40 protein-coding genes and 3 pseudogenes (2 of these 43 running past the window's edge) are annotated in these 57,671 nt (G+C 54.9%); 21 read left to right on the top strand and 22 right to left on the bottom strand.

The features are described 5' to 3' along the window. The 3 genes from NQ012_RS02550 to NQ012_RS02560 form a co-directional block, all read left to right on the top strand. Positions 1–1,231, top strand: partial view of a sugar porter family MFS transporter gene (locus NQ012_RS02550; protein ID WP_257065970.1) — the 3' portion only. It extends 116 nt beyond the left edge of the window; the window shows 1,231 of its 1,347 coding nt (coding positions 117–1,347); its start codon lies beyond the left edge, outside the window; the stop codon is at positions 1,229–1,231. After that, complete coding sequence (locus NQ012_RS02555) at positions 1,231–2,112, top strand: carbohydrate kinase family protein (RefSeq protein WP_257065973.1); 882 nt, start codon at positions 1,231–1,233, stop codon at positions 2,110–2,112. Before NQ012_RS02550 ends, NQ012_RS02555 begins: the two co-directional genes overlap by 1 nt. A 207-nt stretch (positions 2,113–2,319) precedes the next feature. Beyond that, positions 2,320–3,285: a tRNA dihydrouridine synthase gene (locus NQ012_RS02560; RefSeq protein WP_257066023.1), complete on the top strand. Its 966-nt coding sequence runs from the start codon at positions 2,320–2,322 to the stop codon at positions 3,283–3,285. 275 nt (positions 3,286–3,560) lie between these two features. Here NQ012_RS02560 and NQ012_RS02565 read toward each other — a convergent pair whose 3' ends face one another. The 5 genes from NQ012_RS02565 to glgB form a co-directional block, all read right to left on the bottom strand. After that, positions 3,561–6,041, bottom strand: a complete 2,481-nt coding sequence (locus tag NQ012_RS02565; RefSeq protein WP_257065974.1) for a glycogen/starch/alpha-glucan phosphorylase — start codon at positions 6,039–6,041, stop codon at positions 3,561–3,563. Positions 6,042–6,450: 409 nt separating this feature from the next. Continuing rightward, positions 6,451–7,896, bottom strand: coding sequence for a glycogen synthase GlgA (gene glgA, locus NQ012_RS02570; RefSeq protein WP_257065975.1), 1,446 nt, complete (start codon positions 7,894–7,896; stop codon positions 6,451–6,453). Between the two features lie 329 nt (positions 7,897–8,225). Then, positions 8,226–9,587: a glucose-1-phosphate adenylyltransferase gene (gene glgC / locus NQ012_RS02575; protein ID WP_257065976.1), complete on the bottom strand. Its 1,362-nt coding sequence runs from the start codon at positions 9,585–9,587 to the stop codon at positions 8,226–8,228. After that, entirely contained in the window at positions 9,584–11,563 is a 1,980-nt protein-coding gene (glgX, locus tag NQ012_RS02580; RefSeq protein ID WP_257065977.1) for a glycogen debranching protein GlgX, read from the bottom strand. Before glgX ends, glgC begins: the two co-directional genes overlap by 4 nt. 72 nt (positions 11,564–11,635) lie before the next feature. Next, the gene (gene glgB / locus NQ012_RS02585) at positions 11,636–16,030 is read right to left on the bottom strand and encodes a 1,4-alpha-glucan branching protein GlgB (RefSeq protein ID WP_257065978.1); all 4,395 of its coding nucleotides are present in this window, start codon (positions 16,028–16,030) and stop codon (positions 11,636–11,638) included. A 326-nt stretch (positions 16,031–16,356) separates the two neighbouring features. Here glgB and NQ012_RS02590 point away from each other — a divergent pair, with 326 nt between their 5' ends. Both NQ012_RS02590 and ushA read left to right on the top strand, forming a co-directional pair. Beyond that, positions 16,357–19,389, top strand: a complete 3,033-nt coding sequence (locus tag NQ012_RS02590) for a hypothetical protein (protein WP_257065979.1) — start codon at positions 16,357–16,359, stop codon at positions 19,387–19,389. A 333-nt stretch (positions 19,390–19,722) separates the two neighbouring features. Next, complete coding sequence (gene ushA, locus NQ012_RS02595; RefSeq protein WP_257065980.1) at positions 19,723–21,321, top strand: bifunctional UDP-sugar hydrolase/5'-nucleotidase UshA; 1,599 nt, start codon at positions 19,723–19,725, stop codon at positions 21,319–21,321. 353 nt (positions 21,322–21,674) lie between these two features. Here the strand turns inward: ushA and NQ012_RS02600 are convergent, their stop codons facing one another. The 3 genes from NQ012_RS02600 to adk all read right to left on the bottom strand — a co-directional run bounded on the left by NQ012_RS02600 (position 21,675) and on the right by adk (position 24,913). Further along, a complete protein-coding gene (locus NQ012_RS02600; protein ID WP_257065981.1) occupies positions 21,675–23,276 on the bottom strand; it encodes a glycosyltransferase family 2 protein in 1,602 nt (533 codons plus the stop codon). 107 nt (positions 23,277–23,383) lie between these two features. Further along, complete coding sequence (rnc, locus tag NQ012_RS02605; protein ID WP_257065983.1) at positions 23,384–24,106, bottom strand: ribonuclease III; 723 nt, start codon at positions 24,104–24,106, stop codon at positions 23,384–23,386. A gap of 159 nt (positions 24,107–24,265) precedes the next feature. Beyond that, positions 24,266–24,913: an adenylate kinase gene (gene adk / locus NQ012_RS02610; RefSeq protein ID WP_257065985.1), complete on the bottom strand. Its 648-nt coding sequence runs from the start codon at positions 24,911–24,913 to the stop codon at positions 24,266–24,268. A 174-nt stretch (positions 24,914–25,087) separates the two neighbouring features. On the opposite strand from adk, the gene recA reads away from it, so the two are divergent. The 4 genes from recA (at position 25,088) to NQ012_RS02630 (ending at position 29,626) form a co-directional block, all read left to right on the top strand. Next, positions 25,088–26,152: a recombinase RecA gene (gene recA / locus NQ012_RS02615; RefSeq protein WP_257065986.1), complete on the top strand. Its 1,065-nt coding sequence runs from the start codon at positions 25,088–25,090 to the stop codon at positions 26,150–26,152. Between the two features lie 124 nt (positions 26,153–26,276). Beyond that, positions 26,277–27,752 (top strand): anthranilate synthase component I, encoded by a 1,476-nt coding sequence (gene trpE / locus NQ012_RS02620; protein WP_257065987.1) that lies wholly within the window; start codon positions 26,277–26,279, stop codon positions 27,750–27,752. 262 nt (positions 27,753–28,014) lie between these two features. After that, positions 28,015–28,302, top strand: coding sequence for a GIY-YIG nuclease family protein (locus NQ012_RS02625; protein WP_257065988.1), 288 nt, complete (start codon positions 28,015–28,017; stop codon positions 28,300–28,302). Positions 28,303–28,489: 187 nt separating this feature from the next. Then, a complete protein-coding gene (locus NQ012_RS02630) occupies positions 28,490–29,626 on the top strand; it encodes a 5-(carboxyamino)imidazole ribonucleotide synthase (protein ID WP_257065989.1) in 1,137 nt (378 codons plus the stop codon). A 123-nt stretch (positions 29,627–29,749) separates the two neighbouring features. Here NQ012_RS02630 and NQ012_RS02635 read toward each other — a convergent pair. The 3 genes and pseudogenes from NQ012_RS02635 to argH all read right to left on the bottom strand — a co-directional run bounded on the left by NQ012_RS02635 (position 29,750) and on the right by argH (position 32,422). Then, a pseudogene (locus NQ012_RS02635) lies at positions 29,750–29,952 on the bottom strand (lipoprotein signal peptidase). Between the two features lie 86 nt (positions 29,953–30,038). After that, entirely contained in the window at positions 30,039–30,959 is a 921-nt protein-coding gene (gene era / locus NQ012_RS02640; RefSeq protein ID WP_257065990.1) for a GTPase Era, read from the bottom strand. 65 nt (positions 30,960–31,024) lie between these two features. Next, positions 31,025–32,422 carry an argininosuccinate lyase gene (gene argH / locus NQ012_RS02645; RefSeq protein ID WP_257066025.1) on the bottom strand — a complete coding sequence of 466 codons (1,398 nt, stop codon included), beginning with the start codon at positions 32,420–32,422 and terminating at the stop codon, positions 31,025–31,027. Positions 32,423–32,468: 46 nt separating this feature from the next. On the opposite strand from argH, the gene NQ012_RS02650 reads away from it, so the two are divergent. Next, the gene (locus NQ012_RS02650) at positions 32,469–33,506 is read left to right on the top strand and encodes a sensor histidine kinase (RefSeq protein WP_257065991.1); all 1,038 of its coding nucleotides are present in this window, start codon (positions 32,469–32,471) and stop codon (positions 33,504–33,506) included. Positions 33,507–33,656: 150 nt separating this feature from the next. Then, positions 33,657–34,493 carry a KPN_02809 family neutral zinc metallopeptidase gene (ypfJ, locus tag NQ012_RS02655; protein ID WP_257065992.1) on the top strand — a complete coding sequence of 279 codons (837 nt, stop codon included), beginning with the start codon at positions 33,657–33,659 and terminating at the stop codon, positions 34,491–34,493. 219 nt (positions 34,494–34,712) lie between these two features. Here the strand turns inward: ypfJ and proX are convergent, their stop codons facing one another. The 7 genes from proX to guaB form a co-directional block, all read right to left on the bottom strand. Continuing rightward, positions 34,713–35,756, bottom strand: coding sequence for a glycine betaine/L-proline ABC transporter substrate-binding protein ProX (gene proX / locus NQ012_RS02660; RefSeq protein WP_257065993.1), 1,044 nt, complete (start codon positions 35,754–35,756; stop codon positions 34,713–34,715). 112 nt (positions 35,757–35,868) lie between these two features. Next, positions 35,869–36,924: a glycine betaine/L-proline ABC transporter permease ProW gene (gene proW, locus NQ012_RS02665; protein WP_257065994.1), complete on the bottom strand. Its 1,056-nt coding sequence runs from the start codon at positions 36,922–36,924 to the stop codon at positions 35,869–35,871. A 288-nt stretch (positions 36,925–37,212) separates the two neighbouring features. Further along, positions 37,213–38,418 carry a glycine betaine/L-proline ABC transporter ATP-binding protein ProV gene (gene proV, locus NQ012_RS02670; RefSeq protein WP_257065995.1) on the bottom strand — a complete coding sequence of 402 codons (1,206 nt, stop codon included), beginning with the start codon at positions 38,416–38,418 and terminating at the stop codon, positions 37,213–37,215. A gap of 421 nt (positions 38,419–38,839) precedes the next feature. Further along, positions 38,840–39,454 (bottom strand): hypothetical protein, encoded by a 615-nt coding sequence (locus tag NQ012_RS02675; RefSeq protein WP_257065996.1) that lies wholly within the window; start codon positions 39,452–39,454, stop codon positions 38,840–38,842. 240 nt (positions 39,455–39,694) lie between these two features. Next, complete coding sequence (gene ftsB / locus NQ012_RS02680; protein ID WP_085367060.1) at positions 39,695–39,970, bottom strand: cell division protein FtsB; 276 nt, start codon at positions 39,968–39,970, stop codon at positions 39,695–39,697. Between the two features lie 10 nt (positions 39,971–39,980). After that, positions 39,981–41,267 (bottom strand): phosphopyruvate hydratase, encoded by a 1,287-nt coding sequence (eno, locus tag NQ012_RS02685; protein ID WP_257065997.1) that lies wholly within the window; start codon positions 41,265–41,267, stop codon positions 39,981–39,983. A 226-nt stretch (positions 41,268–41,493) separates the two neighbouring features. Next, on the bottom strand, positions 41,494–42,957 hold the full coding sequence (gene guaB / locus NQ012_RS02690) for an IMP dehydrogenase (protein ID WP_257065998.1): 1,464 nt from the start codon (positions 42,955–42,957) through the stop codon (positions 41,494–41,496). 261 nt (positions 42,958–43,218) lie between these two features. Here guaB and NQ012_RS02695 point away from each other — a divergent pair, with 261 nt between their 5' ends. Beyond that, positions 43,219–43,659 (top strand): DUF4124 domain-containing protein, encoded by a 441-nt coding sequence (locus NQ012_RS02695; protein ID WP_257065999.1) that lies wholly within the window; start codon positions 43,219–43,221, stop codon positions 43,657–43,659. On the opposite strand, the pseudogene NQ012_RS02700 reads toward NQ012_RS02695, so the two are convergent. Next, positions 43,619–43,900: pseudogene (locus tag NQ012_RS02700) on the bottom strand (hypothetical protein). The gene NQ012_RS02695 and the pseudogene NQ012_RS02700 sit on opposite strands and share 41 nt — an antisense overlap. A gap of 23 nt (positions 43,901–43,923) precedes the next feature. Here NQ012_RS02700 and NQ012_RS02705 point away from each other — a divergent pair. The 8 genes and pseudogenes from NQ012_RS02705 to NQ012_RS13125 all read left to right on the top strand — a co-directional run. Further along, positions 43,924–44,928: a S49 family peptidase gene (locus NQ012_RS02705; protein WP_257066000.1), complete on the top strand. Its 1,005-nt coding sequence runs from the start codon at positions 43,924–43,926 to the stop codon at positions 44,926–44,928. Positions 44,929–45,026: 98 nt separating this feature from the next. Beyond that, on the top strand, positions 45,027–46,421 hold the full coding sequence (hrpA, locus tag NQ012_RS02710; RefSeq protein ID WP_257066001.1) for an ATP-dependent RNA helicase HrpA: 1,395 nt from the start codon (positions 45,027–45,029) through the stop codon (positions 46,419–46,421). A gap of 134 nt (positions 46,422–46,555) precedes the next feature. Continuing rightward, a complete protein-coding gene (locus tag NQ012_RS02715) occupies positions 46,556–47,485 on the top strand; it encodes a DNA adenine methylase (RefSeq protein ID WP_257066002.1) in 930 nt (309 codons plus the stop codon). A gap of 89 nt (positions 47,486–47,574) precedes the next feature. Beyond that, positions 47,575–48,696 carry a DNA methyltransferase gene (locus tag NQ012_RS02720; RefSeq protein ID WP_257066003.1) on the top strand — a complete coding sequence of 374 codons (1,122 nt, stop codon included), beginning with the start codon at positions 47,575–47,577 and terminating at the stop codon, positions 48,694–48,696. Between the two features lie 128 nt (positions 48,697–48,824). Then, positions 48,825–51,608 (top strand): DUF3418 domain-containing protein, encoded by a 2,784-nt coding sequence (locus NQ012_RS02725; RefSeq protein WP_257066004.1) that lies wholly within the window; start codon positions 48,825–48,827, stop codon positions 51,606–51,608. A gap of 122 nt (positions 51,609–51,730) precedes the next feature. Further along, complete coding sequence (vapB, locus tag NQ012_RS02730) at positions 51,731–51,955, top strand: type II toxin-antitoxin system VapB family antitoxin (RefSeq protein WP_257066005.1); 225 nt, start codon at positions 51,731–51,733, stop codon at positions 51,953–51,955. A gap of 2 nt (positions 51,956–51,957) precedes the next feature. After that, complete coding sequence (gene vapC, locus NQ012_RS02735; protein WP_257066006.1) at positions 51,958–52,359, top strand: type II toxin-antitoxin system tRNA(fMet)-specific endonuclease VapC; 402 nt, start codon at positions 51,958–51,960, stop codon at positions 52,357–52,359. 28 nt (positions 52,360–52,387) lie between these two features. Beyond that, positions 52,388–52,597: pseudogene (locus NQ012_RS13125) on the top strand (DUF3418 domain-containing protein); the annotation flags it as partial. Between the two features lie 63 nt (positions 52,598–52,660). Here NQ012_RS13125 and NQ012_RS02745 read toward each other — a convergent pair. From NQ012_RS02745 to ppc, 3 genes are all read right to left on the bottom strand, one after another. After that, positions 52,661–53,014, bottom strand: a complete 354-nt coding sequence (locus NQ012_RS02745; protein WP_257066007.1) for a hypothetical protein — start codon at positions 53,012–53,014, stop codon at positions 52,661–52,663. Positions 53,015–53,111: 97 nt separating this feature from the next. Further along, a complete protein-coding gene (locus NQ012_RS02750) occupies positions 53,112–53,993 on the bottom strand; it encodes a hypothetical protein (RefSeq protein WP_257066009.1) in 882 nt (293 codons plus the stop codon). Between the two features lie 293 nt (positions 53,994–54,286). Beyond that, positions 54,287–56,992: a phosphoenolpyruvate carboxylase gene (ppc, locus tag NQ012_RS02755; protein WP_257066011.1), complete on the bottom strand. Its 2,706-nt coding sequence runs from the start codon at positions 56,990–56,992 to the stop codon at positions 54,287–54,289. A gap of 445 nt (positions 56,993–57,437) precedes the next feature. Here ppc and moaC point away from each other — a divergent pair, with 445 nt between their 5' ends. Beyond that, positions 57,438–57,671, top strand: partial view of a cyclic pyranopterin monophosphate synthase MoaC gene (gene moaC, locus NQ012_RS02765; RefSeq protein WP_085366336.1) — the 5' end (the start) only. Its footprint extends 267 nt past the window's final position; only the first 234 of its 501 coding nucleotides appear in the window; it begins with the start codon at positions 57,438–57,440; its stop codon lies beyond the right edge, outside the window.

The following is a 57,671-nucleotide window of genomic DNA, read 5'->3' on the forward strand; positions in this document are numbered from 1 at the left end:
GCACTACACCCTGTTCGGCAGCGCTTCCCTCTTCCACGGCAATGTGGTGATGGCCTCCGCCCTGTGGGGCACGGTTATCGGCGCACTGTTCGGCGGCTGGCCCACCGATGCGCTGGGCCGCAAAAAAACCCTGATTCTCATCGGCATACTCTACACCGTGTCGGCCGTCGGTTCGGCGGTGGTTTCCGACCCGTGGTCGTTTGCCTTCTTCCGCTTTATCGGCGGCTTGGGCGTGGGCGCCTCCACCATTGCCGCCCCCGCCTATGTGTCTGAAATCGCACCCGCCGAAAAACGCGGCCGTTTGGTGGCCATGTATCAATTCAATATCGTATTCGGTATTTTGGTGGCATTCTTATCCAACTATGCGTTCGCCAATATGGGGCTGGGCGACATGGCGTGGCGCTGGATGATCGGTATCGAAGCCCTGCCTGCCCTGATTTATACCGTTATGGTCTGCACCGTGCCGATGTCGCCGCGCTGGCTGATGATGAAAGGCCGTTATAACGAAGCCCGCGAAGTGCTGCAAAAAATCGACCCCCAACGCGACATCAGCGGCTTGATCGAAGCGGGCAAAGAAGAAGCCTCTCATAACAGCGAAAGCATTTGGCAGCCCAAATACCGCTTTATCGTTCTGCTGGCTTTTCTGATTGCCTTTTTCAACCAATTCTCAGGCATCAACGCTTTTCTGTATTATGCGCCGCGCATCTTTGAAATCGCCGGTTTGGAACAAAACGCCGCCCTGCTCAGCAGCGTGGGCGTAGGTGTGGTCAATCTGGTATTCACCTTAATCGGCTTGGTGTTGATTGACAAACTCGGCCGCCGCACCTTGATGTATATCTGCTCGTTCGGCTATATTATTTCGCTCGGCCTGATTTCTTTGGCATTTTTGCAAAACTGGAGCGGCCAGATTGTTCCTTTCCTGTTTTTCCTGTTTATCGCCGCCCACGCCGTCGGCCAAGGTGCGGTAATTTGGGTGTTTATTTCGGAAATCTTCCCCAACCACCTGCGCGCACAAGGCCAGTCGCTCGGCAGCTCTACCCACTGGGTGTTGGCGGCAGCCATCCCGGCCATGATTCCCTTCTTGTTCGGCACCATCGGCGCCAGCGCAGTATTTATGATTTTCACCGGCATGATGGTGTTGCAGCTTTTGTTCGTTATCTTCCTGATGCCCGAAACCAAAGGCGTGCCGTTGGAAAAACTATCTAAATCGTTAATCAAGGAAAACACATAATGAAAGTAACCAGCTTCGGCGAAGTATTATGGGACGACTTTCCCGGCGGGAAAGTGCTCGGCGGCGCACCGCTCAACGTGCTCGTGCGCCTGCGCTCGCTCGGCGTCGATACCAGCATGATCAGCAGCAGGGGCGACGATGCCGACGGCGAAGAGCTGCTGCGCCAAATCGAAAGCAAAAACGTCAACACCGATTTGCTGCAAGTGTGCAAAGACCAAGCCACCAGCCTGGTGAAAGTGCATCTCGATGCCTGCGGCAGCGCGTCCTACGAAATCGTTTACCCCTGCGCGTGGGACAGAATCCAAGTGGAAGAAGCCGCCCTACAACGCGTGGCCGAGTCGGACGCCTTCATCTACGGCAGCCTTTCCACCCGCGACGAAGTTTCCCGCAAAACGCTCGAACAATTGGTGGAACAAGCCAAATTCAAAATTTTCGACGTCAACCTGCGCCCGCCGCACTACGACACCGACCGTCTGCTCGAAATGATGAAAAAAGCCGATCTGGTCAAACTCAACGACGACGAACTATACGAATTGTCGAAAGCCTACGGCTCCAAACACAATTCCATCGAGCAAAACATCCAGTTTCTCGCCAAACTGAGCGGCACGCCGCGCATCTGCGTTACCCTCGGCAGCCACGGCGCGATTTATTTTGAAAACGGCGAGCTTTACCGCCATTGCGGCTACCGCGTCAAAGTGGCCGACACGGTAGGCTCCGGCGACAGCTTCTTGGCCGGCCTCACCTACAAGCTGCTGAACAACACCCCGCCGCAGGAAGCCGTTTCATTCGCCTGCGCGCTGGGCGCACTGGTGGCATCGCATCACGGCGCCACCCCCGAAATCAGCCTGAAAGAAATTGAAAACTTTATGCACCCCGCTTAAACGTTTTCTTCTCTTTAAAACAACAGCCGAATCTGCACCCAGTTTCGGCTGTTGTTTTATGGTCTTGGCGAAATTTATCAGGATGAAGCCTTTGCAAGTTATTGCGGCCGTCTGAAAGCATTTATCCGCCCGCACGGACAGTTTTTAGGTTTCATATTCACACCGCAGCGTTACAATACGCTTTTTTTTCAGACGGCCTCTTCCGATATGCAGCTTATTCTCGCGCCCATGCAGGGCTTGGTTGACGATGTGATGCGCGACCTGTTAACCCGCATCGGCGGCTTCGACGAATGCGTGAGCGAATTCGTGCGTATCACGCACACCGTACATTCCCGCCCCACTTGGCTGAAATACGCCCCCGAAATCGCCAACCGCAATCTCACCCCCGCAGGCGTGCCCTGCACGGTGCAGCTTTTGGGCAGCGATGCCGCCAATATGGCGGTCAACACCTTGGAAGCGGTACGCTTCGGCGCCGGCAAAATCGACCTCAATTTCGGCTGCCCCGCCCCCACCGTCAACAAACACAAAGGCGGCGCGGTATTGCTGAAAGAGCCGGAGCTGATTCACCGCATCGTGCGCACCCTGCGCGGCAGCCTGCCCGCACATATCCCCCTCACCGCCAAAATGCGCTTGGGTTTTGAAGACAAAACCCTCGCCCTCGAATGCGCCGCAGCCATTGCCGAAGGCGGCGCCTGTGGCCTGACCGTGCACGCCCGCACCAAAGTGGAAGGCTACGAACCACCCGCACATTGGGAGTGGGTAAGAAAAATCCGCGATGCCGTTAACGTGCCCGTTACCGCCAACGGCGACGTGTTTACCCTGCAAGACTATCTCGACATCAAAACCGTGAGCGGCTGCAACAGCGTGATGCTCGGCCGCGGAGCCGTGATGCGCCCCGATTTGGCGCGGCAGATTAAGCAATACGAACAAAGCGGCAGTACACAGGAAGCGGATTTTGCCGAAATAGCCGGTTGGATTAACCTGTTTTTCGATTTATGCACCGCCAAAGAAGCCAACAACAAATACCCCGTCGCCCGCCTGAAGCAATGGCTGGGCATGATGAAGCGCGCCTATCCGCAGGCGGAGGACTTGTTCGCACGCATCCGCACGCTGAAAGAAGCCGCCGACGTGAAACAGGTTTTGGAAGCATTCGAGCGGGAGCAGAAAGGTTGAAACCTTTGCCGAGCCTGTTCAGGCCGAGACCTTTGCAAAATTCAACACCACCTGAAAAACCTGATTCCCGTCATGCTTGGGCTTGACCCAAGTATCTCTTTTTCTTCTAAAACAAAAAGATGCTCGGGTCAAGCCCGAGCATGACGCAAGTGTTTTAAGATGTCTAAACGAATTTTGCAAAGGCCTCGGCCGGGGCAACTTGCAAAACAAACCGGCTGATATAAAAGGCCGTCTGAAACTTTTCAGACGGCCTTTTGTTTGCAAACCAACCTGCCTTACGGGTTTTCGCTCGGCAGCTCTTCTTCGCTGAGCGGGTCGATAAACCAGATTTTTTCGCAATAATCCTGAATCGAGCGGTCGGAAGAGAAGTAACCCATATTGGCGATGTTGATCAGAGCCGAGCGGCGCCATTTGGCAGGGTCGCTGTAATGTTTGTCGGCGCGCGCCTGCGCTTCGATATAGCTGCGGAAATCGGCGGCGAGCTGGTAGTAGTCGCCGAAACCGTGCATCACATTGCTGTAGCGGCCGTGTTCTTCGGGCGAGAAGGTGCCGGTGGACACTTGTTTGATCACGCGGCGCAGATCGCCGTCTTGCTCGAGGTAAACAAACGGATCGTAGCCTTCGCGGCGCAGGGCTTCCACCTGCTCGACGGTGTTGCCGAAGATAAAGATGTTGTCTTTACCCACTTTTTCGAGAATCTCCACGTTGGCGCCGTCGAGCGTGCCGATGGTGAGCGCGCCGTTGAGGGCGAACTTCATGTTGCCGGTGCCGGAAGCCTCGGTGCCCGCCAGCGAGATTTGCTCCGACAGGTCGGCGGCAGGAATGATAATCTGCGCCAGGCTCACGCTGTAGTTGGGGATAAACACCACTTTGATCAGGTCGCGGATGCGTTTGTCGTTGTTGATCACTTTGGCCACGTCGTTAATCAGGCGGATGATGCGCTTGGCAGCCACATAGGCCGAAGCGGCTTTGCCCGCAAAGATAAACACGCGCGGCTGCCAGTTGGCATCGGGGTTTTCGAGGATTTTGTTGTAGCGGTCGATAATGTGCATCACGTTGAGGGCTTGACGCTTGTATTCGTGGATGCGCTTAATCTGCACGTCGAACATGGCCTGCGGGTTAACCTTGATGCCCAGCTCTTTTTCGATGTAGTCGGCCAGGCGCTGCTTGTTGGCCTGTTTTACTTCGGCAAATTCGGCCTGCACTTTGGGGTCGTCCACCAACTCGTTGAGTTTGGCGAGGTGATCCAAGTGCAGACGCCAATCCTGCTCGCCGAGGTTTTTATCCAAAAACTTGGTCAGCGGGCGGTTGGCCACGGCAATCCAGCGGCGGGGAGTTACGCCGTTGGTTACGTTGGTGAAGCGGTCGGGGAAGATTTTGGCGAAGTCGGCGAAAATCGAGGTTTTCATCAGGTCGGAGTGGATTTTGGCCACGCCGTTAACGCGGTGCGAACCCACTACCGCCAGCCAGGCCATACGCACGCGGCGGCCGTTTTCTTCGTCGATGATGGAAACGCGGCGGATAAGGTCCGGATCGGTTTTGCCGATGGCGCGCAGGGCATCCAGAAACTGCTCGTTGATTTCGAAAATGATGTCGAGATGGCGCGGCAGCAGGCGGCCCATTAAATCTACCGTCCAAGTTTCCAGCGCTTCGCTCATCAGCGTGTGGTTGGTGTAGGAGAATACGCGGCAGCTGATGCCCCAGGCTTCTTCCCAATCCATGCTTTCTTCGTCAACCAGAATGCGCATCAGCTCGGGAATCGCCAGCACGGGGTGGGTGTCGTTAAGGTGGATCACCACTTTGTCGGCCAGGTTTTTTAGGTTGTGGAAGCGGCATTTGTGGCGGGCGATGATGTCTTGAATCGAAGCCGACACCAAGAAATATTCCTGCTTCAGGCGCAGTTCGCGGCCGGTGTCGGTGGAATCGTTGGGATACAGCACGCGCGAGATGTTTTCGTCTTGGGTTTGTTCGCGCATGGCGGCGAAATAGTCGCCCTGGTTGAAGTTGGCCAAATCGAAGGTGTCGCCCGCGTGCGCCGTCCACAGGCGCAGGGGGTTGGCGACGCTGCCGCCGTAGCCGGGAATCACTTCATCATAAGCCAGCGCGGTAATGTGTTCGGCAGGCTCCCAATATTTGATGCTGCCGCTGCCGCACACTCTGCCGCCGAACGATACGGGATAGCGTTTGGCCGGGCGGGCAAACTGCCACTGCATATCGTGATCCAGCCACAAGTCGGGTTTTTCGACCTGTTGGCCGTCAACGATTTCCTGCTTGAACATACCGTATTGGTAACGGATACCGTAGCCGACTGCGGGAATGCGCAGGGTGGCCATCGAATCGAGGAAGCAGGCGGCCAAGCGGCCGAGGCCGCCGTTGCCGAGGCCGGGGTCTTCTTCCTGCTCGCACACATCGGCGAAATCCAAGCCCAACTGTTCGAAGGCTTCGTTAAACACGTCGTAAACGCCTTCGTTAATCAGCGAGTTCACGAACGAACGGCCCATCAGAAATTCCATCGAGAGATAGTAAACGGTGCGTTTGCCGTGGTCTTCGTGGCTGCGGCGGGTTTTCAGGAAACTTTCGGTAACCAGGTCGCGGGCGGCGAACATGGCGGCGTTGAGCCATTCTTGCGGTGTGGCGTTGCGCGGATCAACGCCTAAGATGAAAATCAGTTTGTACACAATGGCGCGGCGCACGAAGTCGGCATCGGGTTTCGGCATTGCATATTCGTATTCGGGCAAGGGGAGTTTGGAAATCATAAATCAAACCTTTTGGGATGCTAGGGCGTGTAGTCAGAAAGCGTTGCGGCGGTATTTTTGGTTAAAACCCGCAGCTGCGGCGTTCAAAATGCTCGCAAGATGTCCAATCTTGCTGTGCTTTTTGCCTTGCATCTGCGGATTTTTCCTCAAAAAACCGCTTCGCAAGCCTTCTGACTACACGCCCTAAAACTTAAATCATTGTTGTATCGGAATTATTGTAAGGCCGTCTGAAACGTTCCAACAAGTTTTCCTTTATTAAAGCGCCGATTCTACCCATCTCACATTGAAACTGTTGGTAGTGGGCAACCGGCGCGCTGTTTTTTGTTTTCTTTTGAAGAATCAATCTATAGCGAATCCAGTTGTGTTCGATACAAGGCGCGGCAACGCCGTAGCGACAGATTAAACGGATTCACGATAACAGGCTGCGGTAGCAGGCATCATAGCTCTCGGCGGCCTTGTGCCAGCCGAAATCCTGCGCCATCGCCTGTTGGCGCACCGGCGACCAGGCGCGCGGTTTGCGCCACAGCGAAAGCGCGTTTTCGAGCGCGCCGCCCAATGAGCCTGCGGTCGGGTCGTCGAACACGAAGCCGGTGGCGGTTTTGCTTTTCAGCGTTTCTTCATCGGTTCGCACCACGGTGTCGGCCAGCCCGCCGGTGCGGCGCACCAAGGGCAGCGTGCCGTATTTCAGGCCGTAGAGCTGGGTGAGGCCGCAAGGCTCGAAACGGCTGGGAATCACAATCACGTCGCCGCCGCCGATAAGCTGGTGAGCCAGCTCTTCGTTATAGCCGATATACACGCCGACCTGCTGCGGATATTGCTCGGCCAGCCGCACAAACGCCTGCTCCATCTCGGGTGCGCCGCTGCCCAAGAGGGCAAACTGCAAATCAGGGTTGGCGGGCAGTTTTTCATGCAGCGATTCGAGCAGAAAATCGGCGCCCTTTTGCGGCGTGAGACGCGAAACCATCACGGTGAGCATGGCTTTATCGTCGTCATTCAAACCGAAAAACGCCTGAACGGCCTTTTTATCGGCTTTTTTGCCCTGCATGGCTTTGGGATGGAAGGTTTTGGCCAATGCGGTATCGGTTTGCGGGTTCCAAACCTTATCGTCCACACCGTTGAGCACGCCGCTCAAACGGCCTTCCTGTTTGCGGGTATAGAGCAGGCCGGACATACCGTTGGCCGCCGGCTCGCGGGTGATTTCGTCGGCATAGGTGGGGCTGACGGTGGTAACGTGGTCGGCGTAAAACAGGCCGGCTTTCAAAAACGAAATTTGACCGTGGAACTCCACGCCGTCCACATGGAACATTTCCCACGGCAGCCCGACTTCGCCCAAGTGTTTCGATTGGAACATACCCTGATAGGCGATGTTGTGGATGGTGAACACGCTTTTAATATAGGCGTTCCACGCATTGAGATAGGCGGGCGCGAGACCGGCCTGCCAGTCGTGCGCGTGCAGGATGTCGGCCTTGCCCCACACTTCGTCGAGGCCGGTGGCCAGCGCGGCGGCGGCCCAGCCCAAAACGGCGAAACGGATCACGTTGTCGGCATAATCGAAATAATGCTCGTTGTGGTAGGGGTTGCCGGGACGGTCGTAAAGGTGGGGGGCATCGATGAGATACAGCCCCAAACCGTTGTATTCGGCGTAACGCACGGCGATATGGCCGCCGAAGGTGTCGCGCTCGGCCACCAATGCGGCATCGGGCAGCAAATCGCGCACATGGCGGTAATACGGCAGCACCGCGCGCGCGTCGTGTCCCAGCGCTTTCTGCGCAAACGGCAGCGATCCCAGCACATCGGCCAGGCCACCGGTTTTGATGAGGGGATACAACTCGGAAGTTGCGTGGAGGATTTTCATATTGCAATTCCTGTTAACAATAAACGATGAAAAATAATTCTGTGAAGCGGTAAATTTTTTTCAGACGGCCTGCTGTTCAAATTAAGGCTGCCGCCGGCGCGCAATCTGTTTTATAGTGAATCCAATTACTTCAGTACAAGGCAGCAAGCCGCAGACAGTACAAATAGTACGGAACCGATTCTGTTGCCGCTTTAGCGGCTTACAAAATCGTTCTCTTTGAGCTAAGGCGCAGCAACGCCGTAACGGAGTAAGTGGATTTACTATATCGGTTTGCGGGGTTTCAGACGGCCTTAATGCTTTTAAATGTTTAAAGGCCGTCTGAAAACCGTTTAAATCAAATAATCGCCTTTTTCCACCTGTTCCTGCACGGCGGCTTTGGTTTTTTCTTCCAGCGCCAGCCTTTCCAGCATCGCGGGCGTAACCAGCACCACTTCGCCGCTGGAGCTGATGCGGAAGCGTTTGGCGTCTTCTTCGGGATCGATGCCGATTTTCATGCCGTCGGGAATCACGCAGTTGCGCTCGATGATGCAGTTTTTCAGATGGCAGTTTCTGCCGATATACACGCCCGGCAGGATCACGGCGGAATCAATCACCGAATCTTCGTTGACGGTTACGCGGTCGAACAGCACCGACGAGCTGATTTGGGCATCGGTAATCAGGCAGCCGCCGCTGACGAGCGAGTTGTCGAGCGTGCGGCAATTGCGGTCTTTATAGAAAAACTTGGTCGGCATCGGCTGGGTGGGCAGGCCGATAACCGGCCAGTTGCGGTCGAACAGGTTGAGCTGCGGGTGTTCGGTTACCAAGTCCATATGGGCGCGCCAGTAGCTGTCGAGCGTGCCGACGTCGCGCCAGTAGATGCTGCCCTCGGCGTTGCGCCCCATGCACGAACGCTCGAACGGGTGGGCATAGAGCACGCCGTCTTCGAGCGCGCGCGGAATTACGTCTTTGCCGAAATCGTGGTGGGTGTTTTCATTCACCACTTCCTCTTCAAGCGCCTGATAGAGATAGTCGGCATCGAACACATAAATGCCCATCGAGGCGAGCGAATGGTCGGGTTTTTCGCGCATGGCGGGCGGGTCGGCGGGTTTTTCAACGAATTCCTGTACTTTGAGGCTTTCATTCACGGCCATAATGCCGAACTCTTTGGCCTCGCTGCGCTTCACTTCGATACAGCCCACGGTGCATTTGGCGCCGCTGTAAATGTGGTCGCGCAGCATCTGCATATAGTCCATTTTATAGATGTGGTCGCCGGCGAGAATCAGCACGTATTTGGGCTTGTAGTGCTCTTTCATAATCAGCACGTTCTGCCAAACGGCGTCGGCGGTGCCGCGGTACCACATACTCTCGTCGATCTGCTGGCGCGCAGGCAGCATATCGACGAACTGGCCGCGCTCGCGCGGCATAAACGACCAGGCGTGCTGGAGGTGGCGCAGCAGCGAGTGGGCTTCGTATTGGGTAAGTACGCCGATTCTGAGCAGATTGGAATTCAAACAGTTCGACAAAGTAAAGTCGATGATACGCCAGTTGCCGCCGAAATAAACGGCGGGTTTGGAACGGCGGTCGGTCATTTCATACAGGCGCGAACCGCGGCCGCCGGCCAGAATCAGCACGAGGGTGTTTTTGGCGATGTCAGTGTTGTGCAGCATACGTTCAGGCTCATAAGACAGGGGTTTCTCTTTGTGGGCATTCATAAAGCTTCTCCAATTTGTGAAAAAATCCAAATGCCCATATTCGGCACGGTACATTTGGCGTGGTCAATGCGGGCCTGCGCCGGTGCGAGGCGGCAAACCCATTCTCCTTGCGGCAAGACGTATGTTTGCGGGCTGCGTTTGGCGTTAACCGCCAACAGCCACTTATTATCGATTAATACCTGCAACGACTTGGTTTCGCGGTTTTCCCAATCGCGGCTGTTCATTTCGCGGCCGTCTGAAACCAGCCAGCGCACGCGCTCCGTGTCCCACCACGCGTCTTCGCCCAACAGGCCGATTTCGCGGCGCAGCGCCAGCAGGCTTTGCACGTAGTGTTCCAAATCTTCATCGCGGCCGGCCCAATCGAGCCAGGTGGTTTCGTTATCCTGGCAATAACCGTTGTTGTTGCCGCGCTGGCTGTTGCCGAACTCGTCGCCGCCCAGCAGCATGGGCGTGCCGTTGGCCAGCAGCAGCGAGGCGAGCAGGGCTTTGGCGGCATAGGTGCGCGCTTCGAGCACCTGCGCTTGCAGGGTTTCGCCTTCTACGCCGTGGTTCCAGCTCAAATTATGGCTGTGGCCGTCGCGGTTGTCTTCGCCGTTGGCTTCGTTGTGTTTGTGGTTGTAGCTGAGCAAATCGCGCAGGGTGAAGCCGTCGTGGGCGGTAATGAAGTTTACGCCTGCCGAGGGGCGTTTGCCGCTGTGCCTGAAAATGTCGGAAGAGCCGGCCAGCCGCTCGGCAAACGCGCCGAGATTGCCGCTCTCGTGCACCCAAAACGCGCGCATATCGTCGCGGAAGCGGTCGTTCCATTCGGCAAACGGATAGGGAAACTGCCCCAGCCGGTAGCCTTCGCCGCCGATGTCCCACGGCTCGGCAATCAGTTTGCGCCCCACCAGCACCGGGTCTTGCGCCACGGCTTGGAAAAAACGCCCGTAGGTGTGGAAATCAGGCTCGCGCCCCAGCACCGCGCCCAAATCGAAGCGGAAGCCGTCGATATGGAATTCTTCCGCCCAATAACGCAGGCTGTCCATCACCCAGCGGGTAACGTGGGTTTGCGACACTTGCAGGGTGTTGCCGCAGCCCGTCCAGTTGCAGTAGCCGTTACAGGTCAGCCAATACCAGGCCGGGCCGTCGATGCCGCGCTGGCACAGCATCAGCCCCGTTTCCAAATCCTGCTCGGCGGTGTGGTTGTACACCACGTCTAAAATCACTTCGATGTCCGCCGCATGCAGGGCTTTGACTGCGCGGCGCAATTCGTTTGCCGCATCTTGCGGGTTGGCGGCGTAGCGCGGCTCGACGGCGAAATGCGAATAGGTGTTGTAGCCCCAATAATTGACCAAACCGCGTTTTTGCAGGTGGTATTCGTCGAGGTGCAGGTGCACGGGCAGCAGCTCCACCGCGGTAACGCCCAAATCTTTCAGACGGCCTATCACTTGTTTGTCGGCCAGCGCGGCATAGGTGCCGGCATCCGGCAAACCGGGCATCAGTTTGGTCAGCCCTTTTACATGGGCTTCGTAAATCACGGTTTTGGCCCACGGCACGTTAGGGCGCACATCGCCCTGCCAGTCGAACCCGCCCTCAACCGTTACCACGCTTTTGGGCGCAACGGCGGCATTGTCGCGCACATCGTCGTAGCGGAACCACGCCAGCTCGGCCTCATTGCGGTAATGCGCCGTGCCCGCCACCGCTTTCGCATAGGGGTCGAGCAGCAGTTTCTGCGGGTTGAAAAACAGCCCCGACGCGGCATGGCCGCTGCCGTACACGCGGTAGCCGTAATGCTGCCCCGCCCCCACGCCTTCGGCAAAACCGTGCCAGATATGGCCGCTGCGGGCAGGCAGGGGCAAACGGGTTTCGCCGCCGTTTTCGTCGAACAGGCACAGCTCCACCTTATCGGCGTGCGAAGAAAACAGCGCGAAATTGGTGCCGTTTGCTTGAACGGTGGCGCCCATCGGGTATGGCAGGCCGTCTGAAAGGGTGTTCACTGGGTTTAACTCTTCAATATCTATTTATCTGATTTTTTTTATCTAATTCGCTTCACAGGCCGTCTGAAAACCTTATTCCTTCTCCAAATACAGCCAAACCGTGGCCAGCGGCGGCAGGGTTAAGTTGAGCGACTGCGGTCTGCCGTGCGATTCCACCGCCTCGGTGGCGACGGTAGCACCCGATGAAACGCCGCTGCCTTGGTATTGCAGGCCGTCTGAATTCATCACTTCGCGGTAGGTGCCCGCGGCGTTTACGCCGATGCGGTAGTTTTCGCGCACCACGGGGGTAAAGTTGCTTACCACAATCAGGCGGTTGCCTTCGCGGTCGCGGCGCTCGAAAGCGAACACGGAATTATTGCCGTCGTCGGCCACCAGCCACTCGAAGCCTTCGGGCCATTGGTCGAGCTGGTAGAGCGGCGCGTGGCGGCGGTAGGTATGGTTGAGGTCGCGCACGTAATCCTGCACGCCTTTGTGCCACAGGCCGCCGTGCGCTTCTTCGAGCAGAAACCAATCAAGCGCTTCGTTGTAGTTCCATTCGCGGCCTTGGGCGAACTCGCAGCCCATAAACAGCAGTTTCTTGCCGGGATAGCCCCACATAAAGCCATAATAGGCGCGCAGGTTGGCAAACTTCTGCCAAGCGTCGCCGGGCATTTTGGCCAGCAGCGAACCTTTGCCGTGCACCACTTCGTCGTGCGAAATCGGCAGCACGAAGTTTTCGCTGTATTGGTACATCATGCCGAAGGTCATCAGGTTGTGGTGGTATTTGCGGTTAACCGGGTCTTCTTTCATGTAGCGCAGGGTGTCGTTCATCCAGCCCATGTTCCATTTGTATTGGAAGTTCAAACCTTCGGCGCGGGTAACGTTGGCAAACGAGGTGGATTCTTCGGCGATTTCGGCGGCGGCGGGCACTTCCTGCTGCAACATGGTGTTGGTGTCGCGCAGAAAATTGATGGCTTCGAGGTTTTCGCGGCCGCCGTATTGGTTGGGTATCCATTCGCCTTCTTTGCGCGAGTAATCGCGGTAAATCATCGAGGCCACGGCGTCCACGCGCAGGCCGTCGAAGCCGAAACGCTCTATCCAGTATAAGGCGTTGCCTTGCAGGTAGTTTTTCACTTCGGTGCGGCCGAAGTTGTAAATCAGGGTGTTCCAGTCTTGGTGGTAGCCTTCGCGCGGATCGGCGTGCTCATACAGCGGCGTGCCGTCGAAGTGGTTGAGGCCGTGGTCGTCAACGGGAAAGTGGCCGACCACCCAGTCGAGTATCACGCCTATGCCTGCGTTGTGGGCGGCCTGCACCAGCGCCTGAAGCTGCTGCGGCGAGCCGAAGCGGCTGGTGGGCGAATAAAGGCCGGTGGCCTGATAGCCCCAAGAGCCGTCGAACGGGTATTCCGACACGGGCAAAAGCTCGATATGAGTGAAGCCCATGTCTTTCACATAATTCACTAATTCTGTTGCCAAATCTTCATAAGTGAGCCAGAAATTGTTTTCGAGGTTGCGCCGCCACGAGCCTAAATGCACTTCGTAAATGCTGATGGGGCTGTCGATGGCGTTGGCTTGGCGGCGGAACGCAGGCTCGGGCATTTTTTCGGGCAGGCCGCGCACCACCGAAGCGGTGGTGGGGCGCAGCTCCGAGGCGAAGGCGAACGGGTCGGCCTTTTGGCGCACGTTGCCGGCGGCGTCGCGTATTTCGAATTTATACAGGGCGTTGAACGGCACGGCGGGGATAAAGATTTCCCAAATGCCGCTGGCGGCGTGGCGGCGCATCACGTGGCGGCGGCCGTCCCAGTTGTTGAACTCGCCGATCACCGAAACGCGCTGCGCGTTGGGCGCCCACACGGCGAAATTCACGCCGGCAACGCCGTCGAACTCGGCCGGATGCGCGCCCAAGGCTTCATAGGGGCGCAGATGGGTGCCCTCGGTGAGCAGCCATTCGTCCATTTCCTGCAAATGCGAGCCGTAGCGGTAGGGGTCTTCGATTTTTTCAGACGGCCCGTCTGCACTGTATTGCACGCTCAAGGCGTAATCGGGCGCGCCCTCGGGCAGCACGGCGGCGAAAAAGCCGCGGCCGTCGAGTTTTTCGGCCGCCGCAATCAGTTTGCCGCTGCCGCGTTCCACAATATCCACCGCCAATGCGTCGGGCACAAGGCAGCGCACCACTTCGCCGGTGCCGGCCAGCTCATGCCGGCCCAAGTAGGCAAACGGGTTGCCGTGGGTAGCGAAAAACAGGCTGTCGATGGTGCCGCGCTCTTGATCGTCGAGCGGCGGATAGGGTTGGGTTTGGCTGTTCTTTCTCATACGGACCTCGTTTAGCATGGCGAGTTGTTGCTCGATTAAAGGGTTGGCGGCAAACGCCTCCGCAGGCTGCGGCAGTTTGCGCGCCCAGTTGGGGTAGCCTTCGGCGATGCCCGGCACGTTGAAATTTTCGGTCATGCCCAGCAGGTTTTCGATTTGCACGGCATAAAGCGCGCAGCGGCTCTCGGCGCCGAAACGGTGCACGGCGTTGAGCAGGGCGGCGTCTAAGTTTTCAGACGGCCTGTATCCGTGGGGCAGGCAATGTGTTTCTTTCAGCGCGCGGATCAAGTCTTCTTTATCGCGCCCGCGCTGCTGCAAGGCCGTCTGAAAAGCCGCTTCGCCCGGCAGCGAACCCAAAGCATACATGGTTTGTAAATCGCTGCCCGCCCACCAGCCCGCCAGCGGCGCAACGTCGTGGGTGCTGGTTACGCACAGCGCCTGCCGGGGGTAGTGCTCGGGCAGCTCGTAACCGTGGGCGTGGCGGCTGAAATACATCACTTTGTAGGAAAAAATGCGGTAGCGGTCGAGCAGGCGGCGGGTGTCGTCGGGCACGGTGCCCAAGTCTTCGCCCACCACCACGCAGCGGTTGCGGTGGCTTTCCAAGGCGAGAATGGCAAACAAAACTTCTTGGGGGTAATGCACATAAGCGCCGTTCTCGGCGGTTCCGCCGCCCATCTTCCAAGCCGTTCCGCGTTGCGGCTCCTGGCCGTACTCTTCCGTACTGTCTGCGTCGCCGCGCCTTGAACGGCTTAGAATCTCGGCGGCAGCCTGTTCCGACACCACCCACCACAAACGGTTCAGCGACATCACATGGTCTATGCGCAGCACGCCGTAACAGCGCATATTCTCGCGTAATGTGGCGATAAACTCGCGGCAGCCGGTGCGGCGCATGGCCACGGGGTGCCACGGCGGCAGGTTCCAGTTTTGCCCCGCCGGGCCGAGCGGGTCGGGCGGCGCGCCCACCGACATTTCCATGCAGTATTGGTTGCGCTTGAGCCAAGTGTCGGCCCCGCCGCGCGCCACGCCCACAGCCAAGTCGCCGTAAAGGCCGAGCCGCACGCCGTGCCGCGCCGCCGCCTCTTCCGCCTGCCGCAGCTGCACGGCGCACAGCCATTGCAGCCATTTGTAAAAACGGATTTCATCCTCGTGCGCTTTTGCAAACGCCTGCACCGCTTCACTTTGCGGATGATGGAATTCAGACGGCCACGCCGTCCAGCCGCTCTCTCCGCCCGCGCCGCCGTAGTGTTGGTCTAAAGCCTCAAACAGAGCGAAGCCGTCAAGCTCGCCGCCTTTTTCTTCTTCAAACTGTTTAAAGGCCGTCTGAAAAGGCTGCGCGGCACGGCTTTTACTTTTTTCAAAATCGGCAAACACCAGCAGCAGGGCCTCTTTTTTCAGTGCCCACACCGCCGCATAATCCACCGTTTCCGCCGAACGCACCGCCGCCAGCCGCGCCTGCACCGCTTCGCTTGCCAGCCACTTGCGCGCCTTGGCGGCAAAACCGTATCCGGCAATAATGCCGCCCGCGTCGAGATACACGGCGTTCAGCCACAGGCGCGACGACGGGCTGTACGGGCTGGCGAAATCCGGCCGAGAAGTAAACAGCGCATGCAGCGGGTTGATGCCGATAAAGTCCACACCCCTATCGCCGCAAAACGCCGCTAGCCGCGCCAAATCACCGAAATCGCCCATGCCCCAGTTGTGCGCCGAGCGCAGGCTGTAAAGCTGCACGGCCAACCCGTTCATACGCCCACCATCTGTTATTTCCGGCGGTTGGTAAGCGTGTTCGGGCGCAGCCACCACCAGCACACGGTGTTTCAGACGGCCTTTGTTAATAATTAAACGATAATAACCGCTGTCTAATGCAGATAAAAAAACAGCAGAGCGGCGGCCGTCTGAATCCGACGCCGTAACCGTCTGCTGCTCATCATATTCGTTCGTTAAAGAGTAGCCGTCGTAACCCTCGAAATCGGGCGGCACGGCCAGCTCGGCAGGCCGCTGCGCCGTTATGGCCGCCACATCGTCAAACTCCCCTTCCGGCACGTCTGCCTCCAAACGTGCGAGCAGAGCCTCCAGCACCGCTTCTTTGGCCGGATGATAAACGCCGTCGATATCGTGGTAGCCGGCAGCCACCCCCGAACACGCGGCGCGTTCAAAAACCGAGTGATTACTCATATTCATTAATATATTGTTTGTGAAGTTGATTTTTTAATTTTGGCGCAGGTTGGGCAATAGTAATATAAATCCGCCGTTTTGTCGTAGGTAATTTCGTGTAGGAAGCTGATTAACTGATATAGGCCAAATCAAACACAGCTATCCTAATCTGAAAAGTTCTTTGGGTTAGCATCAACCTTCACCCATATATACCCGCTTTTAAAAAAATTAACCTTATTATACAATCGCCGCGCCTGTTACCATGCCGTTTTACAGATATGGGCAACATGCGGGAAAGCGTTGCCGAAAGTAGGTGCAACGCATTTTATTAAGAAAATTCAGGGAGTAATAAAATGGCTGTAAACAATACCAAACCATCATTTTCAGCAAACGACAATGAAGCAGCAATCAGCATAGGTACACGTCGTAATGATGTTCTCTATGGCAGCCTCGGACACACTATTTTTTATGGTGGTTTAGGCGATGACATTTATTATGTCCGTAACCATAATGATGTGGTGGTAGAAGAAAAAAGTGAAGGTACCGACACCATATATACCGATATAACCTACACCGCCCCCGCTAATGTGGAAAACCTTACCCTTACCGGCAGCGGCAACACCTACGGCTTCGGCAACAACGCCGACAACACCCTAATCGGCAACAGCGGCGATAACCGCTTAAGCGCCGGACGCGGCAATGATGCGCTCTACGGCATGGGCGGCAACGACCTGTTGCTCGGCGGTGATGACAGCGACCTGCTGTATGGCGGAGAAGGCAGCGACATTCTGCGCGGCGACAACGGCAGCGACTACCTCGACGGCGGCGAAGGCAGCGACTCGCTCGAAGGCGGCACCGGCGCCGACACCATGCGCGGCGGCCGCGGCAACGACACCTACTATGTAGATAACGCCGGCGATACCGTTATCGAAGAACGCAACGAAGGTATAGATACCATCTACACCAGCATTACCTATACCGCCCCCACCAATGTGGAAAACCTTACCCTTACCGGCAGCGGCAACACCTACGGCTTCGGCAACAATGCCGACAACACCCTAATCGGCAACAGCGGCCATAACCGCTTAAGCGCCGGACGCGGCAACGATGCGCTCTACGGTATGAACGGCAACGACCTTCTGCTTGGCGGCGACGGCAGCGACCGGCTTTACGGCGGCAACGGCAACGACATTCTGCGCGGCGACAGCGGCAGCGACTACCTCGACGGCAGCGAAGGCAGCGACAAACTCGAAGGCGGTATCGGTAACGACACCTATATCTTTGCCAAAGGTTACGGCCATGATGTTATTGAGGATTATTCAGGCCGCAATACCGTTCAATTCGGCCACGGCTTGCGCCCCGAAGATTTGAGCGTACAGATTACCGCCAATTCCGCCAATCCCAATCTGAACGATTGGATTTTAACCATCAAAACAACCGGCGAAACCCTTACCCTTAAAGCGCAGGAAAACGGTTCGACTTCCGCCGTATCCGCATTTGATTTCAGCGGCACCCGCCTTACCCCCTATCAACTGCTTGGCAAAGCACAACACGACTTTGGTAACGATACCGTCGTTACCCGCGTTTTACTGAAAGACGGCAATACCGTTTCCCACACGGGTAACGGCAACCAAGCTTTTCAGACGGCCTCATTGCAATATTGGGAAAGCGGTACAAATAACACCCGTTATAACAGCATAGTTGCCCCCTCTCCCGCCCAAGCCACCCGTTCCGTTTACGCAAAAGACAGCGACGGCGACGGTTTGGCAGATGCGGTTGACCGCAATCCCGCACAATGGAATGTATCCGAGCGCGATTTACGTATGTTCTCATCACTGGCTTACGAAAATAAAAACACACTGGAAACCCTGTTTAACGGATTCAATGGAGCGAACTATACAGGCACCGCACAAGCCGTTAACCAAAAATATTTCCTTGGCCAAGCCGATGTTTCTGAATTAACAGGAAAATGGGATCTGCTAACGTTTGGCAGCCCCGGAGAAGGATTGCAGTATGCCATATTCGGTAACAGTAAAAACTCTAACGGAACCTATGCAAATATTGTTTTGGCTTTCCGGGGAACAGACAAAATAATCGGCCTAAGTGATGCCGACGGAGATGATGATTCGGACATTTTGGGCGCAGATTTACCCGATCAAGCCCAAGATTGGTATCTTGACCCTATTCTGCAAAACATTGCTGCTTACCGACCTGAGAATGTTTATACAACAGGCCATTCATTAGGCGGATACTTGGCACAATATTTTGCCACTCATACCATGCAGAAGTTAACCGAGCAACAGAATAAATTCCAACACAGCAGCCTGTTCAACCCTGCTGTTATCAACATCGACAACAACTCAATTACAGCTTTGAAAAACGCGCGGCAGCTATCAGAACAATTTACCGTAACCCCTATTACAAACAGAGATCTAAACTCTGAGATAAATCTCTACAAAACTAACCCGTATGTAATTAAAGGCGAATGGGTCGGAGAAAAGCTAGGATTTTACGGAAACACAGCATTCTTTGATTTCAAACAAAATGAATGGTGGGGCAAACACGATATGACCAGTTTCTATGAGAAAGACAGCAAACTGCAACAATACTTCTCCCAAGGCTCCCGTATCGACAAGCACTATGGCAACCCCTACTTAAAAGACACCGACAGCGACGGTTTTTCAGACGGCATCGAAGCGAAAGTAGGCAGCAGCATATACAGCAGCCGGCAAACCCCTTATGCCACAGGCACTTCCGTTACCCATGCCGACGAACGCCCCATTACGGCCATTGTTCAAACCGAAGACGCATCAGGCAACGTTATCAGCATCAAAGGCGTGGAAATGCAGGCCAAGCAGCTGGGCAATCAGGTGGTGTACACACCGTCGGGCAAGGAAACCGATTTGGGCAGCAGCGGCTTCGATTGGTCGGCCTTTGAAAACCCGTCTCCTGCCAAGGGCACGGCAGCCCTGCAAGGCACGACAGGCAACGATGTGCTCAAAGGCGGCAGCGGCAGCGATTATCTGCTGGGCGGTTTGGGCAGCGACACCATTATCGGCGGCGCGGGGCGCGATACCGTTGCCTTCACGGCGTGGGATATCCGCGAAGGTAAAGCCGACCGCTTGGTTGATTTCAACCCTGCCGAAGACGTGTTGGATTTGAGCGGTATGCGTTCCCTGCTCTCAGGCGGCGACAGCCAATTGAAATGGTCCGACCTGCTGGTAAACGACACCGCGCTGTTTGCCTCCGACCGTGCCTACCTGCATTTCAACCCCTCCGAGCAAACCCTTGCCTACCGCGCGGCAGGTGCCGACAGCAGCACGGTATTCGCCCGCTTCGATAATGAGCAGGCCGTCAGCCTCAGCAGTGCCAACCTGATTGGCTGACGCTTGTTCAAATATATGTTGCCCAAACCACAAAGGCCGTCTGAAACATTTCAGACGGCCTTTTTTATCTTTTAATTACAGTAATTTAAATATAGATATTTTGTTGTTTCCATGGTGGATTGAATTACTTCGATACAAGGCAACAAGCCGCAGACAGTACAAGTACGGAACCGATTCCGTTACTGCTTCAGCGGCTTACAAAATCATTCTCTTTGGGCTAAGGCGCAGCAACGCCGTAGCGAAAGTTAAGTTAATCCACTATATAATCCGATTACCGTGATATAAACCGGATGCCGAAAGCTTTCTTTCGATAACGAACAAAAGAGGCCCGCCATGAAAAAAGCCCTGCTCGCCGCCCTGATCCTGCCCGCTCTCGCTCAAGCCTACCAGCCCGGCAAAACCTACCGCCTCACCGTGCTGCACACCAACGACCTGCACGGCCGTTTTTGGCCGAACGAGCACGGCGAATACGGTTTGGCGGCGCATCAAACCCTAGTAAAACAGATTAAAAACGAAGTGAGGCGCAGCGGCGGCTCGGTGGTGCTGCTCAACGCGGGTGACGTTAACACGGGCGTGCCCGAGTCGGACGCTCACAATGCGCGGCCCGACATCGAAGCCATGAACGCCATCGGCTACGAAGCGATGACGCTGGGCAACCACGAGTTCGACAACCCGCTGCAAATGCTCGCCATGCAGGAAAAATGGGCGCGCTTTCCGTTTTTGTCGGCCAATATCCGCCAGAAAAACAGCGGCAGGCATTTGGTTAAGCCTTATACCGTTTTGCGCAAACAGGGGCTGGATATCGCCGTGGTGGGTCTCACCACCGAAGAAACCGCCACGTCGGCCAACACTGCCTACACCCGCAACCTGATTATCGACCCAGCCGCCGATTCCGCCCGCCAAGCGCTGCAAACCCTGAAGCAGCGCAAGAACAAACCTGATATAACCATCGCCCTCACCCACTTGGGCTACCGCAGCGATGCCACCCTTGCCCGCACGCTGCCGGCCAAATCGTTCGACATTATTGTCGGCGGCCACAGCCACCACACCGTTTGCATGGATAATGCAGGCCGTCTGAAAAACAACCACCGCCCCGGCGATGCCTGCCGCCCCGATTTTCAAAACGGCACTTGGATTATGCAGGCGGGCGAATGGGGCAAATATCTCGGCCGCGCCGACTTCACCTTTAAAAACGGCAAACTCGCCCTGCAATCCTACCGCCTGATTCCCGTTAACCTTAAATACGAAACCGAAACCGCCGACGGCCAAACCGTGCACACCCTGTATCAAAGCGCAATCCGCCCCGACAAACAACTGGCCGCCAAGCTGAAAACCTATCAAGAACAGGCCGACGGCAAGCTCAATGTCGCCGTCGGCTCGGTGAACGCCAAACTCGAAGGCGACCGCGCAGTCGTGCGCCGCCAACCCACCAATCTGGGCCGCCTGATTGCACACGCCCAACGCCTGCGCACCGGCGCGGATCTGGCGGTGATGAACAGCGGCGGCATACGCGATTCGATTCAGGCCGGACGGGTAACCTATAAAGATATTCTGCGCGCGCAGCCTTTCGGCAATTTAATTGCTTATGTAGATTTAAACGGTGAAGAGCTGGCCCGCTATCTGCGCACCGTTGCGCTGATCCGCCCCGAAGAAGGCGGTTTTCCGCAGTTTGACGGCGTAACCTTGCAAGCGGACTACGATAAGCAGCGGGTAAGCAATATTCTGGTTAACGGCAAGCCTTTGGAAAACGGCAAAACCTACCGCCTGAGCGTGTCGGATTACCTGGCCAACGGCGGCGACGGCTATCCGGTGCTGTCGGATAAGCCTTCTTATGTGAACACGGGCTTTGTCGATGCCGATGTGTTGAAGCAGTATTTCGAGCAGCATTCCCCGATTGATGCGGCCCGGTTCGCACCAAAAACGCAGCCGTGAGATAAGAGAAAGTGCCTGCGTCCATATTCGCGGCTTGACCCGAGTCTGCGATTTGTTCCGTAACAAAAAGATACTCGGGTCAAGCCCGAGTATGACGTAAATGTTTTAAATGCCGGCATGAATTGCAAAATTCACTCAGGCCGAGACCTTTGCAAAATTCAACACCATCTGAAAAAACCTGAATTCCGTCATTCCCGCGTAGGCGGGAATCCAGACACTTGGCATCCAAGTATTTGTTTAATCAATACTTCAATATTTCCATCTGGATTCCCGCCTACGCGGGAATGACGGGATTTAAGCATTTCAGACGGCCTTAAGGTATTTTTGCAAAGGTCTCAGGCCGTCTGAAAGCCTCAGGCGTTTTCCGGCGCATCCCCGCCCTGCTCTGCGGCGGTTTCCAAAAACTCGTTTACCCCGCGCTCGCAGCGGGTTTTCTTTTCGTTTAACGTGGCTTTCAGCAAGGCATCATTTTGCGGCAGCGCGGCGCGTTCGGCTTCGTTGTGCCATAGGTGGTAGGCCACGCCGGCGAATTTGAGGTTGTGCCGCTTCATGCCGTTGTGGTAGCAGCGGGCGGTAAATTCGCTGTCTTCCCGCCCCCAGCCGACGAAATCGTTGTTGAAGCCGTTAACGGCCAGCGCATCATCGCGGAAAAAACCCATATTGCAGCTTTTGATGCCTTTGTGTTTGCGGTTGCCGCGCTTGGCAATCAGTTTCGACAGTTTGGTCAGCCGCAGCGCGGAAAGGCGTTTTTTGATGCCGCTGCTGTAAAACGACAAATCGGGCAGCGGCAGCAGGCGGTCGGCGAGAATTTCTTCGGTGCGCGTTTGGCTGATCAGCACGCGCGTGCCCTGAATCAGGCGGCCTTTGCGGGCAACGGCGATATGGTCGGCGATAAAAGAGGGGTCGAGCACCATATCGCCGTCGATGATAATCAGATAATCGGAAGAAGCGGCGGCAATGGCGCGGTTGCGCGACTGGGCGGCGCGGAAGCCTTCGTCTTTCTGCCAGGTGTGTTTCACCGTTACGGGGCTGACCCGGGCGAATTTACCCACCACTTCGGTGGTGCGGCGGTCGGAACCGTCGTCAGCAATGATGATTTCCTGCGGCAGGCGGGTTTGCGCGAGGGCGGATTTCAACACCAGCGCCAGCGCGTCGGGACGGTTGTAGGTGGTGATAATCAGCGACACGCTCATATTGCGGTTGTGTTCGTAGAGCTTTATATATTTGTAATACGAACCCTGGGCATTGGCGGTGGAAATTATCAGGCCGTCGGCGCCGTAAAAAATGCCCCGTTTCAGAAAATAGTTTTTCAGAAACGACGTGCCGCCGTGCAGCACGGCTTTGAATACGGAAGAAGTTTTGCGGTAGCGGTTTTCTTCGGCATAGAGCGTGCTGTATTGCTGCATTTTCTGAATCAGCCCTTCGGCGTTTTGAAACGAATAATGTTTCAGATGGCCTTTGAGCGAGCGCACATGGTTTTTCGGCCCCAATTGCAGCGATTCGTGTACGCGCCGGTTGTTGAAGCCGGCATAGTTGCGGTGGTAGAGGCGCGGCAGTATATCGGGATACCAGCCGCAGGCTTTGATAAAGCGGCCGTTATAATGGTTGAGGCGCGAGAGGGTGTAAACGGTGTTGGGGTCGTTGTGCTCCACCGCCGCGCGTATGCTTGCGATTAATTCGGCATCGGGCACTTCGTCGCTGTCGATGCTGAAAATCCAGGGGTGTTTGGCCATGGAGGCGGCAAGGTTTTTCATGGGGCCGAAGCCGGTGAACCCGTGTTTGCACACGCGCACGTTGGCAAACCCTGCGGCGATTTCGAGCGTGCGGTCGGTGGAGCCGTTGTCGAGCAGCAGCACTTCGTCGAAATCGGCCAGCGCAGCGAGCACTTCGGCCAGATAGCGTTCGGAATTCTTAACCAGCATGGCGGCGCTGGCGGGTATTTTTTTTGTTGGCATAGTCAAACCGTTGCAGGCCGTCTGAAAAATATTTTTCAGACAGTGTTTGTTTCGTTATTGGTTTTTCGGCAAACGCCGTTTTACTGCGGCACTCCGGCGGCAAAGCCTTATCCGTTTGCCCGCGCACGGGGCGGATATTTTTCCGCCAGCCACGCCAGCGCCTGCTTGGCGGCTTCCTGCTCGGCCGCGCGGCGGCTGTTGGCTTTGGCGGTGGTGATAAAGCCCAGCTCGCCCAAATCGCAGGCAATGGTGAATTCGGCGTTGCAGCCTTCGCCGTGCTGCGCTTCGATGCGGTATTTGGGCAATGCCAAACGGCGTGCCTGCAAGGTTTCCTGCAACAGGGTTTTGGCGTCTTTGCCCTGCCCTGCGGCATCGGCACCGGCCACCCGCTGCGCAAACAGGCGGCGCACGGTTTTCTCGGCGGTGTTGAAATCGGCGTCGAAACTGATGGCGGCGAAAACGGCTTCCATGGCGTCGGCCAAAATCGAAGGCCGGTTGAAACCGCCGCTTTTGAGTTCGCCCGGTCCTAAAAACAGCGCGTCGCCCACATTCAGCGAAACGGCGATGGCGGCCAGCGTGTCTTGGTTGACCAAGTTGGCGCGCATACGCGAAAGGCGGCCTTCGGGCAGCTCGGTAAAGGTTTCGAACAGCATTTTGGCAACGGTGTAATTAAGTATGGCATCGCCCACAAACTCGAAACGTTCGTTGTTGCGTGAGGAAAAACTGCGGTGGGTGAGCGCCTGCTCCAAGAGTTCGGGGCGTTTGAAGGTGTGGCCGAGCCGCTGCTGGATTTGTTGCAGCGCGCGCTGTTTGACGGGGTTGGGCTTCATGCGGGTTCTTTCGTTTTCAGTCAGCCCGAATGCTTTTCAACACTTTAAAAAAAGCGCAAATGCAGAAAAGGTTTAAGGCTGGTTGATTATTAAAATTTGCAAATGTCTCAGGCCGTCTGAAAAATATTTTCAGACGGCCTGCTATTGTATAACAAATGTTTATTTGCCCAAAGCGGCCAATACTTCCGCTTTCACGGTTTCAACGGCCTGCGTGCCGTCCACCTTGATGTATTTGGGCGCGTGCTCGCCGGTGAGCTTGCTGTAAAAGCCGATTAACACGGCGGTTTGGTCGTGATACACCTCGAGGCGTTTTTTCACGGTTTCTTCTTTGTCGTCGTCGCGCTGGATCAAATCCTCGCCGGTTACGTCGTCTTTGCCCTCGGTTTTCGGCGGGTTGAACGTAACGTGGTAGGTGCGGCCCGAAGGCAGGTGCACGCGGCGGCCGCTCATGCGGTTCACAATCACCGCATCGGGCACGTCGATTTCCACAACCGCGTCCAAATCCACGCCCGCCTCCACCATCGCTTCGGCCTGCGCCAGCGTGCGCGGGAAACCGTCGAACAGAAAACCGTTTTTGCAGTCGCTCTGCGCGATGCGCTCTTTCACCATGCCGATGATGATGTCGTCGCGCACCAGGCCGCCTTCGTCGATGATTTTTTTCGCTTCCAAACCCAAAGGCGTGCCGGCCTTAATCGCCGCGCGCAGCATGTCGCCGGTGGAAATCTGCGGAATGCCGAAAGCGGCGGTGATAAATTGCGCCTGCGTGCCTTTGCCCGCACCCGGTGCGCCGAGCAGTAATACTTTCATTGTGTGTTCCTTCAAACGAGTTGATAGAGGCAGAAATATTCCGGCAGCTATCTTAATATGGTTGGGCGGTTGTGAAAAGGCCGTCTGAAAAGCGGACGAAAACTTTTTCGGGCAGGGGCGATTTGTGCGATAATCTGCCCGAAATTTCCAACCGACATTCCACACGAGAACATCATGGCAGACGAAAAAAACAAATCCGACGATAAAAGCAAAGCCCTCGCCGCCGCACTGGCGCAAATCGAAAAAAACTTCGGCAAAGGCTCCATCATGAAGATGGACGGCAGCCAGCAAGACGAAAATTTGGAAGTGATTTCCACCGGCTCGCTCGGTTTGGATTTGGCGTTGGGCGTGGGCGGCCTGCCGCGCGGCCGCATCGTTGAAATTTTCGGCCCCGAATCTTCGGGCAAAACCACCCTGTGTTTGGAAGCCATCGCCCAATGCCAGAAAAACGGCGGCATCTGCGCCTTTATCGACGCCGAACACGCCTTCGACCCGGTTTACGCCCGCAAACTCGGCGTGAAAGTGGAAGAGCTGTATCTCTCGCAGCCCGACACCGGCGAGCAGGCGCTGGAAATCTGCGACACGCTGGTGCGCAGCGGCGGCTTGGACATGGTGGTGGTCGATTCCGTTGCCGCGCTCGTACCCAAAGCCGAAATCGAAGGCGAAATGGGCGACAGCCACGTCGGCCTGCAAGCCCGCCTGATGAGCCAGGCGTTGCGCAAACTCACCGGCCACATCAAAAAAACCAACACATTGGTGGTGTTTATCAACCAAATCCGCATGAAAATCGGCGTGATGTTCGGCAGCCCCGAAACCACCACCGGCGGCAACGCGCTGAAGTTCTACGCCTCCGTGCGCCTTGATATCCGCCGCACCGGCCAAATCAAAAAAGGCGACGACATTTTGGGCAACGAAACCAAAGTGAAAGTGATTAAAAACAAAGTCGCCCCGCCCTTCCGCCAAGCCGAATTCGACATCCTCTACGGCGAAGGCATCAGCTGGGAAGGCGAGCTGGTGGATTTGGGCGTGAAATACGACATCGTCGAAAAATCAGGCGCATGGTATGCCTATAACGGCGCCAAAATCGGCCAGGGCAAAGACAATGTGCGCGTGTGGCTGAAAGAAAACCCCGAAGTGGCCGACGAAATCGACGCCAAAATCCGTGCCAAAGCCGGCACCAACGTGCAGATTACCGAAGGCAAACTCGACGAAACCGACGGCGACGCGCCCGAAGAATAAGCTGCCGCCGACCACCAAACAGGCCGTCTGAAACCGTTTTCAGACGGCCTTTCTCCACCCCGAAACCCTGAAAACTGCTATACTTCGCGCATTTCCCCACGCCGTTTTTGCAGCCATCCGAAACATGATCAGCAAACAAGAATACCAAGCCCAAGCCGCCGCCGGCTACAACCGCATCCCGCTGGTGCAGGAACTATTGGCCGACCTCGACACCCCGCTGTCACTCTACCTCAAACTGGCCAACCAGCCCTACACCTACCTGCTCGAATCAGTGGTGGGCGGCGAACGTTTCGGCCGCTATTCCTTTATCGGCCTGCCCTGCCGCACCTATCTCAAAGCATCGGGCAAACACGTTGATGTGTATTGCAACGGCGAAATCACCGAACAGTTCGACGGCAACCCGCTTACCTTCATCGAAGCCTTCCACCAACGTTTCAAAACACCCGAAATCCCCAACTTGCCCCGCTTCACCGGCGGCCTGGTCGGTTATTTCGGCTACGAAACTATCTACAACTTCGAGCATTTCGCCCACCGTTTCCAAAACAGCGGCAAGCCCGACACCATCGGCACGCCCGATATTTTATTGATGCTCTCGCAAGAGCTGGCCGTGGTCGATAACCTTTCCGGCAAAATCTACCTAATCGTGTATGCAAACCCCGCCGAAGAAAACGGCTACGAAGCCGCGCGCGAACGGCTGGAAGACCTGCGCACCCGCCTGCGCCAAAGCTGCGCCATCCCGCTCTCGCTCGGCAGCAGAAAAACCGAGCCGCAGCACGAAACCGGCGAAGCGCGCTATAAAGAATATGTGCGCAAAATCCGCCAATATATTCTCGACGGCGACTGTATGCAGGTGGTGCCCAGCCAGCGCATGAAGCTCGAATTCGCCGACCACCCGCTCTCGCTCTACCGCGCCCTGCGCACGCTCAACCCCTCGCCCTATATGTTTTACTACGATTTCGGCGACTTCCACATCGTCGGCTCGTCGCCCGAAATCCTCGTGCGCCGCGAGCGCGACACCATCATCGTGCGCCCCATCGCCGGCACCCGCCTGCGCGGCAAAACCCCCGCCGAAGACCTGGCCAACGAGCAAGACCTGCTCGGCGATGCCAAAGAAATCGCCGAACACGTGATGCTTATCGACCTCGGCCGCAACGACGTCGGCCGCGTCAGCCGCACCGGCGAAGTGAAAGTAACCGACAAAATGGTGATCGAGCGCTATTCGCACGTGATGCACATCGTTTCCAACGTGGAAGGCCGTCTGAAAAGCAACACCAACAATATGGATATCCTCGCCGCCACCTTCCCCGCCGGCACCCTTTCCGGCGCCCCCAAAGTGCGCGCGCTGGAAATCATCGAAGAGCTGGAGCCGGCCAAACGCTGCATCTACGGCGGCGCCGTCGGCTGCTGGAGCTTCAACAACGATATGGACTTGGCCATCGCCATCCGCACCGCTGTGATTAAAAACGGCACGCTCTATGTGCAAAGCGGCGGCGGCATCGTTGCCGATTCGGAAGAAGAAGCCGAATGGCAGGAAACCCAAAACAAAGCCCGCGCGGTATTGCGGGCGGCTCAGATGGTGCAGGAAGGGTTGGACAGGTAAATTTTAAGTAGGATGCATTTTTTCAGACGGCCTTTAAGTTTACGGATAAGGCCGTCTGAAAATCCCAATCCTAAAACCGAAAGAATTTATCAGACCGCAAAATGTATTCAGAAACATAAAAACCGTCATTCCCGCGCAGGCGGGAATCCAGAACGTTGATTTTCTGAAACTTTTAAAAATTACAGATATACAAAGGTCTGGATTCCCGCCTGCGCGGGAATGACGAAGTTGGATGCAATCAATAGCTCAAGGAAGCAAACCCATGCAGCCTGCCGTTTATATACTCGCTTCCCAACGCAACGGCACGCTTTACATCGGCGTAACCTCCAACCTGATACAGCGGGTGTATCAACATAAAAACCATTTGGCGCAGGGTTTTACTGTGCAATACAACGTGAATCTGCTGGTTTGGTACGAACTGCATCCGACAATGGAAAGTGCCATCGGCAAAGAAAAACAGCTTAAAAAATGGAACAGGCAATGGAAGTTGCGCCTGATTGAAGCAAACAATCCGACTTGGCGCGATTTATGGTCTGAAATTATGGAATAGCCTACGGTAAATCGCGGCACAATTTTATTTTTACCGTCATTCCCGCGCAGGCGGGAATGACGGAATTAACATAACCAAAAGAAAAGCAAAGTCATATACGCAACCAAAGCGGATAACAACAGCAGTTTAGGCCGTCTGAAAGCTTTTAAGACGGCCTCCCTATAAAATCTTGATAACAAACAAAACCATGCAAAACACCCCCATTCTCCCCCCTGCCGATCTCGGCATTCTCGGCGGCGGCCAGCTCGGCCGTATGTTTGCCGTGGCCGCCAAAACCATGGGCTATCGTGTTACCGTGCTCGACCCCGATCCGAACGCGCCGGCGGCGGAATTTGCCGACCGCCATTTGTGCGCGCCGTTCGACGATCAAGCCGCGCTGGACGAATTGGCGAAATGTGCCGCCGTAACCACCGAATTTGAAAACGTGAATGCCGATGCGATGCGTTTTTTGGCGCAACACACCCGCGTGTCGCCGAGCGGCGATTGCGTTGCCGTTGCCCAAAACCGTATTCAGGAAAAGGCGTGGATTCAAAAAGCCGGCCTGCAAACCGCGCCGTATCAGGTCGTCTGCAAGCCCGAAGATATCGGTGAAGCGAGCACGGCGCTGCTGCCCGGTATTCTGAAAACCGCCACGCTGGGCTACGACGGCAAGGGCCAAATCCGCGTGAAGACCTTAGACGAGCTGCGCGCGGCGTTTGCCGAGTTGGGCGGCGTGGCCTGCGTGTTGGAAAAAATGGTTGATTTGCGCGGCGAGATTTCGGTCATCGTATGCCGTCTGAACAGTGAAAATGTGCAGACTTTCGACCCCGCCGAAAATATCCACGAAAACGGCATTCTCGCTTATTCCATCGTTCCTGCGCGCTTCAGCGCCGATGTTCAGCAGCAGGCGCGGCAGATGGCGCGCCGCTTGGCCGACGAGCTGGATTATGTGGGCGTGTTGGCGGTGGAAATGTTTGTGGTCGGCGACACGCACGAATTGGTGGTAAATGAAATCGCCCCGCGCCCGCACAACAGCGGCCACCACACCATTGATGCCTGCGCCGCGAGCCAGTTCCAACAGCAGGTGCGCCTGATGTGCGGCCTGCCGCCTGCCGACACCCGCCTGCTTTCTGCCTGCTGCATGGCCAATATTCTAGGCGATGTATGGGGCGCAAACGGCGAAGAGCCGAACTGGCTGCCGCTGCAAAACCACCCCGCCGCCCATCTGCACCAATACGGCAAAAAAGCCGCCCGCAAAGGCCGAAAAATGGGGCACTTCACGGTGTTGGCCGCCGATGCGGATGCGGCGTTTGAAAGCGCAAAAATGCTGCACGGCAGTTTGTAAAGCGCGTGCATGAAAAGCCGAAGGCCGTCTGAAATATATTTTTCAGACGGCCTTAAGGTATTTTGCCAAGGTATCGGTCTGAGACCTTGGCAAAATACTTTTCAACATCTTAAAACCTCTGCGTCATGTTCGGGCTTGACCCGAGCATTTTTTTGTTCCAAAAGAAATAACAGGAGACCTTTGCAAAACCCTCAGATGCGGATGCAGTTCAAGGCGTAGCAGCACAGCGAGCGCAGACATATCACACGATAAGCAAGCAAGCGGGCAGTACCCTAAAGGGCATAAACGCACAACGCAGAAATGCGCCGCAGATGGGGGTTTTGCAAAGGTCTCAACAGATACCCGGGTCAAGCCCGAGTATGACGAAATGGTTATTAAGTAAGCAGTTTAACTATATCGCCTTTATTCAAGCTCACAAGCCCAATTCGTTTAAAAAGCGCACGTCGTCGGCCCAACCCGATTTCACTTTCACCCACACTTTTAAAAACACTTTGCAGCCGAACAGCTTTTCCATATCCAACCTGGCTTCAGTGGACATTTTTTTCAGCTTTTCGCCGCCTTTGCCGATCGCGATGGGCTTTTGGTTTTCTTTATCCACCAGCACCGCGATGTAGATATGGTAGATGCCGTTTTCTTCTTTAAACTGTTCGATTTCCACATTCATGGCATACGGCAGCTCTTCGCCCAAATAGCGGAACAGTTTTTCGCGCACGATTTCGGTGGCGAGAAAACGGCTCGATTTGTCGGTAACCATGTCTTCGGGATAGAGCGGAATCCCTTCGGGCAGAAAAGGCTTGAGCGCGTGCAGCAGTTGGGCGATGCCCAGCCCGTGTTTGGCGCTGACGGTTTCCACGCCGGCAAAATCGAATTCGGCGCGCACGGTTTCGATAAAGGCGGCCAGCTCGGACGGCGATTTGGCTTTGGACAAATCGATTTTGTTCACCACCAGCAGCACGGGAACATGCTTGGGCAGCAGGCGCATCACGCGGCGGTCGGCTTCGGTGAAGCGCATGGCTTCGATAACAAACGCCACCGCATCCACGCCGCCCATGGCTTCGGTAACGTTTTGGTTGAGGCGGTCGTTCAGGGCGTTGCGGTGTTCGGTTTGAAAGCCCGGAGTATCCACGAAAACAAACTGTGCGGTATCGTCGGTGTAGATGCCGGTTACTTTGTGGCGGGTGGTTTGCGCTTTTTTGCTGGTGATGCTGATTTTTTGGCCGATTAAGTGGTTCATCAGCGTGGATTTGCCCACGTTGGGACGGCCCACTATCGCCACGAAACCGCAACGGTATCCGTTTGCGCCGGGCGGGTGTTGGGAAAGGTTTTCGTTCATGGATTCTCTTTCATGCTCTTTTCAGACGGCCTGTTTTATTTTAGGCCGTCTGAAACGGCGGCGCCCTACCCTGCGTTTTGCGTATCCGCCAGCAGGCCGCGCCAGCGTTTTACCTGCAAACGCACTTGTTCGGGAGCGGTGCCGCCCAAATGGTTGCGGGCGTTGAGGCTGCCTTCGGGAGTGAGCACTTCGTACACGTCTTCGCCCACCAAGTCCGAAAAGCCTTGCAACACGCTCAGCGGCAGCTCGCTCAAATCTACGCCCTGCGTGTCGGCATGGCGCACGGCCAGGGCAACCACTTCGTGCGAATCGCGGAACGGCATGCCTTTTTTCACCAGATAGTCGGCCAAATCGGTGGCGGTGGCGAAACCCTGCATCACGGCGGCGCGCATGTTTTCGGGCTTCACGGTTACGCCGCGCATCATGTCGGCATAGATGCGCAGGGTGTCGATTAAGGTGTCGGCGGTGTCGAACAGCGGTTCTTTGTCTTCCTGATTGTCTTTGTTATACGCCAAGGGCTGCGATTTCATCAGCATAATCAGGCCGGTGAGATGGCCGATTACCCGGCCGGATTTACCACGCACCAGCTCGGGCACGTCGGGGTTTTTCTTCTGCGGCATGATGGAGGAGCCGGTGCAGAAACGGTCGGCGATGTCGATAAAGCCGAAGCGCGGGCTCATCCACAAAATCAGCTCTTCGGAAAGGCGGCTCAAATGCACCATAATCAGGCTGGCCGCAGCGGTGAATTCGATGGCGAAATCACGGTCGGACACGGCATCGAGCGAGTTTTGGCAGATTTGCTCGAAACCCAGCAGTTCGGCAGTGGTTTCGCGGCGGACGGGATAAGTGGTGCCGGCCAGCGCCGCCGCGCCCAAAGGCATACGGTTGACGCGCTTACGACAATCGGCCATGCGCTCGAAATCGCGACCGAGCATTTCCACATAGGCCAGCATATGGTGGCCGAAGCTCACGGGCTGAGCCACTTGCAGGTGGGTGAAGCCGGGCATCACCACTTCGGCGTTTTGTTCGGCCAGATCGATTAATGCGCTTTGCAGATCGCGGATCAGGCCCTGGATATCGGTGATTTGGTCGCGCAGCCACAGGCGGATGTCGGTGGCGACCTGGTCGTTACGGCTGCGGCCGGTGTGCAGGCGTTTGCCGGCGTCGCCGATTTTATCGGTGAGGCGGCGCTCGATGTTCATGTGCACGTCTTCCAAATCCAATGACCAAGTCATCTGGCCTGATTCGATTTCTGCTATAATATCGGCCATTCCTTTGCGGATAGCGGCAAGGTCTTCCGCGCCCAACACACCTGCCTCGTGAAGCATCTGCGCGTGTGCCAGCGAGCCTTGTATATCCCACTTCGCCAGGCGTTTGTCGAAACCGACGGAGCCGGTGTATTTTTTTACCAACTCGGATACAGGCTCGTTAAAACGGCCCGACCAGGTTTTGTTATCGTTCATCATTCGTCCGCTCGCTTATCGCATTATTAGGGGTTTTGTTGTAAAGATGCCTATTATACGTCAAATACACTCTTGGTTTGCAGTTCCCGATTTACGCAATTTCGGCACCATCTCGCGCCTGATGATGACGAGTATGCTGGGGCTGCTGCTGTTTCCGCTGATCAATAACTCCTCAGAAAGCTATCTCAGGCAGGTTTACGACAATGCGGCATGGGCGGCGCCCACGCTGCTGCTGATTCTGGTGAAAGGTTATGCACTGGCGAGCGCGCTGCCGCGCGTTACCGAATCCAGATTCGCCGTGCCCGTCGTGCACCTCTCCAACCTTTTGGTGTTTGTGGCGGTGGATTATGTGGTATTGGGCGAGCGTATGTCGTTTTGGCAGCATTTTTTCCTGTTCAATTTCTTTGCTTTGGGGTTTATGTACACCGAAGCCTCGCGCCGTTACAGCCTGGCGCCCTCGCTTTCCGAAGCGCGTTTGAGCGCGCTGACCGCCCGCATCCGCCCGCACTTTCTGTTTAACAGCCTCAACGCCGCCATCAGCCTGATCCGCCTGCGCCCCTATGATGCGGAAACCCTGCTCGAAAACCTGGCCAACCTGTTCCGCGCCCAACTGCGCGACGGCAGTCAAAACAGCACGCTGGGGCAGGAAATCGAATGGGCGCAGGAATACATCGCCATCGAGCAAATCCGCATGGGCCACACGCGCGTGCAGGTGATGTGGCAGCACCACGCGCCCGACGATGCCGAAACGCCGCACCTTCTGTTGCAACCCCTGCTGGAAAACGCCGTGTTCCACGGCATCGAATCCACCCACCGCCCCGGCTGCATTTCGGTGCTGACCACGCGGCAGAAACATTGGATCTATATCCGCATCGAAAACCCCTACGTTCCCACCGACAGCCAGGAAAACGCCAAACCCCACAAAGGCAATTCTATGGCACTGCGCAACCTGAAAGAGCGTTTGGCGCTGATGTACGACAACGATGCGGTGATTAAAAGCCGCCAACTCGACGGTATTTTCCGCGTCGATATCCGCCTGCCCTACCGCAGAAAATCTTCCGATTTGAAGCAGTTGTTCGGTTAAAAGCCGAACCCGTATCAAGGCCGTCTGAAAAGTTGTTTTTCAGACGGCCTTTTGTGTAAAAATCCCGCCGTCCTTCCCGCCGCCGCTTTAAGCTCTGCAAAGCTGGCGTATAATGCCGCCATATTTTTTATCCGACTAAGGAATCAGGCCATGCGTTGGCAAGGAAGAAAACAAAGCTCTAACGTAGAAGACCGCCGTGGTCAGGGCAGCCGCATCGGCGGCAAAGGCACCGGTATCATCGGTATCATCATTTTGTTGGTGGGCGCTTATTACGGTGTGGATTTATCCGGCGTTGTCGGCACACCGCAAATCGGCGCCGCAACACAACAGTCTTCACTCAGCAGCGAGCAGGAAGCCCAACTGAACGAGCTTTCGCGCGTGGTGCTGGCCGATACCGAAACCGTGTGGGCCGATTATTTCAGCAAACGCGGCAGCCGCTATACACCCGCCACGCTGGTGCTCTACACCGCCGGCACCCAAACCGCCTGCGGCACCGGCCAAGCGGCGATGGGGCCGTTTTACTGCCCTGCCGACCGTAAAGTGTATTTGGATTTATCGTTCTACGAAGATATGCGCAAAAAACTCGGTGCAGCGGGCGATGCGGCATTTGCCTATGTGATTGCCCACGAAGTCGGCCACCATGTGCAAAACCTGCTCGGCATTCTGCCGCAGGTGAACCAGGCGCAGCAGAGCGTGGGCAAAACGCAGGCCAACGCGCTTTCGGTGAAGCTCGAATTGCAGGCCGACTGCTTTGCCGGCATCTGGGCGCATTACGCCGTTAACCAGAAACTGTTTGAAGAGGGCGACATCGAAGAAGCCGTGGCCGCCGCCGAAGCGGTGGGCGACGACCGCCTGCAACAACAGGCACAAGGCTATGCCGTGCCCGACAGTTTCACCCACGGCTCATCCGCCCAGCGCATGGAATGGTTCAAGCGCGGCATGCAGGGCGGCGACATCAATCAATGCAATACGTTTGCTTCCAACTAAGTATTTGCTTTCAAAAAAAGAAAACAGGCCGTCTGAAAAGTTTTCAGACGGCCTGAGACCTTTGCAAAATTTTTTTCAATACCTTAAAACACTTGCGTCATGCTCGGGCTTGACCCGAGCATCTGTTTGTTTTAGAAGAAAAAGAGATACTCGGGTCAAGCCCGAGTATGACGTGTACTTTCTTAAGTTGATCGACTCTATATTAATGCGGCCGAACCGTTATTTCGCGGCGGCACGCGCTTCTTCCAGCCATTTGTCGACGGTGGCGCGGTTGGCTTTGATCCAGTTGTCGGCATGCTGCTGGATTTGTTCAGGTTTGTTTTCGCCGTCGCTGATCAGGGTGTTTTCGGCGTTCACGTCGGCAATCGGCAGTTGCGCCACGGCAAACAGTTTGGCGGCGGCGGGGTTGGCCTCGGCGAAGGCTTTGTTGGCAACGATGCGCTCGTTGTTGACGGCGAAGCCGTAGTTTTTACCGTCTGGCGCGGTGGTGTCCTGGTTTTCGGGGTTGGCGCTGGAAGGTACTTGCAGCCAGACAACGTCTTTGCCGGGCACGAGTTTGCCGGATACCCAATACGGTGTCCAAGTGTAGTAAAACACAGGCTTGCCTTCTTTATAACGGGCGATGGTGTCGGAAATAATCGCGGCGTATTGGCCCTGTTTGTGGGTGATGCGGTCGCGCAATTTGTAGGCGTCGAGCTGGTATTCGATGGTCGCTTCGCAGCCCCAGCCTGCCTGGCAGCCGGTGAGGTCGGCTTTGCCGTCGCCGTCGGTGTCGAACAGTTTGGCGATGGCGGGATCTTTAAATTGTCCAAGGTTGGTGATTTTGTATTGGTCGGCGGTTTTTTTGTCGATTAAATAGCCTTGCGCGGCACCGGTGATGTAGTTGCCTGCGCGGTAAAACTTGCCGTCGCCGCCGGCGTTTTTATACATTTCGTTGTGCAGCGGATCCCAGTTGACCGCCAGAAACGTACCGTCGCCGTTGGCCACGGCGGTGTAGGCGGCGCTGTAATCTACTTCTTTCACGGGCTTCACGTCGTAGCCCAGCTCTTTAAGCAGGCTGTTGACCACCAAGGTTTGGAAACTTTCTTCGGAAAGCGGGCTTTGCAGCGCCTGCACGCTCACGCCTTTGCCGGGCTGGCTTTGGCCGCCGGCGGCCGGTGTGGATGCGGTTGCGGTTTTTTCCGTGCTTTGCTGCTGCCCGCAGGCGGCCAGCGCGAGGGTGAGCAGAACGGCGGGAAGGGTGCGGTTGAAATGAAGATTCATGGCGTACTCCTTTGGGTTATTCGAACGGTTGCAAACGGTGGACAAAGCGCTTTTTCAGACGGCCTTTCAGTATCGGCAGGCAATGGCCGTCTGAAAAGAAACGGATAGCGCATCAAGTGGCTTTACCTTTAAACAGACGCGTAATCAGGCCGACGGGGCCGGTGCGGTACCAGCGCTCGCCCCTGCTGCGGCTGCTTTGCCCCAGCGATTGGGTCATGCGGTCGAGCACAATCGCCATAATCACGATGCCCAAGCCGCCGACGGAAGCCAAGCCGATGTCCAAGCGACCGATGCCGCGCAACACCATCAGCCCCAAGCCGCCCACCGAAATCATCGAGGCGATTACCACCATCGACAGGCTGAGCATCAGCGTTTGGTTCACCCCCGCCATGATGGTGGGCATGGCCAGCGGCAGCTGCACTTTAAACAGCATTTGTTTGGCATCGGCGCCGAACGAATGTGCGGCTTCGATTAAGTCTTCCGGCACTTGGCGTATGCCCAGATTGGTGAGGCGGATAACCGGCGGCACGGCGAAAATAATCGTTACCACCACCCCGGGCACATTACCGATGCCGAACAGCATCACAATCGGCACCAGATACACAAACGCGGGCGTGGTCTGCATCGCGTCCAGCAGCGGCCGCAGCACTCTGGCGATTTTCTCGCTGCGCGCCATCGCAATGCCGGCGGGAATGCCGATCAACATGCAGAACAGCACGGCGGTCAGCACCAGCGACAAGGTGGTAACGGTTTCTTCCCACGCGCCGATCAGGCCGATAAACAGCATGCCCGCCAAGGTGCCCAGCGCCAGCTTTTTACCGGCAAGCTGCCACGCCAATAACGCCAGCACGGCAATCAGCACCAGCGGCGGCACGGCCTGCAATGCCCCTTCGATGGTGGTCAGCGTCCAATCGATCGGTGCTTTGACGGCGGTGAAAAAGCCGCGGCAATGCTGCACCACCCACGCGATCAGTTCCTCCACCCAACGGTCGAGCGGAATGCGTGCATGGTCAAACGGCTGCAACCACGAAAACGGCTGCCCGTCGGCTTGGCCGGCGGAAAGCGCAGCGGCCGTGTCGGCAGCCTGCGGAACAGCGGGACCGGAAGCGGCAGAAGCGCTTTCGGCGGCGGTTTGCGGGGCCGTGCCCCAAGGATTGTCGGCCGGCATGGCGGTATCCTTTCTGAATAGAGTGGTTATTGTGCGGGATAAATGTGATAAGACGCGCCCTGCGGGCTGATACGGGCCGGATGGTTATTGTTGGAAAAGGCCGTCTGAAAAGTCCGGTTCAGACGGCCTGAAAACCTGTCGTCTTATCCGGTATATAGCGGATTCAATTACTTCGATACAAGGCAGCAAGCCGCAGACAGTACAAGTAGTACGGCAAGGCGCAGCAACGCCGTAGCGAAAGTTAAGTTAATCCGCTGTATCTGTATTGAACCGCTGCAAGCCGCCTGTCTATTCTTCCGGCGGGCTTAGTGTTTCCAGCAGCGCCACCTTGCTTACCGAGCCGATGTGGCGGCCCTGTGCGTCCACTACCGGCACCGGGCAGGGAAACTGGGCGGCGGTGTTGAGCATATCGCGTATCGGCGTGTCGGCCTTCACGGCGGCCAAATCCGGCAGCACGGCGGCGCGGATAGGCTCCTGCCGGCCGATGGCCTCTTTCAGCGAATCGGCGGAAATCACGCCGACAAAATGCTTTTCATCGTCGAGCAGAAAACCGTATTCGCGGTCGTGGTCGCGCATGCGCTTCAAAAAGCTGCGCATATTGTCCTGCCCCGCGCGGTGCGGAAAGGTCAACTGCGTGCGCCGCGCCAAATCGCCGGCGGTGTAAACCTGCGACACGTTCACTTCTTTGAAAAACGAACGTACATAATCGTTGGCGGGTTGGCGCAGGATTTCGTCGGGCGTGCCCACCTGCACCACGCTGCCGCCCTGCATAATGGCGATGCGGTTGCCGATGCGCATTGCTTCGTCGAGATCGTGCGAAATAAACACGATGGTACGCTTTTCATGCGCCTGAAGGTTAATCAGCTCGTCCTGCATTTCGGTGCGGATCAGCGGGTCGAGCGCCGAAAATGCCTCGTCCATCAGCAAAATGGCCGGATTGTTCGCCAACGCGCGCGCCAAGCCCACCCGCTGGCGCATACCGCCCGACAACTCGTCGGGGTAGCTGTCGCCGTAGGCGCCCAAACCCACCTGTTCCAAAGCCGCCTGCGCCCGCTGGTTGCGTTCGGCCTCCTCCACGCCCGCCAGCTCCAGCCCGAACGCCACGTTACGGCGGTTGGTCAGATGCGGCATCAGCGCAAACGATTGGAACACCATGCTGATTTTCTCGCGGCGCACTTGGCGCAAACGCGCTTCATCCATCGCCACCACGTCTTCGCCGTCAATCAGCACTTGGCCGCCGCTGGGTTCGATTAAGCGGTTGAACAGGCGCACCAGCGTGGATTTGCCGGAGCCGGACAAGCCCATAATCACGAAAATCTCGCCTTCGTAGATTTCTAGATTCACATCGGCCACCGCCACCGTGCTGCCGGTTTCGGCAAAAATTTCTTCTTTCGACAAACCTTTGCCGTGCAGCTTGAGCGCCGCTTTCGGATGCGGGCCGAAAATCTTGTAAAGATTCTTAACCGTGAGTTTGGCCGTAGATTTTTCAGTCATTTCAATCTTCTAGCGGGTTAACTGTTTTTTTACCCTAACAGAAACCCACGCCCGGATTCAAGTTTGAAAATTGAAATTAGCAATTCATTTCCCTATGTTTAAAAGTGAAAAGCTATTGAATATGACGCACGCCACCCTATTCCGCCAAGCACAGAGCATAGGCAATTTTCAAAAATTTCTTTTTAAAATGATTTTGTTAGACAATTTGATTTGTTTTTTAAATAAAATTAAATATTTTGATATTTATTTTAAAATGATTATTTTTCATTCATGATTGAATATAATAGGCTTGAGAATTTAAAAGATGTTGTTAAAACAGATTATTATGATTATTTAGAATTCAAAGCTTAAAGGGGCTGTTTTTAAAAGCACAGGCCGTCTGAATATGTTTTCAGACGGCCTGTGCTTTTAAAAACGGTTTCTATTGAATCTGGTTCGACACCATAATATTCACGGTGGACAACAACGACACCATTACCGCCAGCGTGCCGGATATATCCGTGAAATAAGCCGTTTTTCTCAATTTCACGCCCAAGCCGAGCTGGATAATCAGAATCGCAGGCAGCGGCAGGGTCAGATAATGAAAGGCGTTCATGTCCAACACGCCCAAAAGCCCCAGCGACATCATGGCCAGCGAATACACCGCCGCCCAAAAAATATAAACCAAGGCATAGATTTTGATGATGTTTTGCGTGGGGTTGTCGCCCGTTTGGTCTTTTTTATACGCATACAGCGCAAAGCCCGCGGCCACATGGAACACGGTGCAGGACAGCACAAACAAGGCAAACGAAATAAACGCCACCATGCCCGTGAAAGTGGGCAGCTTGGCCAGATAATAAAGCGGCATCATCCAGAAACTGCCTGCCAAAAGGCAGAGAATGCCCGATGCAAAAATATTTTTGTCGGGCGTGTTGGCAATCACATTGTCTTTGCTCTGCCACGGGTTGCGGCGGTCTCGCCCCGAAAACAGCAGTACGCCCGCATACATATGAATCAGCCCCGATGCCACAATCATTACCGTCATTGATAAATCCATACCCGCTCCTGCTTATCGAAAATATGTATATTGCCGGCAATATAGCCGTTTACCTTTGCAAAATCCATATCGGCATCTGCAAACATCTGCATCATGCTCGTGCTTAAGCCCGATATCTTACCTACTCTGGCTGATCCCAAGCATGGCGCCCACGTTTAAAACGCCATACGGTTGCCATAAAAATTAAGGCCGTCTGAAAGCAAACTTATCTTTCAGACGGCCTTTGGCAACCAAAACAAATCAGCGGCGGTACACCAAACGGTAATAGGTTTCTCCGTTTTGGATATAGCCCAAATCCACGCGGGCGATTTCGGCGATGGCATCCTGCCCTTTGGCGAGGTCGTCCACTTCCGCCTGCAAGGCGTTGTTGCGCAAGGTGAGTGCCTGGTTTTTCTCTCCTTGTTCGGCCACTTTATCCTGCAAGCGCCACATATCGCGCCAGCCGCCTTTGGAAATCCAAAGGCTGTACTGGAACCATGTGATGGCGGCGATTAAAACCAGTGTTACCCACTTCATGCGTTACGCCTTATTTGCCCAGTTGGTAAAACGCGGCGCGGCCGGGGTAGTAAGCGGCTTCGGCCAGCTCTTCTTCGATACGCAGCAGCTGGTTGTATTTGGCCATGCGGTCGGAGCGGCTCAGGGAACCGGTTTTGATCTGCATGCAGTTGGTGGCCACGGCCAAATCGGCGATGGTGGAATCTTCGGTTTCGCCCGAACGGTGGCTCATCACGCTGGCGTAGCGGTTGCGTTTAGCCAAATCAACGGCTTTGAGGGTTTCGCTCAGGGTGCCGATTTGGTTCACTTTAACCAACAGTGCGTTGGCGATGCCTTGTTCGATGCCTTCGGCCAAGATTTTGGGGTTGGTTACGAAAAGGTCGTCGCCCACGAGCTGTACGCGTTTGCCGAGTTTTTCGGTGAGGTGTTTCCAACCTACCCAGTCGTTTTCGTCCATGCCGTCTTCGATAGAGATGATGGGATAGGTGTCGGCCAGTCTGGCGAGGTAGTCGGCGAACTCTTCGCTGCTCAGAGCCAAGCCCTCGGCGCTCAGGTGGTATTTGCCGTCTTTATAGAATTCGCTGGAAGCACAGTCTAAGGCAAACAATACGTCTTCGCCGGGTGTATAGCCTGCGGCGCTCACGGCTTCCTGCATCAGTTGCAGGGCTTCTTCGTGGCTGCCCAGGTTAGGTGCAAAGCCGCCTTCGTCGCCCACGGTGGTGGGGAAGCCTTTGCTGTCGCACAGTTTTTTCAGTGCATGGAAAATCTCGGCACCGCAGCGCAGGGCTTCGCGGAAGCTTTTCGCGCCCACGGGCATAATCATGAATTCTTGGATATCGAGGCTGTTGTTGGCGTGTGCGCCGCCGTTGATCACGTTCATCATCGGCACGGGCATGGCCATCGGGCCGGCGCCGCCCAAGTAGCGGTAAAGCGGCAGGCCGGCGTCTTCAGCGGCGGCGCGGGCAACGGCCATCGAAACGGCCAAGGTGGCATTGGCGCCCAAGCGGCCTTTGTTGTCTGTGCCGTCCAACTCAATCATCACTTGGTCGATATAGCTTTGCTCGGAAGCGTCCAAACCGATCAGGGCTTGGGCAATTTCGTTGTTAACGTGCTCCACCGCCTGCAATACGCCTTTGCCCAAATAGCGGCTTTTGTCGCCGTCGCGCAGCTCCAGGGCTTCTTTTTGGCCGGTGGAGGCGCCGCTGGGCACGGCGGCGCGGCCCATCACGCCGCTTTCCAGCAATACGTCGCACTCAACGGTGGGGTTGCCGCGGGAATCCAGAATTTCGCGGGCGAAAATATCAACAATTGCGCTCATTAAAGTCTCCTGAAGGTTTAAGCTGTTACATTTAAAAAATCTTTTTCAGACGGCCTTGAACCGAACCTGAAGCCGCTTACGCTGAAATAATATTACGGCGCCGATTATACCGATTCGCGCCGCCCGAAACGAGTGTTTGCGCGGCAAATCGGGTAAAACTTGTTTGATGTCAAGCCGCAGCCTGACACGAGGCCGTCTGAAACGTTTCAGACGGCCTCGATACCGGTTAACGGTGGTAGTTCGGTGCTTCTTTGGTAATCTGCACGTCGTGAACGTGTGATTCGCTCATGCCGGCGGAAGTGATTTCCACAAACTCGGCTTTTTCGTGCATTTCGGCAATGGTTTTGCAGCCCAGATAGCCCATGCTCGAACGCAGCCCCCCCACCAGCTGGTGGATAATCTGCACAATCGGGCCTTTATAGGGCACGCGGCCTTCGATGCCTTCGGGCACATATTTGTCGGCGCTGTCTTCCTTGTCTTGGAAATAACGGTCGCTCGAACCCTGGCTCATCGCGCCCAGCGAACCCATGCCGCGGTAAGACTTATACGAACGGCCCTGATACAGCTCGATTTCGCCCGGCGCTTCTTCGGTGCCGGCAAACATGCCGCCCAGCATCACGCAGTGCGCACCGGCGGCCAGCGCTTTGGCGATGTCGCCCGAAAAACGGATGCCGCCGTCGGCAATCAGCGGCACGCCCGTGCCTTTCAAGGCTTCGGCCACATTGTGGATGGCGGTTAACTGCGGCACACCCACGCCGGCCACAATACGGGTGGTGCAGATGGAACCCGGGCCGATGCCCACTTTCACCGCATCCGCGCCCGCAGCCACCAAATCGCGCGCAGCTTGTGCCGTGGCGATGTTGCCGCCGATAACCTGAACCTGCGGGTAATTTTGTTTCACCCATTTCACGCGGTCGAGTACGCCCTGGCTGTGGCCGTGGGCGGTATCAACCACAATCACGTCCACACCTGCTTCAACCAACGCTTTCACGCGCTCGTCGGTATCCGCGCCCACGCCCACCGCGGCGCCCACGCGCAGGCGGCCGTCTGAATCTTTATTGGCGTTGGGAAATTCGGTGGTTTTGAGAATATCTTTCACAGTAATCAGGCCTTTAAGCTCCCAATCACCGTTCACCACCAACACGCGCTCCACTTTATGCTCGTGCATCACGTCGCGCGCATCTTCGATAGACGTGCCTTCCGGCACGGTAACCAGGCGCTCGCGCGGGGTCATAATCGCCGAAACGGGCTGGTCGAGACGTTTTTCAAAACGCAGGTCGCGGTTGGTTACCAAACCCACCACTTTGCCGTTTTCCACCACCGGCAGGCCCGACATTTTGCGCTTGCGCTTCGAGAGCATTTCCACCAACTCGCGGATCAGCATTTCGGGCTTGATGGTTACCGGGTCTTTCACGATGCCGCTTTCGTGGCGCTTCACTTTGGCCACGGCATTGGCCTGGCGCTCGGGCGTCATGTTTTTGTGGATGATGCCGATGCCGCCTTCCTGCGCCATCGAAATGGCCAAGCGGGCTTCGGTTACGGTGTCCATCGCGGCGGAGAGCAAGGGGGTGTTGAGCGTGATTCCGCGTGTGAGCGGGGTTTGGAGTTTAACGTCGCGCGGCAGCACTTGGGAATGTGCGGGAACCAGCAAAACGTCATCAAAGGTATAGGCTTTTTCAACGATACGCATGATGCTCAGGCTTTCGGTTTGTGCAAGATGCACGGCATTGTACCAAATCCGCCGCCCGCTTAACAGCCGTTTGCCGCGGCAAACCACCTAAAATTTAAGAAAATTACACCGCCGCCGCCAAACCGCCACCGTTGTAACCATACAAACAGTAACGGCCTTTATATCGCCAAATAATACACTTGTTATGACACTTACCTGATTTAACAATATAATAAAGGCCGTCTGAAAACCTATTCCGAAAACACAAAAGAAAGAAAAACCATGCACATTACCCGCACCACCTGCACCGCCGTTCTCGCCTGCCTGCTGCTGCCGGCGCAGTTTTCCGCCGCCCAGGTTTACACATGGAAAAGCAAAAACGGCAGCACCAGCTATTCCGATGTGCCGCAAAACCTGAAAGTTTCCAACGCATCAACCGTTAACGTGCGCACCCGCACCGTTACGCCGCCGCCCGCGCCCCAAGCCGCCGAAGGCGAAGGCTCGCTGGCCGACAAACAAAAACAGCTGAACGATGCCATCAGCCAGGAAAACAAAAAAATCGAAGAACAAAACAAGAAAATCGAAGAACAAAACCGCCAGCAGAAAGAAGACAACTGCAAAACCGCCCGCCTCAACCGCCAGTTTGCCGAAACCGCCCGTGTGGCCAACCGCGACGAGTTTATCAAACGCTACGATGCCGATATCGGCAAATTCTGCAACTAAAGCAAACAAACCGCAAAAATACAGGCCGAGACCTTTGCAAAAGCCCCAGATGCGGATGCAGTTCAAGGCGTAGCAGCGCAGCGAGCGCAGACATAACATGAAGTTAGGCAAGCGAGCGAGCAGCGCACAACGCAGAAATGCGCCGCAGATGGGGGTTTTGCAAAGGTCTCAGGCCGTCTGAAAGCCGCACTAGCAACGCTCGGTTTTCAGACGGCCCCGATTCGCCTACAATAAACGGCATTTCATTATCAGAAAGCCCGTTTTATGCAATACCGCATCCGCAATAACAACAACGACACACCGCCCGCCAACCCCGGCACAGGCGAAAGCTGGGAGCGCAACACCCTGCGCGACGTTTTGCTCGAAGCCTATAAAGAGCAGCGCCGCGCCCGCTTCTGGCGCAACCTTTGGCGCGCCCTGTGGGTGCTGGTATTTCTGGCCATCGCCGCCAACTCGTGCAGCAGCAGCCAAAGCGCCCCCGGCAGCCAACTGGTCAATATATCCGAAGAACACACCGCCGTCATTTCCCTCACCGGCGCCATCGGCGACGAATATGAAGACCAAACCGCCATGCTGCGCGACAGTCTCGAAGCAGCCTATAAAAACAACAAAGTCAAAGGCATCATCATCCGTGCCAACAGCCCCGGCGGCTCGCCCGTGGTGTCCAACACCGCCTTTAACGAAATACGCCGTCTGAAAAACGAATATAAAAACCGCAACATTCCGCTTTATGTGGTTGCCGAAGACGTTTGCGCATCAGGCTGCTACTACATCGCCGCCGCCGCCGACAAAATCTACGCCGACCCCTCCAGCATGGTCGGCAGCATCGGCGTAATCGGCGGCGGTTTCGACCTCACCGGCCTGATGGACAAACTCGGCGTGAAACGCCGCCTCAAAACCGCAGGCAGCAACAAAGGCATGGGCGACCCGTTCTCTCCCGAAACGCCCGAACAAACCCGCATTTGGGAGCAGATGCTCGCCGACATTCATCAGGAATTCATCAAAGCCGTCAAACTCGGACGCGGCAACCGACTGAAAGAAAAAGAAAACCCCGATATTTTCAGCGGCCGTATCTACACCGGCAATGAAGCCAAAGCCGCCGGCCTGATCGACGGCTACGGCAGCATCTACAGCGTATCGCGCGATGTGATCAAAGCCCCGAAACTCATCGACTACACCCCCGAAGACAGCCTCAGCCAACTCTTCGGCCGCCACCTGCGCGCCGGCATTTCAGCAGGATTGGAAGCCGCAGGCAGCAAAATCTGGTAAACCGCCTTGCCGCAAACCGAGGCCGTCTGAAAACTTTTCAGACGGCCTTCTGTTATAATCTACACCCTTTGTTTTAGCAGAACTTTCTATCCCCTCCCATGCAGCCCGATTTATCCCAAACCCTCGCCAAAGACCGCCATTTTCTGCAAACCGCCTTCAAAAATCCGAAAAAATTCGGCGGCTTGCCCAAAGTCGAAGAAAAATACCGCAAATCGCACGAAATCTATTTAAAACGCCAAGCCGCGCTGCCCAAGCCGCAGTACGACGGCACGCTGCCGGTGCACGAGCGTTTGGATGACATCAAAGCCGCCATCGCCAACCACCAAGTAACCATCATCTGCGGCGAAACCGGCTCCGGCAAAACCACCCAACTGCCGAAAATCTGCTTGGAACTCGGGCGCGGTACGGCGGGCTTAATCGGCCACACCCAGCCGCGCCGCCTGGCCGCGCGTTCTGTTGCCGAGCGGATTGCCGAAGAATTGGGCAGCAACATTGGTGAAACGGTCGGCTACAAAGTGCGCTTCAACGACAACACCTCGCGCGATGCCTATGTGAAACTGATGACCGACGGCATCCTGCTGGCCGAAACACAAACCGACCGCTACCTCACTACTTACGACACCATCATCATCGACGAAGCGCACGAACGCAGCCTGAACATCGATTTTCTGCTGGGCTACCTGAAACAACTGCTGCCGCGCCGCCCCGATTTAAAAATCATCATCACCTCGGCCACCATCGATGCCGAGCGGTTTTCCAAGCATTTCAATAACGCCCCCGTGCTGGAAGTGAGCGGACGCACCTATCCCGTCGAAATCCTTTACCGGCCGCTGCACACGGCAGACGAAGACGAAGCGGAAATCGAAATCGCCGATGCCATCGTCGATGCCGCCGACGAGCTGGCGCATTTGGGCAGCGGCGATATTCTCGTGTTCCTGCCCGGCGAACGCGAAATCCGCGAAGCCGCCGAAGCCCTGCGCAAGTCGCCGCTGCGCCGCCACGACGAAATCCTGCCGCTGTTCGCCCGTTTGTCGAACGCCGAACAGCACAAAATCTTTCACCCCAACGGCACCAAACGCCGCATCGTATTGGCCACCAACGTCGCCGAAACCTCGCTCACCGTGCCGGGCATCAAATATGTGATCGACACCGGCTTGGCGCGGGTAAAACGTTATTCCGCCCGCGCCAAAGTGGAGCAGTTGCATGTGGAAAAAATTTCACAGGCCGCCGCCCGCCAGCGTTCCGGCCGCTGCGGCCGCGTTTCCGCCGGCGTGTGCATCCGATTGTATTCTGAAGAAGATTTTGAACAGCGCAGCGCGTTTACCGACCCCGAAATCATCCGCAGCAACCTAGCCGCCGTCATCCTGCGCATGGCCGCACTGAACCTGGGCGACGTGGCGGCGTTTCCGTTTCTCGAAGCGCCCGACCAACGGTATATCAACGACGGGTTTCAGGTGTTGTTGGAATTGGGGGCGGTGGAGGATGCCGTCTGAAAATGCTAGGCTAATTGGCTTTTCTGATACTATTTTTCAATATATAGATTAAGCCAGCTGTAGATTTAACCTAGTAATGTGCCACAATTACAGGTAATGCTGTAGAAAACTAAATTGATAAGGACAAACAATCTATGACATCAAAAGGAAGACGCACATCCCCTATTTTCCTTGATGAGAACATGCTAGAAGAAGGTAATACCAACAACATCACATTACCTCGTATACATAAACAACGACGTATTGTTTTTGGCTGGTATGGAGGAAAGTTTTCCCACCTTGATTGGCTGCTCCCTTTACTTCCAATTTGCCATCATTATTGCGAACCCTTTGCTGGCTCCGGTGCAGTTTTACTTAATCGTAAACCTTCACCGGTCGAGACATATAACGATATTGATGGCGATGTTGTGAATTTCTTCAGGGTTCTACGAGATCATCAAGAAGAACTTGTGAGGGCGATTGCTTTGACACCATTTTCGCGTGAAGAGTACCACTTAGCAATCAACAACCAAGTAAATGAGAATCACAACATAGAGCGAGCAAGACAATTCTACATCAAAGCCCGACAAACCCGAACCGGACTTGCTCAGACTGCTTCCCTTGGACGCTGGGCAAACTGTAAAGATACAAGCCGTGCGGGAATGTCTGGTGTTGTCTCGCGCTGGCTTGGCGGCGTGGGCTCTCTAGATGAAATCGCCCAGCGACTGATTCGAGTCCAAATCGAAAATCGTCCTGCCATTGATGTAATCCGTCTTTATGATAGCCCCAAGACACTTTTTTATTGCGATCCTCCCTATCTCCATGCTACACGTAGCGATACCAAGGCTTACGGTTTCGAAATGGACGAGAACCAGCATCGGGAATTTGCCGAAGTGGTCAATGAATGTAAAGGTATGGTGGCTGTGTCAGGATATAATCATCCGCTGATGGATGAGCTATTCAAACCAGGACGTTGGTTTAAGACCCAAGGTCCGGATAAAACAATTCACTCTACCAAAGGCAAACGCTCAGAAGTCCTCTGGACAAACTATGATCCTAAAAATCAAAAAGAACTGTTTGAATGAGAGCTACTTGCACACGAGCTATTAATATCATTCTGACGACAGGTACACTTTCTGAGCTATCTACATTTATATAAGTAAAGAGAGCTTCAATGACACCAAAAGAAATATTAGAAAACATTCAACAGCGTGCCGTCGCCACATTGAATGTCTCTGTTATCACGGATCCAGTAATCAAAGAGCGTGTTGATTACATATGCCGCTGTATGAGCAACCGCGCTGGGGTACGGCTGCTCATGTCATGTTTGTTGGGAAAACTGGACAAGCCCAATGTCGATCCGCGCAAGCCCTATACCGAGATTGGTGGAGCTGACAGTTTTTCCGGACGTACCTATGACGAACGCTATCTGACCAATTTCATCAATGCACACCGACTACCGGTTAATCCGACAACTGCCTTTCTAACCCCGACTCTACGCAATATCAACCATGCACTGACCACCGATCGGGAGCTTGTTGGTAGACCGCGTGACCTTTACAAAAAGACGCTTGAGCTACTGGAAGATGTAGCCCTTCAACGTATCACTGCTGATGTACTATTTGTCGAAACCGTGCGTGTACTGATGCTGTTACGCGATGAAAAGTTGGCTCGCATGGTTTCCCTTCTAGATGCCTTAAACCGTACCGAGGGTGCATTACCTCTTTCGTCGGAAGCTATCGTCACACTGATAAGTCAACACCTTGCTTGCAAGAATGCTAGCCGCCTACCGGTTCTAGTGGTCGCTGCCGCCTATGAGGCAGCAGGGGCGCGATTGCTGGAAACCATACTACCCCTGAACTCGCACAATGCTGCTGATCTTCAAACTGGCTCGCTGGGCGATGTGGAAATCTGTTTGACGGGCGAGAATTCAATCGTTACTGTCTATGAAATGAAGATGAAGCGTGTCTCGCAAGACGACATCGACGCGGCAGTAACCAAGATAGCCAGAGCGCCGAACAAAATTCACAACTACCTATTTGTAACAACAGATGTGATTGACCCAATCGTGGCCGAGTACGCTGCGACATTCTATGAGAAAACGGATGGCTCTGAAATTGCCATTCTCGATTGCATAGGCTTCTTAAGACACTTCCTACACTTGTTTCATCGCATCCGTACTGAGTACCTCAACGCTTATCAAGGGCTAGTTTTGAGTGAACCAGACTCTGCGGTCAGTCAAACGCTAAAAGAGGCATTTTTGGCACTTCGTCAAGCAGCAGAAAGTGATGATTAAATGTGTGTATGCTCGAATAAATACGATTAACATTGATCCAGATAAAGCATAATCAGTATTCATGCCTAGCGGAGATCAATAATTAAAAATATCAAGTATACATGTTCGACGTACATAATATTATCCTTATGCAACATACTGAAATCAAACAACACGATATTGCCCCAACCCCCCCCCGCTACCGCCTAACCAAACTCGGCGAGCAAATGGCGCGGCTGCCCATCGATCCGAAAATCGCCCGCATTTTGTTGGCGGCGAAAAAGCACGACTGTATGGCGGAAATCTTGGTGATTGCCTCCGCCCTCTCCATTCAAGACCCGCGCGAGCGGCCACTTGAGGCGCGCGAAGCCGCTGCCAAGGCGCACGAGCGGTTTACCGACAAGCAGTCCGACTTTCTGGCCTATCTGAATATTTGGGACAGCTTCCAGCGCGAGCGCGACAAAGGCTTGTCGAACAAACAGTTGGTGCAGTGGTGCCACCAATATTTCCTATCGCACCTGCGGATGCGCGAATGGCGCGAGCTGCACCGCCAATTGGCCGAAATCGCCATTGAAATGGGTTTGGCCAGCAAAGAGCAGGCATTCAGACGGCCGCCCGTGCAAGAGCAATTAAGGCCGTCTGAACAGGCAGGCGACCAAGATTTATCCGCCAAACTCAAACAAAAACAACTGGATAAAAAGCAGCACCGCGCCCAAATCCGCGCCGCCAAAGAAGCGGGCTACGAACAAATCCACCGCGCCCTGCTCACCGGCTTGATCGCCAACGTGGGCATGAAATCGCCCGACGGCCACGACTACACCGGCGCGCGCGGTTCGCACTTTCATTTATTCCCCGCTTCCGCGCTGTTCAAATCCAAGCCCAAATGGGTGATGGCCGCCGAACTCACCGAAACCACGCGGCTGTATGCCCGTGATGTGGCCGCCATCCAGCCCGAATGGATCGAGCAGGAGGCGCCGCATTTGGTGAAATATCATTATTTCGAGCCGCATTGGGAGCAGAAGCGCGGCGAAGTGGTGGCGAGCGAGCGGGTAACCCTTTACGGTTTAATGGTTTTGCCGCGCCGCCCCGTTGCCTATGGCCGCGTCGCGCCCGAAGAAGCGCGCGAAATCTTTATCCGCAGCGCGCTGGTGGCGCAGGAATGCGATTTGAAAGCCGATTTTTTTGTCCACAACAAAAAGCTGATCCGCGAAATCGCCGAGCTGGAACACAAATCGCGCAAGCAGGATGTGTTGGTGGACGAAGAAGCGCTGTTTGATTTTTACAATCAACGGCTGCCTGAAATGTATAGGCCGTCTGAAAACAACGTAGGCCGGGCATTGATGCCCGACACAGGCAACGCGGCCGCACAAACCCCGTCGGGCATAAATGCCCGACCTACGGTTTCAGACGGCCTGAACCGGCAACGCCTGTCTGAAACCCCCAAACCCCTCGCCGACATCCGCACCTTCCAAAGCTGGTTAAAGCAAGCCGAGCAGGAAAACCCGCGCCTGTTGTTTCTCAGCAAAGAAGACCTGATGCAGCACGCCGCCGCGCACATCACCGAAGAACAATTTCCCAAGTTCTATAAAACACCCGACGGCAAATTCAAACTCAGCTACCGCTTCGAGCCGCACCACCCGCTCGACGGCGTCACCCTCACCATGCCGCTTACCGTGCTCAACCGTCTCTCCGCCCCCGCGCTCGAATGGCTGGTGCCTGGCATGCTGCGCGAAAAACTGCAACTGCTGATCAAAGCCCTGCCCAAACAAATCCGCCGCATCTGCGTGCCCGTGCCCGAATTCATCACCCAATTTTTAGAAAGCCATCCCAACCGCCAAGAGCCGGTTATCCCCCAGCTTGCCCGCTTTATCGCCAAAACCGCCGGCGATATGCGCCTGCTCGAACAAATCAATCTCGACGACTGGCAAGCCTTCAAACTGCCCGAACACTGCTATTTCAACCTGCGCATCATCGACGACGGCGGGCAGGAGCTGGCCATCGGCCGCAACCTGGCCGGGCTGCAACAAGAACTCGGCCAAGCCGCCGCCGTTACCTTCCGCGACAACACCCAAGAATTCGAGCGCGACAACGTAACGGCATGGGACATCGGCACCCTGCCCGAATCCATCAAATTCGCCCGCGGCAAACAGCAGCTCACCGGCTATTTGGGCTTGCAAAAAGAAAAAAACGGCAACATCGCCCTACGCCTGTTTGACACAGCCGAAGCCGCCCAAGCCGCCCACCGCCAAGGCGTCATCGCCCTGATGCAGCTCCAGCTCAAAGAGCATATGAAAGACCTCAACAAAGGCATCCAAGGTTTCACCCAAGCCGCCATGCTGCTCAAACACATCAGCGCCGACACCTTGCGCGACGACCTCACCGCCGCCATCTGCGACCGCGCCTTTATCGGCGACGACGAATTACCGTGCAGCGAAAAAGCCTTTAAAGAACAAATCAAACGCGCCCGCAGCCGCCTGCCCGCCGTCAAAGAAGCCGTGAGCCGCTACCTGCAAGACACCGCCGCCGCCTACGCCGAACTGAACGCCAAACTCGGCAACGGCAAACACCCGCTCGCCGCACTTTTGCGCAGCCGTATGCAAAACCTGCTCACTGCCGGTTTCGCCCAACGCACCCCCTGGAGCCAATGGCCGCGCCTGCCCGTTTACCTCAAAGCCATGACCCTGCGCATGGAAAAATACAGCGGCAACCCCGCCCGCGACGCCGCGCGCGAAGCCGATATTCAAGCCTTGGAACAAATGTGGCAGGAAAAAGTGGATGCGTTAATCAAACAAAACCAACCGCTTTCAGACGGCCTGAAAATGTTCCAATGGCAACTGGAAGAACTGCGCGTATCGCTGTTTGCGCAGGAGTTGAAAACGCCGTATCCGGTGTCGGTGAAAAGATTGGTGAAGGAGTGGGAGGGTTTGAAGTAGGTCGGGCATTGATGCCCGACACCACAGGATACCGCATGCTTATTTTTATCGGACATAAATATCCGGCCTGCGGCTGAAAACCATGTTACACTTATCCGAAGTATCTACAAGGAGCGTATACCATGACCCAAGCCACTATTTTCAAAAGCAATCAAACCCAAGCCGTACGCCTGCCAAAAGCCGTTGCCTTTCCTGAAGACGTGAAAAAAGTTTCCGTTGTCGTGATCGGCAAATCCCGCCTGCTCACCCCCAGTGAAAATCTGTGGGACGATTGGTTCGACCAACTGCCGCAAGCCGATTTTCCCGATCGAGAAGCTACCTTCCAAGCCGAGCGGGAGAGCTTCTAACCATGCTGCGCTATATGCTCGACACCAATATCTGCATTTACACCATCAAAAACAAACCCGCCACCGTACGCGCGCAGTTTCAAAAACACCAAGATCATATGTGCATCAGCAGCATCGTCTTAACAGAATTGCTATATGGCGCAGAAAAATCTGAAAACCCAGCCAAGTCATTGGCCGTGGTCGAGAGCATGGCCGCACGTTTGGAAGTATTGGATTTTGACGCACACGCTGCCGCCCATGCCGCCGAAATCCGCGCCGAGCTGGCCAAGCAAGGCACACCCATCGGACATTACGATGTGTTGATTGCCGGACACGCCCGCAGCCGAGGCTTGATATTGGTTAGCAATAACCTACGCGAGTTTGAATGGGTGGATGGACTGCGGTTGGAGAATTGGACGATTTAACGGTTTACACGATACGGCAAACACGCCGCGCGATGCGAATATTCAAGATTTGAAACAAATGTGGCAGGAAAAAGCCGATACCCTGCAAAAACAAAGCCAACCACTTTCAGACGGCCTGAAGATGTTTCCATGGTAGCTGGAAGAACTGCGCGTGTCGCTGTTTGCACAGGAGTTTAAAACACCGTATCCGGTGTCGGTGAAGAGGTTGGCGAAGGAGTGGATTTTGTCGAGTAAATAAAGTTGCTTAAAGGGTTTCAGACAGCCTGAAAAATATTAATGATATTTATGATTTTATTAAACTTTATTCATAAAATTCCAATACTGCTACGGCTGTATCGTATAAGATAAAAAGTGAATAAATGAATACTGTTGATAATAAAATTTCTAATCCAGCATTTATCAATACAGGTTCAAAACTCCAATTATTTTTCTTTGAAAGAATAGATAAAATTAAAGCAGCACCAATTAAAGTAACTTGTTCTCGTATAGAAAGCAATAACTGCGCTTTTGTATTCTTAAATGAATCATTAATTTTTTGATTATACAGTCTACTTATTTCATATAACTTTGATAAAATAACAGCCACCGTAGCTGTATTTATAGCCATTAGTGTTATTAAAATATTTAATAAATTTGAACGCATAAATTCCCCCATAAAATAAACTCCTATTAAATATTGTATTAAATATAAAATAAGAGAAATTACGAAAGATTTAGCTGCCGTGCTAGTAACAGTACTTATCATGATTTAATCATCTAACTTTGAAGAAATCTTTAATTCTTTCTAGTAAGCTTATCGGAGATACTTCAACTGTATATTCATCTGCAATAATACTGGAATGGGTATTTGTAGTATCTTTTTTAGTTCTAACCCCTTTATATTTTACTCTAATACTCCCTCCCCCTTTGCTACTATAATCTACTAAATCTTGTAATTGTGGCAATTCTGGAGATAAATTTAATTCCCCATTTTCAGGAGCATTCATAGTTAATTCTGTATTGGCAGAATTTGAGTATTTGGCTAATGCTTTCAAGTCATCACTCAATGCTTTTGAAATATTCGCCATATTAGGAGTAACCATTTTAAATTCTATCTGCTCAACTTTTTGCCCTTGTACTAATTGCCAAAAGGATTGTTCATCAAAAATAGGATATATTTGAACATTTAAATTATATTTACATAATACTTCATTTAATCTTTTTGTCAGCAGATTAGCTAGAGTATTAGTTTTATTAAATGCACTTGTCCGATGCTCTAATGCTAATATTTGTTGCTCATCATCATTCCAAACAATTGCATAAACACGGGGCCAATCTTCTTCGGACATTGTTTCAAAGTTTTCAGTTTCCCTTGTTACAGTTTTGCAGGCTGCAACTTTAAATATATAAAATTGATTATTTACTTTTTCTTGTGCAGGATAAACTTCTTTAATTCTTAATTTGCGGCTAGTATCATCTATTTCATCTAATATGCTGTGTAATGCAATATACCTAAATGCCTCAATAAAAAATTCATTTTTACGTTGAATTACTTCATCGACAGATAATTCATTTTCTGATAATGGGAGCTTTTCTTGAATGCGTTCATTAGGAATAATTTGATAACGATATAGATGAAAAATTCGTTGAGACATAATAAAATATTTCCTTACAAAATTTAATTTTGTAATTATATTTCAAAAAATCAAAGAATAAAACTTTTGTAATACTCCCAGCCAGCATAGCCTGCATGTATAGCAAGCGTAGCCTGCATGTGTAGGGTGTGCGCCCTTGGCGCGCACGCGTTGTTTGAGTTTCCACCCATCGCGTGCGTGGCTTGCGCCACACACCCTACCGCTCGCAATACGAACCAACCTGCAAACCCGACAAGGCCGTCTGAAACCCTGCCAAGCAGTTTTTCAGACGGCCTTTTTTCGCCCATCCAATCTTAACCGGTATTGCGCAAGCCTTGTGCCACGCCGTTGATGGTGAGGTGCACCATTTGCAGCAGGTGGGCATTGCCCGGGTCTTTGCGCAGGCGTTTGAGCAGGGCTACCTGTAGGCCGCCGAGGGCGTTCAGGTAGGGGATGCGCAGGGCGAGTGAGCGGGCGAGGCTGCGGTTGTCGCTGAGCAGCTCGTCGGTTTGCAATATATCGAGCAGGGCTTGGCGGCTTTTGAGGTATTCGCTTTTAATCAGGGCGAAGATTTCGGCGGCGCGCTCGGGCGATTCGCTCAGGGCGGCGTAGTTTTCGGCCAGGGTTAAATCGGCTTTGGCCATCACTTGTTCCATATTGGAAAGCATGGCTTGGAAGAAGGGGTTGTTTTGGGCGTGCTCCTGCAAGGCTTTCAGACGGCCTGCGTCTTGGCTGCACAATTCTTCTACGGCGCTGCCGAAGCCGTACCATGCGGGCAGCATGAGGCGGTTTTGCGTCCATGAAAACACCCACGGAATTGCGCGCAAATCTTGAATCCGCGCGAGTGTTTTGCGGCTGGCGGGGCGGCTGCCGAGGTTGAGGGTGGCGATTTCCTGAATGGGGCTGGTTTGCAGGAAATAGTCGATAAAGCCGTCGGCGGTGATCAGGGCGCGGTAGTGTTTGAAGGCGCTGTCGGAAAGGGCCTGCATCAGTTTGCCGTCGGGGGTTTGGCTCTGCGGCAGCAGGCTGGCTTCGAGTGTGGCGGCCACCAGGGTTTCGAGGTTGCGGCGGGCGTTGCCTGCGTCGGCATATTTGGCGGTAATCACTTCGCCTTGCTCGGTGATGCGTATCTGGCCGGCCACGCTGTGTTCGGGCTGCGCGAGAATGGCTTGGTAAGAGGGGCCGCCGCCGCGCCCTACGCTGCCGCCGCGGCCGTGGAACAGGCGCATGCGCACGTTGTAGCGGCCAAACAGTTCCACCAGCCCCAATTCGGCCTGATAAAGCCCCCACGAGCTGCTCACATAGCCGCCGTCTTTGTTGCTGTCGGAATAGCCGAGCATGATTTCTTGGATATTGCCGCGGCTTTCGAGCAGGTCGCGGTACCACGGCAGGGCAAACATGGTGTCCATCACGTTGCAGGCGTTTTCGAGTGCTTCGATGGTTTCAAACAGCGGCACGATATTGATGCGGCTTTGGGGTTTGCCGTTTTCCTGCAACACCAAGAGGCCGCTTTCTTTCAGCAGCAGGGCCAAAGCTAAAAGGTCGCTGGGCTGTTCGCAGTTGGAAATGATGCTTTGGTTGATGGCTTTTTCGCCCAATTCGTTTTTCACGCGGCGGGCTTCGTGGAAAATCGCCAGTTCGTGCTGGGTGTGTTGGCTGTAACTCACATAGGGGCTGTAGAGCGGGCGCCGGTTTTGCAATTCGCGCAGCAGCACGGTTTGTTTTTCTTTTTCGGTGAGGGTGTTGTAGTTTTCCAAACCGGCATGGGCAAACAGCTCGGCCACCACTTCGCTGTGTTTGTCGGCGTGTTGGCGCAAGTCGAGCGGCATCATATAGAAGCCGAACACGGATACGGTGCGGATTAAATCGGCCAGGCGGGCTTCGGCCAAGAGGCCGCTGCGGTTGTTGCGCAGCGATTGCTGCATGGTTTTCAGGTCGGCCATAAATTCATCGGCATCGGCATAGGGTTCGAGCAAGCCGAAATGGCAGCCGAGGGTGAGGCCGAGCTGTTGGCCGCGCGCAATCAGCCGCGCCATGATGTAGGCGATGGCGCGGCGGTAGGGTTCTTCTTCGTGGGCGATTTCGGTGTCGGGCGATTGTGCGGCCAATGCCAGTACGCCTTCGCTCACGCTGACGCGGCGCACCGAAAGCGGCAGGTCGTCGTAAAGTTCGCTCAGTTGGCGGCGGTAGTAGTGGAACACGGTGTCGGCGTGGCGGGTGAACGCGTGGCGCAGGGTGTCGGCGGAAACAAAGGGGTTGCCGTCGCGGTCGCCGCCTATCCAGCCGCCGATTTGCAGAATATTGGGCACTTTGATGCCGGGATAGGCCGTCTGAAAGGTTTTTTCCATGCTGCGGTAAAGTTTGGGCAGGGCTTGGAAAAAGCTGAGCGGGAAAATCGACACGCCGTTGTTGATTTCATTGTTAACGGTGATTTTGAAATGGCGGGTTTCGCTGGTTTGCCACAAGGCCAGCAAGGTGGCGTCCACCTCGCTTTGCAGCTCTTCCAGCGCTTCGGCGCTGTTGCAGTGTTCGCGCTTGGGCAGCAGGGCGCGGATGCGGCGGTGGAAATTCAATGTGGCCTGCCGCTGCACTTCGGTGGGGTGTGCGGTGAGCACGGCGGCGATATAGGTGTTGTCGAGTTGGCGCTGCACGGTTTGTGCGTCGATTTGATGTTCGCGCAGTTTGTTTACGGTGTCGGCCACGCTGCCGGCGGCGGCACTGCTGCCGGCCTGCTCGTGTGCCAAACGGCGGCGTTCGTGGTGCACGTCTTCGGCGATATTGAGCATTTGCGCAAACAGGCCGCAGGCCAGAATCAGGTTTTGGGTTTGCCGCTCGTTGAGCTGTGGCAGCACTTCTTCGATAACTGCGCTACTGTCTTCGCAGTCGGCCAGCGTTTTCACGGTGTTGAGCACGATTTCGGTGGTTTCGCTGTGCAGCAGCCTGAACAACGCTTGAGTGAGAAACTCGGCATCGGCTGCCAGCGGAGCGTCTTTGGGATTATTGAGAATGTGGAGGCGCATAAGGTTTCTTTCTTAACGTTATCGATGCAAACCATTGTATAGCAAGGTATAACAAGAAACCATCATTGTTAGCAATGTAGTCAAATGTAATTTGATATAAGTGAATGGCAGGCTAGGATTTGTTGACAATCGCTTTTCAAACAAAAAGATGCAAAAGGCCGAGACCTTTGCAAAATCTCCAAATGTGGATGCAGTTCAAGGCATAGCAGCGCAGCGAGCGCAGACATATCAGGTAGATAGGCAAGCGAGCAGTACCCTAAAGGGCATAAACACACAACACAGGAATGCGCCGCAGATGGGGGTTTTGCAAAGGTCTCAGGCCGTCTGAAAATAATTCAGCGGGTAACCATAGCCCCCACCCCGAAAATCCATTAAAATAAACCGCTATGCCGTTGTGTTCCGGCGGCTTTAACGATTTAATTTAAAACACATTCAGGAAACGACTATGATCGACTTAACCCATTTCAACGAAAATAACGAAGCCCATATGGTCGATATCGGCGAAAAAGCCCCCACCAAACGCGTGGCGCGCGCCAGCGGCTATATCAACATGGGCCCCGATGCCATCAAATATATTGTGGACGGCTCCGCCAATAAGGGCGACGTGCTCGGCATCGCCCGCGTGGCCGGCATCCAGGCTGCCAAGCAAACCGGCTTTCTGATTCCGTTGTGCCACCCC

The organism is Neisseria dentiae (assembly GCF_024580525.1).
Classification (GTDB): domain Bacteria; phylum Pseudomonadota; class Gammaproteobacteria; order Burkholderiales; family Neisseriaceae; genus Neisseria; species Neisseria dentiae_A.

Coding starts and splice junctions, on each gene's coding strand:
- NQ012_RS02555 (WP_257065973.1), top strand. CDS start 1,231: ATGAAAGTAACCAGCTTCGGCGAAGTATTATGGGACGACTTTCCCGGC.
- NQ012_RS02560 (WP_257066023.1), top strand. CDS start 2,320: ATGCAGCTTATTCTCGCGCCCATGCAGGGCTTGGTTGACGATGTGATG.
- NQ012_RS02565 (WP_257065974.1), bottom strand. CDS start 6,041: ATGATTTCCAAACTCCCCTTGCCCGAATACGAATATGCAATGCCGAAA.
- glgA (WP_257065975.1), bottom strand. CDS start 7,896: ATGAAAATCCTCCACGCAACTTCCGAGTTGTATCCCCTCATCAAAACC.
- glgC (WP_257065976.1), bottom strand. CDS start 9,587: ATGAATGCCCACAAAGAGAAACCCCTGTCTTATGAGCCTGAACGTATG.
- glgB (WP_257065978.1), bottom strand. CDS start 16,030: ATGAATATGAGTAATCACTCGGTTTTTGAACGCGCCGCGTGTTCGGGG.
- NQ012_RS02590 (WP_257065979.1), top strand. CDS start 16,357: ATGGCTGTAAACAATACCAAACCATCATTTTCAGCAAACGACAATGAA.
- ushA (WP_257065980.1), top strand. CDS start 19,723: ATGAAAAAAGCCCTGCTCGCCGCCCTGATCCTGCCCGCTCTCGCTCAA.
- NQ012_RS02600 (WP_257065981.1), bottom strand. CDS start 23,276: ATGCCAACAAAAAAAATACCCGCCAGCGCCGCCATGCTGGTTAAGAAT.
- rnc (WP_257065983.1), bottom strand. CDS start 24,106: ATGAAGCCCAACCCCGTCAAACAGCGCGCGCTGCAACAAATCCAGCAG.
- adk (WP_257065985.1), bottom strand. CDS start 24,913: ATGAAAGTATTACTGCTCGGCGCACCGGGTGCGGGCAAAGGCACGCAG.
- recA (WP_257065986.1), top strand. CDS start 25,088: ATGGCAGACGAAAAAAACAAATCCGACGATAAAAGCAAAGCCCTCGCC.
- trpE (WP_257065987.1), top strand. CDS start 26,277: ATGATCAGCAAACAAGAATACCAAGCCCAAGCCGCCGCCGGCTACAAC.
- NQ012_RS02625 (WP_257065988.1), top strand. CDS start 28,015: ATGCAGCCTGCCGTTTATATACTCGCTTCCCAACGCAACGGCACGCTT.
- NQ012_RS02630 (WP_257065989.1), top strand. CDS start 28,490: ATGCAAAACACCCCCATTCTCCCCCCTGCCGATCTCGGCATTCTCGGC.
- era (WP_257065990.1), bottom strand. CDS start 30,959: ATGAACGAAAACCTTTCCCAACACCCGCCCGGCGCAAACGGATACCGT.
- argH (WP_257066025.1), bottom strand. CDS start 32,422: ATGAACGATAACAAAACCTGGTCGGGCCGTTTTAACGAGCCTGTATCC.
- NQ012_RS02650 (WP_257065991.1), top strand. CDS start 32,469: ATGCCTATTATACGTCAAATACACTCTTGGTTTGCAGTTCCCGATTTA.
- ypfJ (WP_257065992.1), top strand. CDS start 33,657: ATGCGTTGGCAAGGAAGAAAACAAAGCTCTAACGTAGAAGACCGCCGT.
- proX (WP_257065993.1), bottom strand. CDS start 35,756: ATGAATCTTCATTTCAACCGCACCCTTCCCGCCGTTCTGCTCACCCTC.
- proW (WP_257065994.1), bottom strand. CDS start 36,924: ATGCCGGCCGACAATCCTTGGGGCACGGCCCCGCAAACCGCCGCCGAA.
- proV (WP_257065995.1), bottom strand. CDS start 38,418: ATGACTGAAAAATCTACGGCCAAACTCACGGTTAAGAATCTTTACAAG.
- NQ012_RS02675 (WP_257065996.1), bottom strand. CDS start 39,454: ATGGATTTATCAATGACGGTAATGATTGTGGCATCGGGGCTGATTCAT.
- ftsB (WP_085367060.1), bottom strand. CDS start 39,970: ATGAAGTGGGTAACACTGGTTTTAATCGCCGCCATCACATGGTTCCAG.
- eno (WP_257065997.1), bottom strand. CDS start 41,267: ATGAGCGCAATTGTTGATATTTTCGCCCGCGAAATTCTGGATTCCCGC.
- guaB (WP_257065998.1), bottom strand. CDS start 42,957: ATGCGTATCGTTGAAAAAGCCTATACCTTTGATGACGTTTTGCTGGTT.
- NQ012_RS02695 (WP_257065999.1), top strand. CDS start 43,219: ATGCACATTACCCGCACCACCTGCACCGCCGTTCTCGCCTGCCTGCTG.
- NQ012_RS02705 (WP_257066000.1), top strand. CDS start 43,924: ATGCAATACCGCATCCGCAATAACAACAACGACACACCGCCCGCCAAC.
- hrpA (WP_257066001.1), top strand. CDS start 45,027: ATGCAGCCCGATTTATCCCAAACCCTCGCCAAAGACCGCCATTTTCTG.
- NQ012_RS02715 (WP_257066002.1), top strand. CDS start 46,556: ATGACATCAAAAGGAAGACGCACATCCCCTATTTTCCTTGATGAGAAC.
- NQ012_RS02720 (WP_257066003.1), top strand. CDS start 47,575: ATGACACCAAAAGAAATATTAGAAAACATTCAACAGCGTGCCGTCGCC.
- NQ012_RS02725 (WP_257066004.1), top strand. CDS start 48,825: ATGCAACATACTGAAATCAAACAACACGATATTGCCCCAACCCCCCCC.
- vapB (WP_257066005.1), top strand. CDS start 51,731: ATGACCCAAGCCACTATTTTCAAAAGCAATCAAACCCAAGCCGTACGC.
- vapC (WP_257066006.1), top strand. CDS start 51,958: ATGCTGCGCTATATGCTCGACACCAATATCTGCATTTACACCATCAAA.
- NQ012_RS02745 (WP_257066007.1), bottom strand. CDS start 53,014: ATGGGGGAATTTATGCGTTCAAATTTATTAAATATTTTAATAACACTA.
- NQ012_RS02750 (WP_257066009.1), bottom strand. CDS start 53,993: ATGTCTCAACGAATTTTTCATCTATATCGTTATCAAATTATTCCTAAT.
- ppc (WP_257066011.1), bottom strand. CDS start 56,992: ATGCGCCTCCACATTCTCAATAATCCCAAAGACGCTCCGCTGGCAGCC.